This is a genomic window from Tenacibaculum bernardetii, from assembly GCF_029125915.1.
GTDB lineage: Bacteria > Bacteroidota > Bacteroidia > Flavobacteriales > Flavobacteriaceae > Polaribacter > Polaribacter bernardetii.
Genome location: NZ_JAQJCU010000019.1, coordinates 1 through 40,375 on the forward strand (window position 1 = coordinate 1; position 40,375 = coordinate 40,375).

38 protein-coding genes and 1 tRNA gene are annotated in these 40,375 nt (G+C 31.4%); 15 read left to right on the forward strand and 24 right to left on the reverse strand.

Annotation, left to right across the window (positions count from 1 at the left end):
• Positions 1–148: 148 nt before the first annotated feature.
• A tRNA-Gln gene (locus P2G10_RS11930) sits at positions 149–220 on the forward strand.
• A 58-nt stretch (positions 221–278) separates the two neighbouring features.
• Here P2G10_RS11930 and P2G10_RS11935 read toward each other — a convergent pair.
• On the reverse strand, positions 279–626 hold the full coding sequence (locus P2G10_RS11935) for an arsenate reductase family protein (protein ID WP_275316810.1): 348 nt from the start codon (positions 624–626) through the stop codon (positions 279–281).
• 43 nt (positions 627–669) lie between these two features.
• On the opposite strand from P2G10_RS11935, the gene P2G10_RS11940 reads away from it, so the two are divergent.
• Both P2G10_RS11940 and P2G10_RS11945 read left to right on the forward strand, forming a co-directional pair.
• Complete coding sequence (locus P2G10_RS11940) at positions 670–1,125, forward strand: DinB family protein (protein WP_275316811.1); 456 nt, start codon at positions 670–672, stop codon at positions 1,123–1,125.
• 46 nt (positions 1,126–1,171) lie between these two features.
• Positions 1,172–2,320, forward strand: coding sequence for a cystathionine gamma-synthase (locus tag P2G10_RS11945; protein ID WP_275316812.1), 1,149 nt, complete (start codon positions 1,172–1,174; stop codon positions 2,318–2,320).
• A 92-nt stretch (positions 2,321–2,412) separates the two neighbouring features.
• Here P2G10_RS11945 and P2G10_RS11950 read toward each other — a convergent pair whose 3' ends face one another.
• Both P2G10_RS11950 and fbp read right to left on the reverse strand, forming a co-directional pair.
• Positions 2,413–3,021, reverse strand: a complete 609-nt coding sequence (locus tag P2G10_RS11950; protein WP_275316813.1) for a superoxide dismutase — start codon at positions 3,019–3,021, stop codon at positions 2,413–2,415.
• Positions 3,022–3,144: 123 nt separating this feature from the next.
• Positions 3,145–4,179, reverse strand: a complete 1,035-nt coding sequence (gene fbp / locus P2G10_RS11955) for a class 1 fructose-bisphosphatase (protein WP_218771988.1) — start codon at positions 4,177–4,179, stop codon at positions 3,145–3,147.
• A 158-nt stretch (positions 4,180–4,337) separates the two neighbouring features.
• Here fbp and P2G10_RS11960 point away from each other — a divergent pair, with 158 nt between their 5' ends.
• Genes P2G10_RS11960 through P2G10_RS11970 form a run of 3 tightly spaced genes read left to right on the forward strand, consistent with a single transcriptional unit; the run spans position 4,338 to position 7,919 of the window.
• Positions 4,338–4,823: a GNAT family N-acetyltransferase gene (locus P2G10_RS11960; RefSeq protein WP_218771989.1), complete on the forward strand. Its 486-nt coding sequence runs from the start codon at positions 4,338–4,340 to the stop codon at positions 4,821–4,823.
• Positions 4,810–6,054, forward strand: coding sequence for an aspartate kinase (locus P2G10_RS11965; RefSeq protein ID WP_275316817.1), 1,245 nt, complete (start codon positions 4,810–4,812; stop codon positions 6,052–6,054). Before P2G10_RS11960 ends, P2G10_RS11965 begins: the two co-directional genes overlap by 14 nt.
• Before the next feature lie 56 nt (positions 6,055–6,110).
• Positions 6,111–7,919, forward strand: coding sequence for a GNAT family N-acyltransferase (locus tag P2G10_RS11970; protein WP_218771991.1), 1,809 nt, complete (start codon positions 6,111–6,113; stop codon positions 7,917–7,919).
• Between the two features lie 276 nt (positions 7,920–8,195).
• On the opposite strand, the gene rseP is transcribed toward P2G10_RS11970, so the two are convergent.
• On the reverse strand, positions 8,196–9,542 hold the full coding sequence (gene rseP / locus P2G10_RS11975) for an RIP metalloprotease RseP (RefSeq protein WP_218771992.1): 1,347 nt from the start codon (positions 9,540–9,542) through the stop codon (positions 8,196–8,198).
• A 158-nt stretch (positions 9,543–9,700) separates the two neighbouring features.
• On the opposite strand from rseP, the gene P2G10_RS11980 reads away from it, so the two are divergent.
• Positions 9,701–10,378 (forward strand): SCO family protein, encoded by a 678-nt coding sequence (locus P2G10_RS11980; RefSeq protein ID WP_275316818.1) that lies wholly within the window; start codon positions 9,701–9,703, stop codon positions 10,376–10,378.
• An 81-nt stretch (positions 10,379–10,459) separates the two neighbouring features.
• On the opposite strand, the gene P2G10_RS11985 is transcribed toward P2G10_RS11980, so the two are convergent.
• Together P2G10_RS11985 and P2G10_RS11990 are read right to left on the reverse strand one after the other, a co-directional pair.
• On the reverse strand, positions 10,460–10,804 hold the full coding sequence (locus P2G10_RS11985) for an SdpI family protein (protein WP_275316819.1): 345 nt from the start codon (positions 10,802–10,804) through the stop codon (positions 10,460–10,462).
• A 3-nt stretch (positions 10,805–10,807) separates the two neighbouring features.
• Positions 10,808–12,133: a serine hydrolase domain-containing protein gene (locus P2G10_RS11990; RefSeq protein WP_275316820.1), complete on the reverse strand. Its 1,326-nt coding sequence runs from the start codon at positions 12,131–12,133 to the stop codon at positions 10,808–10,810.
• 93 nt (positions 12,134–12,226) lie between these two features.
• On the opposite strand from P2G10_RS11990, the gene P2G10_RS11995 reads away from it, so the two are divergent.
• Positions 12,227–13,438 (forward strand): aminotransferase class V-fold PLP-dependent enzyme, encoded by a 1,212-nt coding sequence (locus P2G10_RS11995; RefSeq protein WP_275316822.1) that lies wholly within the window; start codon positions 12,227–12,229, stop codon positions 13,436–13,438.
• Between the two features lie 365 nt (positions 13,439–13,803).
• Here the strand turns inward: P2G10_RS11995 and P2G10_RS12745 are convergent, their stop codons facing one another.
• The gene (locus P2G10_RS12745; RefSeq protein ID WP_338056321.1) at positions 13,804–14,235 is read right to left on the reverse strand and encodes a Bax inhibitor-1/YccA family protein; all 432 of its coding nucleotides are present in this window, start codon (positions 14,233–14,235) and stop codon (positions 13,804–13,806) included.
• Positions 14,121–14,504: a hypothetical protein gene (locus tag P2G10_RS12750; RefSeq protein ID WP_338056322.1), complete on the reverse strand. Its 384-nt coding sequence runs from the start codon at positions 14,502–14,504 to the stop codon at positions 14,121–14,123. The genes P2G10_RS12745 and P2G10_RS12750 overlap by 115 nt, the downstream gene beginning before the upstream one ends.
• 405 nt (positions 14,505–14,909) lie before the next feature.
• Here P2G10_RS12750 and P2G10_RS12005 point away from each other — a divergent pair, with 405 nt between their 5' ends.
• Positions 14,910–15,953, forward strand: coding sequence for a zinc metalloprotease (locus tag P2G10_RS12005; protein ID WP_275316823.1), 1,044 nt, complete (start codon positions 14,910–14,912; stop codon positions 15,951–15,953).
• A gap of 715 nt (positions 15,954–16,668) precedes the next feature.
• Here the strand turns inward: P2G10_RS12005 and P2G10_RS12010 are convergent.
• The 3 genes from P2G10_RS12010 to pheS all read right to left on the reverse strand — a co-directional run bounded on the left by P2G10_RS12010 (position 16,669) and on the right by pheS (position 19,617).
• The gene (locus P2G10_RS12010; protein WP_275316825.1) at positions 16,669–18,036 is read right to left on the reverse strand and encodes an alanine/glycine:cation symporter family protein; all 1,368 of its coding nucleotides are present in this window, start codon (positions 18,034–18,036) and stop codon (positions 16,669–16,671) included.
• An 84-nt stretch (positions 18,037–18,120) separates the two neighbouring features.
• Positions 18,121–18,516 (reverse strand): hypothetical protein, encoded by a 396-nt coding sequence (locus P2G10_RS12015; RefSeq protein ID WP_218772000.1) that lies wholly within the window; start codon positions 18,514–18,516, stop codon positions 18,121–18,123.
• An 81-nt stretch (positions 18,517–18,597) separates the two neighbouring features.
• Positions 18,598–19,617, reverse strand: a complete 1,020-nt coding sequence (gene pheS, locus P2G10_RS12020) for a phenylalanine--tRNA ligase subunit alpha (protein WP_218772001.1) — start codon at positions 19,615–19,617, stop codon at positions 18,598–18,600.
• Positions 19,618–19,840: 223 nt separating this feature from the next.
• Between pheS and gdhA the strand changes: the two genes are divergently transcribed.
• Together gdhA and P2G10_RS12030 are read left to right on the forward strand one after the other, a co-directional pair.
• Complete coding sequence (gdhA, locus tag P2G10_RS12025) at positions 19,841–21,184, forward strand: NADP-specific glutamate dehydrogenase (protein WP_218772002.1); 1,344 nt, start codon at positions 19,841–19,843, stop codon at positions 21,182–21,184.
• A gap of 80 nt (positions 21,185–21,264) precedes the next feature.
• Complete coding sequence (locus P2G10_RS12030) at positions 21,265–22,224, forward strand: endonuclease/exonuclease/phosphatase family protein (RefSeq protein ID WP_275316827.1); 960 nt, start codon at positions 21,265–21,267, stop codon at positions 22,222–22,224.
• Positions 22,225–22,277: 53 nt separating this feature from the next.
• Here the strand turns inward: P2G10_RS12030 and glmS are convergent, their stop codons facing one another.
• From glmS to P2G10_RS12045, 3 genes are read right to left on the reverse strand one after another with little or no spacing between them, the layout of a single operon-like run.
• Positions 22,278–24,134, reverse strand: coding sequence for a glutamine--fructose-6-phosphate transaminase (isomerizing) (glmS, locus tag P2G10_RS12035; RefSeq protein WP_275316828.1), 1,857 nt, complete (start codon positions 24,132–24,134; stop codon positions 22,278–22,280).
• A gap of 6 nt (positions 24,135–24,140) precedes the next feature.
• Positions 24,141–25,739 carry a DUF4270 family protein gene (locus tag P2G10_RS12040; protein WP_275316829.1) on the reverse strand — a complete coding sequence of 533 codons (1,599 nt, stop codon included), beginning with the start codon at positions 25,737–25,739 and terminating at the stop codon, positions 24,141–24,143.
• Positions 25,740–25,747: 8 nt separating this feature from the next.
• On the reverse strand, positions 25,748–26,566 hold the full coding sequence (locus tag P2G10_RS12045) for a glycogen/starch synthase (protein ID WP_218772006.1): 819 nt from the start codon (positions 26,564–26,566) through the stop codon (positions 25,748–25,750).
• A gap of 96 nt (positions 26,567–26,662) precedes the next feature.
• Between P2G10_RS12045 and panC the strand changes: the two genes are divergently transcribed.
• The 4 genes from panC (at position 26,663) to radA (ending at position 30,584) form a co-directional block, all read left to right on the forward strand.
• Positions 26,663–27,508, forward strand: coding sequence for a pantoate--beta-alanine ligase (gene panC / locus P2G10_RS12050; protein ID WP_218772007.1), 846 nt, complete (start codon positions 26,663–26,665; stop codon positions 27,506–27,508).
• A gap of 48 nt (positions 27,509–27,556) precedes the next feature.
• Positions 27,557–27,907, forward strand: a complete 351-nt coding sequence (gene panD, locus P2G10_RS12055; protein ID WP_218772008.1) for an aspartate 1-decarboxylase — start codon at positions 27,557–27,559, stop codon at positions 27,905–27,907.
• Between the two features lie 2 nt (positions 27,908–27,909).
• Positions 27,910–28,857 (forward strand): lysylphosphatidylglycerol synthase transmembrane domain-containing protein, encoded by a 948-nt coding sequence (locus tag P2G10_RS12060; protein ID WP_275316831.1) that lies wholly within the window; start codon positions 27,910–27,912, stop codon positions 28,855–28,857.
• Between the two features lie 365 nt (positions 28,858–29,222).
• Complete coding sequence (gene radA, locus P2G10_RS12065; RefSeq protein WP_275316833.1) at positions 29,223–30,584, forward strand: DNA repair protein RadA; 1,362 nt, start codon at positions 29,223–29,225, stop codon at positions 30,582–30,584.
• A gap of 34 nt (positions 30,585–30,618) precedes the next feature.
• On the opposite strand, the gene P2G10_RS12070 is transcribed toward radA, so the two are convergent.
• From P2G10_RS12070 to P2G10_RS12115, 10 genes are all read right to left on the reverse strand, one after another.
• Entirely contained in the window at positions 30,619–31,338 is a 720-nt protein-coding gene (locus P2G10_RS12070) for a hypothetical protein (RefSeq protein ID WP_275316834.1), read from the reverse strand.
• A gap of 63 nt (positions 31,339–31,401) precedes the next feature.
• Positions 31,402–33,597, reverse strand: coding sequence for a transglycosylase domain-containing protein (locus tag P2G10_RS12075; protein WP_275316835.1), 2,196 nt, complete (start codon positions 33,595–33,597; stop codon positions 31,402–31,404).
• Between the two features lie 65 nt (positions 33,598–33,662).
• On the reverse strand, positions 33,663–34,493 hold the full coding sequence (locus P2G10_RS12080) for a hypothetical protein (RefSeq protein ID WP_275316836.1): 831 nt from the start codon (positions 34,491–34,493) through the stop codon (positions 33,663–33,665).
• A 138-nt stretch (positions 34,494–34,631) separates the two neighbouring features.
• Positions 34,632–35,600 (reverse strand): arsenosugar biosynthesis arsenite methyltransferase ArsM, encoded by a 969-nt coding sequence (gene arsM, locus P2G10_RS12085; protein ID WP_218772014.1) that lies wholly within the window; start codon positions 35,598–35,600, stop codon positions 34,632–34,634.
• A 72-nt stretch (positions 35,601–35,672) separates the two neighbouring features.
• A complete protein-coding gene (locus P2G10_RS12090; RefSeq protein ID WP_218772015.1) occupies positions 35,673–36,488 on the reverse strand; it encodes a purine-nucleoside phosphorylase in 816 nt (271 codons plus the stop codon).
• A 90-nt stretch (positions 36,489–36,578) separates the two neighbouring features.
• Positions 36,579–37,178: a TIGR04282 family arsenosugar biosynthesis glycosyltransferase gene (locus tag P2G10_RS12095; RefSeq protein ID WP_218772016.1), complete on the reverse strand. Its 600-nt coding sequence runs from the start codon at positions 37,176–37,178 to the stop codon at positions 36,579–36,581.
• A complete protein-coding gene (locus tag P2G10_RS12100) occupies positions 37,171–37,665 on the reverse strand; it encodes a rhodanese-like domain-containing protein (protein WP_275316838.1) in 495 nt (164 codons plus the stop codon). The genes P2G10_RS12095 and P2G10_RS12100 overlap by 8 nt, the downstream gene beginning before the upstream one ends.
• A gap of 115 nt (positions 37,666–37,780) precedes the next feature.
• The gene (gene arsS / locus P2G10_RS12105; protein ID WP_218772018.1) at positions 37,781–38,833 is read right to left on the reverse strand and encodes an arsenosugar biosynthesis radical SAM (seleno)protein ArsS; all 1,053 of its coding nucleotides are present in this window, start codon (positions 38,831–38,833) and stop codon (positions 37,781–37,783) included.
• A gap of 135 nt (positions 38,834–38,968) precedes the next feature.
• Positions 38,969–39,304: an arsenosugar biosynthesis-associated peroxidase-like protein gene (locus P2G10_RS12110; RefSeq protein WP_218772019.1), complete on the reverse strand. Its 336-nt coding sequence runs from the start codon at positions 39,302–39,304 to the stop codon at positions 38,969–38,971.
• A 73-nt stretch (positions 39,305–39,377) separates the two neighbouring features.
• On the reverse strand, positions 39,378–40,085 hold the full coding sequence (locus tag P2G10_RS12115) for a DUF547 domain-containing protein (protein WP_275316839.1): 708 nt from the start codon (positions 40,083–40,085) through the stop codon (positions 39,378–39,380).
• Between the last annotated feature and the right edge of the window lie 290 nt (positions 40,086–40,375).

A 40,375-nucleotide genomic window follows, 5' to 3' on the forward strand; every position in this document is an offset into this window, starting at 1 on the left:
GTAACACACCGGTTTTTGGTACCGACATTCAAGGTTCGAGTCCTTGTAGGCCAACTTAATCCTTACGAAGTTCGTGAGGATTTCTTATAAAAACTGATTATTCTGTTTTAATTTTAAAACATTGTTTTTATATTTGTAAATAACTTATTGGCCTATGGTGTAATTGGTAACACACCGGTTTTTGGTACCGACATTCAAGGTTCGAGTCCTTGTAGGCCAACAAAAAAGCTTCTTAATCGTAAGATTTTGAAGCTTTTTTTAGTTTACTAAGTGTTTTTTTAATTGACTACTTCTTTTAGCGCTTCGATGACTTTTTTACTATTTCCAATAAAAATTTTATCATCAACTATAAAAACAGGACGCTTTAAAAAAGTATATTCTTCTAAAATAAACTGTTTGTACTCGTCTTCGGTAATTGTTTTGTTCTTTAAATCTCGTTCTTTGTATAACCTAGCTCTTTTATTAAACAAACTTTCATAGCTATCTGTTAGCTTTCTCATTTCTTCTAGCTGATTAATAGTTACAGCATTTGTTTTTATTTCATGCTTTTCAAATCCGTCAATATTTACTTCTTTTAATATACGTCGGCAAGTATCACAAGTTTGTAAAAAATATACTTTCTTCATGGTTTAATAATTATCTTTGATGTACGCTAAAATAAGTAGAATAATGAATACGCAATTTGAAATTTTAAAAAAATCGAGAGAATTAGTTTTAAAAAAAATCGATCATTTATCAATAGAGCAATTACATAAAATTCCTGAAGGATTTAAAAATAATATTGCATGGAATGTTGCTCATTTGGTAGTAACACAGCAATTATTGAATTATAAATTATCGGGCTTAAACTGTTTGGCTTCTGATGAGTTAATAGAAACTTACAAAAAAGGAACTTTACCAACAGAAACATTTTCAGAAGAAGATTTTGAAGAAGTTAAAGAATTATTAGTAGGATTGCCAGATGCGTTGCAGGAAGATTATGAAGCTGGAATTTTTACTGAATTTAATGAGTATGAAACAAGCCTTGGTTTTACGTTAGACTCTATTGAATCAGCAATTTCTTTTAATAACTTACATGAAGGAATTCATTTAGGAACTATAATGGCTTTATTAAAGTTAGTGTAAATACTTATTGATTTAATTAAGAATTTGTTTTTAAATTTAGATAAAGATGAAATTCAACACAAAAACAATACACGGCGGTCAGGAGCATGAAGAGGCTACAGGTGCTGTAATGCCACCTATTTTTCAAACCTCTACATATGCGCAATCTAGCCCAGGTATTAATAAAGGTTATGGATACTCTAGAGGAGAAAATCCGTCACGAACTGCGCTCGAAAAAGCTTTTGCTTCGTTAGAAAACGGAACACACGGTTTTGCTTTTTCATCAGGTTTAGCAGCAATCGATTGTGTTTTAAGAACCTTAAACCCCGGTGATGAGGTTATTGCAGGTGATGATTTATATGGCGGAACGTATCGATTATTTACTAGAATGTTTGAGAAATATGGCTTAAAATTTAAGTTTGTTGATACAGATATTGTTGAAAATATAACAAATGCAATATCAGAAAACACCAAGTTAGTTTGGTTAGAAACACCAACTAATCCGTTAATGAAAATAGCAGACATAGCATTGATAACCAAAGCTGTAAAATCAAAAAAACCTACTATTTTAGTAGGTGTTGATAATACATTTGCAACACCATATTTACAACGTCCTTTAGATTTAGGTGCAGATATAACAATGCATTCAGCAACAAAATACTTAGGCGGGCATTCCGATTTAATAATGGGAGCCCTAATGGTTAAAGACGCTAAGTTGGCAGAAGAGTTACATTTTATACAATTTGCTGCTGGTGCTATCGCAGGCCCGATGGATTCATTTTTAGCTTTAAGAGGTATTAAAACATTGCATTTACGCATGCAGCGTCATTGTGAAAACGGTAAAGCTATAGCAGCATATTTAGTGAAACACCCAAAAGTAAGTGATGTTTATTATCCAGGTTTAGCGAATCATCCAAACCATGATATCGCAAAAAAACAAATGGATGGTTTTGGCGGAATGGTTTCTTTCCGTTTAAAGGATGAAAGTAAACAGGCAGCTTTTACGTTTCTAGAGAATACTAAATTATTTACATTGGCAGAATCTTTAGGCGGTGTAGAAAGTTTGGTAAATCACCCTGTAACAATGTCGCACGGATCTATACCAGAAGAAGCGCGTTTAAAAATAGGAATTACAGATTCTCTTATCCGTTTGAGTGTTGGGATAGAGGATATAACAGATTTAATTGCTGATTTAGAGCAAGCTCTTTTAAAATAGTTTGAGCGTTAAATATATAAGCAATAAAAAATCCGAAGTTTTTAAACTTCGGATTTTTTTATAAGCGTGAACTGTAAAAAGTAACAAGGTTACTATTTAGCGTCAGCATATCTTTTTTCAACCTCGTTCCAGTTAATTACTTTAAAGAAAGCATCAATATAATCAGGACGACGGTTTTGGTAGTTTAAGTAATAAGCATGTTCCCAAACATCTAATCCTAAAATTGGAGTTCCGCCACAAGTTACACCTGGCATTAATGGGTTGTCTTGGTTTGGAGTAGAACAAACTTCTACTTTTCCACCTGGATGCACACATAACCAAGCCCATCCTGAGCCAAACTGAGTTGCAGCAGCCTTAGAAAAAGCTTCGATAAAAGCATCTTTAGATCCAAATTCAGCTTCAATAGCATCTTTTAAATCTCCTGATAAATAACCTCTATCTTCTGGATTCATTACTGTCCAGAATAAAGAGTGATTGTAAAATCCACCTCCATTATTACGAACTGCACCATTACTCATATCTAAATTAGCAAGAATATCTTCAATAGATTTTCCTTCTAAATCAGTACCAGCAACAGCAGCATTTAATTTTGTAGTATATCCGTTATGGTGTTTGCTATGGTGAATTTCCATAGTTTTAGCATCTATATTTGGTTCTAATGCATCATATGCATATCCTAATTTCGGTAAGTCAAAAGCCATAATTGTATGTTTTTTAATAAGTTAATAATTCATTAATATAATTGTAAATTTAACCCAAAAAAATAAGGCAAACAACTGTTTGCCTTATCGATAATTTATTTAGGTATAAATAATAGTTATTCTTTAGTAAGTTGGTTTTTCATCGGCAGAAAACTCATTCATAAATCCTTCGGCTTTTTCTACCATTTGTTTACTACCACAATAAAAAGGAACACGTTGGTGTAATTCGGTTGGGTTGATATCCATTATTCTTGTAAAACCATCAGTTGCTTTACCACCAGCTTGCTCACATATAAATGCCATAGGGTTACATTCGTATAATAAACGTAATTTACCGTTAGGTGTTATTTTTGTTGATGGATATACGTAAATTCCACCTTTAATCATGTTTCTATGAAAATCGGTAACTAATGAACCCACGTAACGAGCGGTATAAGGCCTGTTATCAGCTTCGTTTAATTCTTTACAGTGAATTAAAAAACGCTTCATTCCTTCTTGAAAATACGTAAAATACCCTTCGCTTACTGAGTATATTTTACCAATTTCAGGAAATTGCATATTTGGATGAGATAAGTAAAAAGTACCGATAGCTGGATTTAATGTAAACCCGTTTACTCCATTACCAGTTGTAAAAACTAGCATTGTAGAGGTACCGTAAGCAACATAACCTGCGGCTACTTGTTCGCTTCCTTTTTGTAAAAAATCTTCTTTGGTTACCGGTGTACCGTCTGGAGAAACTCTTCTGTAAATAGAAAAAATGGTTCCAACAGATACATTTACATCAATATTAGATGAACCATCTAAAGGATCCATCAATAAAACGTATTTATTTTCGTTTGTTTTACTTTGACCTTCAACAATTACAAAATCATCTTCTTCTTCACTCGCAATACCACAAACAATTTCACGGTTAATTAGCGTTTGTTTAAAAAGATCATTCGCTAAAACATCTAGTTTTTGCTGTGCTTCACCTTGAATATTAACATCACCGGCAGCGCCTGTAATATCAACTAACCCTGCTTTTCTAATTTCGTGGTTTACCACTTTGGCAGCCAGTCGTATAGAGTTTATTAAACGAGATAGCTCTCCCGAAGAATATTTAAAATCTCTTTGATTTCCAATAATAAACTCTCCAAGAGTCATGTGCTTGTTATTCATGTCGAATTTTTGTGTTGTGTACAAAGATGCCAACTTTTTTACGTTTCTACAACGATTTAGTATTTTAAAATTTTTAACAAAAACATACGATGTGTTTTAATTTCCTATTTGTTTTAAAGGAATATTATAAAAATTATCTTTACACAAAAATTTTTATAATGAGTTTTAAAGTTAGATCAGGAGAAAAAAAAGATGCGGCATCAATACTTAATTTAATTGTTGAATTAGCTGTTTTTGAAAAAGAACCTAATGCGGTAGAAATTACTGTTGATGATATAATTCGTGATGGATTTTCAAATAAACCTAAATTTAAAACGTTCGTAGCAGAAGAGTTAGATGGTACAATTGTAGGAATGGCACTTTTTTATGAGCGTTATTCTACATGGAAAGGAAAAACACTTCATTTAGAAGATTTAATGGTTACTGAAGCTAAAAGAGGAATAGGAGCAGGAAAAAAATTATATACTTCAATTATGAAATATGCACAAGAAAACAGCTTTAAAAGAGTTGCTTGGGAGGTGTTAGACTGGAATGTAAATGCGATAGAGTTTTATAAAAACACAGGCGCAACAGTATATGACCAGTGGAGAGTTTGCCATATGAATGAACAAAGCTTAACACAATTTTGCAATGAGAATATTTAAGTTTGGTGGTGCATCGGTAAAAGACGCTGATGGAGTAAAAAATGTAAGTCGTGTTTTACAACAAGAAGGTATAAATGGTGTATTGATTGTTATTTCTGCTATGGGGAAAATGACAAACGCTTTTGAGAAAATTATAGATGCGTATTTTTATAAAAAAGAAAATCTAAAAAGCACTATAGATTTTGTTGAAGATTTTCATAAAAAAATTATTGAAGACTTATTTCCAAAAAATCATCAAATTTATAATAAAGTAGATTCTTTATTAGGTGATTTAAGCGGTTTTATGGCTCGAAATAAATCACAAGAATACAATTATGTATACGATCAAATGATTGGGTATGGTGAGTTATTATCTACAAATATCGTAAGTGCATATTTATTAGAAATTGGAATAAACAATAAGTTTTTAGATGTAAGAGATTATATAAAAACAGATGTTAATTATAGAGATGCAAAAGTTAATTGGGAATTAACAGAGAAGATAATTAAAGAAAATGTAGCTACTTCACAATTAAATATAACTCAGGGTTTTATTGGTAGTGTTGGTGTAGAAACAACAACCTTAGGAAGAGAAGGTTCTGATTATACCGCAGGAATTTTTGCTTATTGTTTAGATGCCGAAAGTGTTACGATTTGGAAAGATGTTGATGGAGTTTTAAATGCAGACCCTCGTGTATTTACTAAAACAGAATTATTACATGAAATTTCGTATACCGAAGCTATAGAAATGGCTTTTTATGGAGCATCGGTAATTCATCCAAAAACAATTCAGCCATTAGAACAAAAAGACATTCCGTTATTTGTTCGTTCTTTTGATGATCTTTCTAATAAAGGAACTTGTGTTGGTAGAGGAAATAAAATCACACCCGAAGTTCCTTGTTTTATTGTGAAAAAAAATCAGATTTTGGTTTCGATATCAGCAAAAGATTTCTCTTTTATGGTAGAGAGTAATATTAGTGATATTTTTAAAAAACTAGATAATTATAAGTTGAAAGTAAATCTAATTCAGAATTCAGCAATCAGTTTTTCGGTTTGTGTTGATGATAAGTACAACAACTTTGATGCTTTTTATAGCGATTTAAAGACAAAATTTAATATAAAATCTTATAAAGAGGTAACTCTTTATACTATTCGTCATTTTAATGAAGAAGCAATAAAAGAAATAAGAAAAAAAGGAAAATCGATTATTAGTCAGATTAATACTGAGACAGCGCAGTTGGTAATACAATAAAAAATGAAAATATCGCAAAATTCAGTTATATTTGCATTTATGCCAAATTTGAATTAATGGGATTAGTTACATCAAAAGAAATTGCTAAAGTTATTGGAGTTGATAAGTTCGGTGCTGCCGGAACTTTTTTGGGTTGGACGTTGATGAAAATTTTACGTATTTCTGCGGTTAACAGATTGTATGATAATAATAAGGATAAATCGGATTTAGATTTTTTAAACGGTCTTTTAGATGATTGTAAAATTGAGTTTGAAGTACCCGAAGAAGATTTTAAAAGAATTCCAAAAACAGGTCCTTTTATAACAATATCTAACCATCCCTTAGGAGGGATTGACGGTATTTTATTGTTGAAATTACTAGTTGAAAAAAGAGCAGACTATAAAATCATTGCCAACTTTTTATTACACAGAGCAGAGCCTTTAAAGCCTTATATAATGCCTGTAAATCCTTTCGAGAGTCGAAAAGATGCAAAATCTAGTGTGGCAGGTATTAAAGGAGCATTATTGCATTTACGTGAAGGAAAACCATTAGGTATTTTTCCAGCAGGAGAAGTTTCTACCTACCGAGATGGAAAATTAATGGTAGATAAACCTTGGGAAGAAGGAGCTGTGCGCTTAATTAAAAAAGCAAAAGTGCCTGTAATACCTATTTATTTTCATGCTAAGAACAGTCCGTTATTTTACGTGTTATCTAAAATTAGCGGTACGTTAAGAACGGCTAAACTTCCATCAGAAGTAATTTCAAGTAAAAAGAGAGTAATAAAAGTAAGAATAGGAAAACCTATTTCGGTAAAAGACCAAGAACAATATAAAGATATACCTTCTTTTTATGAGTTTATAAGAAGAAAAACATATATGTTGGCAAATCCGTTTGAGAAAGCTTCACAGAAAATTTTATCAAGCAAGAATTTAAAAATACCTAAAAAAATAAGTAAAATAACCTCTCAAAGAGTTCCTGATTTATTTATTAAAGAAGTAAACGACCTAAGAGAAAAAGGAAGTAGACTGTTACAAAGTAAGAATTACGAAGTGTTTTTTGCAAGTGCAAAAGAAATACCAAATCTTTTACATGAAATAGGTCGATTACGAGAAATTACTTTCAGAGAAGTAGGTGAAGGAACCAATAAAGCAATTGATTTAGATAAATTCGACAGGTATTATCACCACCTTTTCTTGTGGGATAATGTGCAAAATGAATTGGTAGGTTCTTATAGAATGGGTCTAGGTAAAGATATTTATAAAAAACATGGAATTAACGGTTTTTATATTCATACTTTATTTAGAATAGAGCCAGAGTTGTATCCGATGATGCAAAATACAATTGAATTAGGTAGGGCTTTTATAGCTAAAAGCTATCAACAAAAACCAATGCCTTTGTTTTTATTATGGAAAGGAATTGTGCATACAACATTACGATACCCAGAGTATAAATATTTAATGGGCGGAGTAAGTATTAGTAATCAGTTTTCTGACTTTTCTAAATCGTTAATGATTGAGTTTATGAAATCTCATTACTACGACCCGTATGTTGCACAGTACATTCATCCTAAAAAGGAATATAAAGTAAAGTTAAAGGATGCTGATAAAGATTTTGTATTTGATTCTACAGAAGCTGATATGCAGAAGTTTGATAAGATTATTGATGAAATTGAACCAGGAACATTACGTATGCCTGTTTTAATTAAGAAATATGTGAAGCAAAATGCACGTTTGGTTGCTTTTAACGTAGATCCTAAGTTTAATAACGCAATAGATGGTTTAATGTATATTAAGGTAGCAGAAATACCAGAAAGCACTGTAAAACCAGTAATGGAAGAATTTCAGGCCGAGCTAGAAAGACGCGCCACTGAAAACATGAATAAATAGTAGATTAACTACTTAGATAAACAAAAAAGCATTCTACTTGGTAGGATGCTTTTTTGTTGCTTAAAACGTAATAAAAAGAATTTTATATATGTTTTTTTTACCTTGAAGAGTTGTTTTTTTAAGCAATAAAATAAGAGTGTTTAATTTTTTAATAATCGTATCAGTCTTTTTTAAAAAGAAAACAGTTTTATAGTAAGTAATTTTACTACTGATATATAAACAGAAAAGCATCGTAAAAATTACGATGCTTTTCTGTTTTATAAAATTTAGGTTTCCTTATTTGAATAACCTAAAAATATCATTTCCGTTAGCAAATAGTAATAGAATAATAAGTAAAACAAAACCTGTTAACTGTGCATACTCTAAAAACTTGTCGCCAGGTTTTTTACCGGTAATCATTTCCCATAAGGTAAATACTACGTGTCCACCATCTAAAGCAGGTATCGGTAATAAATTCATAAAACCTAACATGATAGATAAGAAAGCGGTGATGTTCCAAAAAGATTGCCAGCTAAATTCAGCAGGAAATACGCTACCGATAGAAATAAATCCACCTAAACCTTTATAAGCACCTGTACTCGGGTTAAAAACCTTTTTCATTTGCTTAATATAGTTTGTTAAGGTAGTCCATGCTTTTGTTGTTCCGGCAGGAATCGCTTCACCAAAAGAATATGATTTCTCAGCTAATTCGTAATATCCTAATTTTTCTAAATCAGGTAACGATGCAGCTCCCCAAACAACCCCTAAGTTTCCGTGTTCAGAAACTTTAACAGGCACGTTTAAAACCTCTTTATTTCTTTTTAAAGTAACAGTAATGTCTTGCCCTTTTAAGCTTTTTAAAATAGGTTTTGCTTGATCGTAATATTTTATTGTTTGTCCGTTAATTGCAGTGATAATATCTTTTTTAAGAATATTTGCATCAGCATTTAATGAGTCTTTTTGTAAACCAGCAATTATGAAAGGATATCTTGGCGCGATAAAGCTACCAGCATTTTTACCGCGATCTATTAATTTAGAAATAAAATCAACAGGAATTACTTTTTCTACTTTTACACCATTTCTTTCAACAGTATAATTATTTCCATTAATAAACTCTAAAGGAAGTTCTCTAAATTTCTGAATTTGTTCACCATCAACAGAAAGTATTTTATCACCTGTTTGTAAACCTAAATCTTTACCTAACTGATCTTGTACCCAAATACCATCTTTTAAACTTTCGTTTGGTAAAAATTTTTCACCATAAGCATACATTAAGCAAATGTATATAACGATACCTAAAATAAAGTTTACAATTACACCACCTAACATAATTATTAAACGTTGCCATGCTGGTTTAGAACGAAATTCCCAAGGTTGTGGTGGTAATGCCATTTGCTCAGTATCCATACTTTCATCAATCATTCCAGATATTTTTACATATCCTCCTAACGGAATCCAACCAATACCATAAACAGTATCACCTATTTTCTTTTTGAATAATGAAAACTTATAATCGAAAAATAAATAGAACTTTTCTACTTTAGTTTTAAATATTTTAGCAGGAATAAAATGCCCTAATTCGTGTAAAACGATTAAAAGCGATAAGCTTAAAATAAATTGTGATGCTTTTATTAAAATTTCCATAAAGGTGTATATCTAAATTTAAAATCGGACAAATGTACGTTTTTCATAAGAGCTGTAAAAGTTTGTAGTATAGATGAGGTTTGGTTTTAACAAATCTTTTATGATATAAGATATATAAGCCTTGTTTTTAGTCGTATTTTTGCAAAAAATACACTAAAATGGATTTAAAATTCTTTAAAAAATCAAAAAGTACCATCATTTTTTTAATTGCTTTTTGTGCGGTGGGTATTCCTGTTTTTTATCATTTGGTAAAAGTAGAAGAAAAGTTACCTGTTTATAATCCAGCAGATATCAATCCAAGATTGGTAGATGTTTCTGTTAGAAAAAAGTCAAAAAATCATAAAATAGGTGATTTTAAATTGATCAATCAAAACGGAGAAACAATTACTAATGCCGATTATAAAGATAAAATTTATATAGCTGATTTCTTTTTTACGCGTTGTCAAACAATTTGTATTGTAATGGCTTATAATATGAGCGAATTACAAACACATTATAAAAATGATGATGATATTATGTTTTTATCACATTCGGTAACTCCGGTTATGGATAGTGTGCCTCAATTAAGAAAATATGCGGATGCGAAAGGTGTAATTGACGGAAAATGGAATGTTACTACAGGCGATAAAAAGCACATTTATAATTTAGCTCGTAAACATTATTTTGCTGTTTTAGATGAAGGTGATGGCGGAGAAAACGATTGGGTGCATACCGAAAACTTTGTTCTGATTGATAAAAAAGGACAAATTAGAGGCTCGTATGATGGAACCAAAAAAGAGAATATGCAAAAAATTATTGATGATATTACTTTATTAAAAGAAGAGTATATAAAGTAACTAGTTTAGTTATCAAAATATAAAAACGTCCTTCTTACATATAGTTATAAGGACGTTTTTTGTTTAATTGATCTGTGTTTTTTATTTTATTTTTTCTCCTTCTTCATTGAAATTCTTATTAACTTCTTGTTCTGTTTTAATTACAGATACCGCTAAAGATAATAACATAATAGCCATTGGTTGCCACGTTAATTCTTTAGCTATATATGCCAATATTAATGAAGCAATAAGTGAAATTGCAGAATAAATTAAGAATTGTTTATTAAAGTATGAATTAGCAAACTGCCAAACAACCTCATTTTTCATGGCTCTATTGGTTCGGTAACCATAAATAGCATTTATCTTTTTAGGTGGAAACATATAAAAAAGAATACTGAATACTAAGAGGATTCCGTTTACAGAAAGTACGTAATAATATGGATTCATTGTTTATTTTTTAATTGAAGAAATAATTCCTTTTAGTAAAATATTCATATCGGCATTTTTGGTAAGACCTGTACGAACGACTACTAAATTTTCGTTTGGCAAGATAAATACATTTTGTCCTTTATAACCATTAAAAGAATACATGTTTTTTGGCACATCCGGATACCTGTTACCTGCATTTAACCAAATTTGTGCACCATACCATCCGTCAGAACCAGGAGTTGGAGTTGTAGCGTAATCTACCCAATCTTTATCAAAAAGATGCTCGCCATTCCATTCTCCATTATGCAAGTATAAAAGTCCAAGTTTAGACCAATCTCTTGCCGTAGCCCAACCATAAGAAGAGCCTACATAATTACCACTCATATCGGTTTCTATCACCATAGAATTCATACCAATTTTATCGATTAACGCGCTGTACCAAAAATCTAAATATTCTTGATGCGTGTTAAATTGGTTACGAATTAACCCTGAAATTAAATTGGTGGTTCCCGAAGAATAGTTCCATGTTTCGTTAGGTTTTCCTGCAAGAGGTTTGTTTACTTGACTTTTAGTCATATCTTCTTCAAGAAAAAGCATTTTACTAACATCAGAAATTGTATTGTAATCTTCCAGCCATTCTAAACCAGAATTCATTTGTAGTAAATTATGAAGCGTAATGTTTTTTCGTTCATCATTTTTCCACTCTTCAAATAAATTATCAGAATTCACATATAATTTTCGTTCGCATTGCAAAATTCCAACAATAGTACTCGCAATACTTTTGGTCATCGACCAACCTAATTGTTTAGAATTTTTATCAAATCCGTCGCTATATTTTTCAGCAATAATTTGATCTTTATAGATAACTAAAACCGAACGAGTTTGATTTACATCGTTAAAAATAGTATCAATAGTTTCGTTAAGCTTTTTATAATCAATATTTGAAAATAGCGTATCTTTTTGATCAGCATTTCCATACGGAAACGGCGTAGAATTATCAGGTTTACTACGTTTAGGAACTAGTGTTTTTTTAGAAGCATCGTAATTATCATTTATTAAAACAGCACCTAAACCTTCTCTGTAAACAGCCTTTCTTTTTAAAAGACCAAAAGCACTACCAGTAGCCGATTTTTCTTCTTTATTTATAGCATCAGAAGTTAAGTTAATAGGAGAAAAATTATTGTCGTTTTCATCAGTAAATGCTAAACTTCTATCCGCTAAAAAAACTGAGGAAGCAGTGTTTTTTGCAGAGTAACCCGCCAAAATATTTAACTTCGGATAATTAAAATAAACAGCCACAACTAATATTACAACAACTAGTAAGAGTATTCTTTTTAAATTCTTCATATAAAACAATTTTAGCAAATGTAAGAATTTAATTGTTTGATGTTTGTATTTGAAAAAGCAAGCAGTACCTTTGTTTAAAATAATGATTTTTATATGTTTAATGTAGACGAAATTAGAGCTGATTTTCCTATTCTTAATAGAGAGGTACACGGAAAAAAATTAGTGTATTTTGATAATGGCGCAACTTCACAAACGCCACAAGTGGTTATTGATGCTATTGTTGATTATTACTCTAATTACAATGCGAATATTCATAGAGGCGTACATACTTTAAGTCAGGAAGCAACTGATAAGTATGAAGAAGCACGTCTTAAAGTTCAGAAGCACTTTAACGCAAAACAGTCGTACGAGATTATTTTAACAGCAGGTACAACGCATAGTATTAATATTGTAGCTTCAGGATTTGCAGCTTTGTTAAAAGAGGGAGATGAAGTTATCGTTTCTGCTTTAGAACACCACTCGAATATTGTTCCTTGGCAAATGCTTTGTGAAAAAACAGGAGCGATTTTAAAAGTGATTCCGATGGATGAAGACGGTTCATTACGAATGGATGTGTATCACGAGTTATTAAATGCAAAAACGAAATTGGTTTTTTGTAATCATGTATCAAATGCATTAGGAACCATAAATCCGATAAAGGAAATTATTCATGCAGCTCATAAATTTGGAGCTTATGTTTTAATTGATGGTGCACAAGCGGTACCGCATATAAAACCAGATGTTCAGGAGTTAGATGTAGATTTTTATGTAGCTTCTGCTCATAAAATGTGTGGCCCAACAGGTGTTGGTTTATTATACGGTAAAGAAGAGTTATTAAACTTACTGCCGCCATATCAAGGAGGGGGTGAGATGATTGAAACCGTAACTTTCGAAAAAACTACTTATGCTGGTTTGCCTCATAAATTTGAAGCAGGAACACCTAATATTTGTGGAGGAATTGCTTTTGGAGCAGCCATAGATTATATGAATGAAATTGGCTTTGAAAACATTGCAAAACAAGAAAGTGAACTGTTAGCATACGGGACGGAAGAATTAGAGAAAATAGAAAATTTAAAAATATACGGAACCACTAATAAAGCATCTGTAATATCATTTAATATCGAAGGAATTCATCCTTATGATATTGGTAGTATTTTAGATAAATTGGGTGTTGCTGTTCGTACAGGGCATCATTGTGCACAGCCTATTATGAATTTTTATTGTATTCCGGGTACGGTAAGAGCGTCATTTGCTTTTTACAATACCAAAGAAGAAATAGATGTTTTGGTAGCTTCTTTAAAAAGAGCACAAATGATGTTGAATTAAAACTTTCTTTTAGCGAATAACATTTTGTATCAAACAAAAAAACCTCACAGAATTTAAAAATCTGTGAGGTTTTTTAATTTAGAGTCTGTTTAAATTTTATCTAAAAAAAATATAACAGAAAATATAATAAATAGAATTCGTCAATCTGAACTTATTTCAGGTTCACATCCTGATTTGCCACAGTTCTACTTTTTATGCGATGCTGAACCAAATTCAGCATGACGATAATTTAATCTTATTTAAATATACAATCGTGTAAAAATGCCTAGCCCCGATTGAAGCATTTGTTTGAGCTCTTTTTTATTTTTCTTAAAAAAAGCGAGTGCAGAAAGCGGGAAATAGCTTCAAATTAATTTTACAGGTTCTTAATCTCTCGACATAAAAATCTGTAAAACATACCAAAACAACAACATTAAAGAAGCAAATAAGCCTAATGCAGCCGGTATATAATCGTCGGTAGAAAATTTGTTAACCAAGTTAGAAGTTTGGTATAAGATAGAACCTGCGGCTAAAACACACATTCCTATAGAAAACCACAAACCTAAGTTAAAACCAAATAAAGTACCCGCAATAATAAGTGCGATTGCAATAAAAAAACCAACACTTAAGCCTGCTTTTATAAAAGAGAAATCTTTTTTGGTGATAAATACAATTGATGATATTCCTACAAACAAGCCTAGGGTTACGATTCCGGCTTGTTTAATAATTTCAAAATTATTGGTATAAGAAATGGCCATATATATAAGCGGGATAAAATAAAAGCTTCTGCAAATACGTATCCCGAATATGCTAAATATTGTAAGTTCTTGTCCGATGTTTTTAAAGCCGTACTTTCTGCATAATTGGTAATTAACATAAAGCCTCCTAATAATAATAGCCATTTATAACCTTGGGTCATCGATAAAGCAAACTCCACTATTGTGGCATTTTGCAATAATAAATATTCAAATACGATAAATAAAAGCACACCTAAACCAACGTGCGCATAGGTTTTTTTGTAAAAAGCAACTCTATCTGTTTCTGATACTTGAGCCACAAGAACTTTATTGTTAAATGAGTTTTCCATAAATGTTTTTTTTAGAAGATAAAGATAGTTGTTTATGTAGAATTTATTTCTGTAGTTTGATTTTGATATAAATGTAATTTTTTAATGTTAAAAATGAATTGTTTTTATCTATTTGTGTTTAAAATTGACGTTTATTCTTTTTTTGGCATAAAAATTAAACAATTCATTTTGTTTGAAAGTAAGCGCTACAGGTGATTTTTAAAGGAAATTGTTGTTTTATTAACTTTTTGTTAACTTTTTAAAAAAAAAGTGTAGATTGCTCATTGTTAATAAACCCTTCAAATTATTAATTAATTGTCAGCAAATTAACTTTTTTGTTTGTGATTATTTATTTAATTAGGTTTTTAGCAAAGTATTATCCAAAGGAGATGATTATTAATTAAACTAATTTAAATTTTTTACAACATGAAAAGAATTTTTTTAACATTAGCGGTAGCTGCTTCCATTTTAGTAGGATGTCAAGACAATGCTAACGATGCTGTTTTACCTGAACAAGAAACAGTTGTTGATATGGGAGACTTTTATTTAACAACAGATGATAATCAAGCAAGAGGTGGGGCTAATGACAAGTGTCATTCTATGAAAGTTTTAAATCGTCAATTAAAAGAAAACCCAGGATTGTACAAAAAAATGTACGATATAGAGTATGCTACACGTAAACTTATTGCTGCTAAAGGAAAACCAACTAATGGTGGTGGCGGTAATGGTGGTGGAGGTACTACTCCAGAACCAGATAATTTAGGAGTTGTTAATATACCTGTATATGTACACGTTGTTTACAGTAATTCTCAACAAAACATAAGTAATGCACAAATAGCTTCGCAAATTACAGTTTTAAATGCTGACTTTAGAAAGCAAAATTCTGACGCAGGTAACACACCATCTGAATTTGCAGGTAGAGCAGCTGATTCAGAAATTACTTTCTCTTTAGCAGGAACTTTCAGACACTCTAACTCTACTTCGTCTTGGGGAACTAATAATGCAGTGAAATCTGCTTATCCTCCAGTAACACCAGCTACTCACTTAAATATTTGGGTTGCTAATATTGGTGGTGGTATTTTAGGATATGCTCAATTCCCAGGAGGTAGTTCTGCTACTGATGGTGTTGTTTGTTCTCCTCAATATTTCGGAACTACAGGTTATGTATCAGCTCCGTTTAATGGTGGTCGTACTATGACTCACGAAGTTGGTCACTACTTAAACTTACGTCATATTTGGGGTGATGGTAGATGTCGTCAAGATGATTTTGTAGCTGATACTCCATCTTCTGATGCACCTAACTACGGATGTCCTTCTTATCCTACAGTTAATTGTAAGTCGAATGATATGACAATGAACTATATGGATTATACTGATGATGCTTGTATGACAATGTTTTCTGAAGGACAAAAATCTAGAATGAGAGCTATTTTTGCAGCAGGAGGTTCAAGAGCTTCTATGTTAAACTAGAAAACATATTCTTTAAATTTTAGCATTTTAAAATAATGTTACATAATATAGTGTTAAAGGGAGTGATTTTATATTACTCCCTTTAATATTTTATAGGTTTTAATTTTTAATTTATTTTAAGAATACTTGTAGTTATTAGGTGTTCGTGTTTTTTATGATAGAGGCAATTGTATTTTAATCAATTCAGTCTTCTTAAAAACCAATAGCTCTTTTATTTATTGTGTTTTAAAAAAGAGTGCATTTTGTTAGGATTTGCCTGGTAGTACATGTTATATTTTATTTTTTTAAAAACGATTAAAACATGATATTTAAAACTCAACCTGAATAATCAATCCAGTTTTTTCATTTACCTTTAAGTAATTATAAAACACTTAAAGAACGCTTCTTCTAAGTTATTAGGGACATCTTTCCTTATAATATTTCTTTAGAATAGGAATTAGTTGAGGGTTTAACAACTTGGGGTTTGCTTACCTCAAATATTAGTAATATCACTAACTCAAACTTCTTCTTAACCTACTATCAATATATCTCCTAGACCGATTTAGGAGTCTGTACTTGGGTTGTAATAACTCTTTTTAATTTTAGCTTTTTATAAATAGTTTTTTAGTAAATAATTGAGTTAACAAGATTCCTTTTCTTGATAATTTATTATTAACCTTATTTTAGATGTGATAATTACAATAGCTGTTTTGTTATAAAGTCGATAAAAGAATACTTAGTTAAAAGCGCCTGATTTTAATTTCTGAAAATATACACTAGCCGCTTTTTTAACTTTTGGTGCTAAAATAAGCGTAGAAAGTACGGTTGGAATTGCCATTAAAGCATAAGCACTGTCCATTAAATTAATTACAAAATCTAGTTTAATAATTGAAGCTACTATAATTACTAAAACATAAAAATGATTGTAGTATTTACCAGTTTTAACACTTGTTAAATAACTTAAACAACTAAATCCGTAAAATGAATAGGTGAATAGGGTAGAAAAGGCGAAAATTAACACACAGATAGTTAAAATAATGCTTCCTGAGTGAAAAGGTAATACCGAATCGAAGGCAGCTAAAGTCATTGAGATACCGTTTCCGTCAAAACCTTGCCAAACACCTGATGATAAAATTGCCAATGCCGTTAATGTACACACCAACAAGGTATCTATTGCTGGGCCTAACATGGCAACTAAACCTTCTCTAATTGGTTCGTCTGTCTTTGCAGTTCCGTGCATCATTGGTGCGGTTCCTAAACCTGCTTCGTTAGAAAAAGCAGCACGTTTTACACCTGTAATTATTAAAGCACCTAAGGCACCACCTAAAACAGCATTACCAGAAAAGGCATCTGTAAAAATTAAAGAAATTATTGAAGGAATCTCATCTATTTTTATAAATAAAATAGTTATAACGGTTAATAAATAGATAACCACCATTAAAGGAACTAATTTACCTGCAACTTTTCCTATCCGTTGAATTCCGCCAAAAATTACGGTAGAAACAATGGCAGCAATGGTTATTCCTATTAGTAATTTAGCCGAAAACTCATTTGCTTCGTTCACATTAAAAACATCAATCATTGTTTGTGTTAATTGATTTGCTTGAAAAGCGGGTAAAGTTCCTACCAAACCAGCAGTAGCGAAAAACATAGCTAAAGGTTTCCATTTTTTACCTAAACCTTCTGTAATTACATACATTGGGCCTCCTTTTGCATTTCCTTCTTCATCTTCTCCTCTATACATAATAGCTAAAGTACAGGTGAAAAACTTAGTAGCCATACCTACAAAGGCACTTACCCACATCCAAAAAATGGCGCCAGGCCCCCCCATGGCAATAGCAATTGCTACACCACTGATGTTTCCCATTCCTACCGTTGCAGCAATTGCAGATGATAGTGCTTCGTAGTGCGATAAATCTCCAGGAGAATCTTTTTTATCATATTTACCTCTTAAAATTGCAATAGCATGGCCCATGTATTTAAAAGGAACTAGGCCAGAGTATACAAACAAGTACAGTCCACCACCTATTAATAATATTAATAGTGGCATTCCCCAAATCCATGATGAAAAATTGGCGACTAACTCTTGAATATCTGTAAGCATAAATACGTTTTTTTATAGGTAAATAATAAAGAGAGATTGAAATGTAACCTCTCTTATAAATTTTATTATTGAAAGAAGTTCTTTTTATTTAATACTAACTCCTTTTTTATTTAAGAGATCAATATCTCTAAAAAACCCTTCTTGAATTGTGCCTGCTTGAAAAATAAATGTTTTATCGTGTAGTACATTATTTTCAAAAAATGTAACCTGAAATTGGTTGTCTAATGCAAATAATTCAGGTTGCATTATTTCGAATTTAGAAAACGAATTAGCAGGTAATACATCTATTTTTCTACGGAACAATGATGTTTTTTTTGTTTCTGAAAAGCCTTGCGAAACAATAACAATCATTTCTAAAGGAACTTCTTTTTTATTGATGATATATACGCACCATTCATTAGCGCCGTCTTGCTCATTTTTTTCTAAAGTAATGGCTATTTCAACATTTTCTACTTTAGGGATTTTAATGTCTTTCTTCATTTTATATAGTTGTTAAATGCAAAAAGTTGAAAAGTAGAACTGAATCTATGCTTTTCAACTTTTGCTTTATTTTTGTATTAATTAAATTACAGATTTAAACTGTTCTAAGAAACGTTTATCATTTTCATAAAACATACGAATATCTGGTATTTGATATAATAGCATTGCTATACGTTCAATCCCCATTCCAAAAGCATATCCAGAATATACTGTAGGATCTATATTCGCATTCTTTAATACATTAGGATCTACCATACCGCACCCCATAATTTCTAACCAACCTGTTCCTTTTGTAATTCTGTAATCTGTTTCAGTTTCTAGTCCCCAGTAAATATCTACTTCAGCACTTGGCTCTGTAAATGGAAAGTAAGAAGGTCTTAAACGAATTTTAGACTTACCGAACATCTCTTTGGTAAAATATAATAAGGTTTGCTTTAAATCGGCAAATGAAACATCAGTATCAATATATAAACCTTCTACTTGATGAAAAATACAGTGCGATCTTGATGAAATATCTTCATTACGAAAAACACGACCTGGAGAAATTGTTCTAATAGGCGGCGTATTGTTTTCCATATAACGAACTTGTACCGATGAGGTATGCGTTCTTAATAAAGTATCTGGATTTTTATCAATAAAAAAAGTATCCTGCATATCACGTGCAGGGTGATATTCTGGTAAATTTAATGCGGTAAAATTATGCCAATCATCTTCAATTTCTGGACCTTCAGAAACTGTAAATCCAATTCGATTAAAAACTTCAATAATCTTGTTTTTAACTAAAGATATTGGGTGACGAGAACCTAAGTTTATTGCTTCAGACGGACGCGTTAAATCGCCATAAATACCATTTTCTTCAACAGCACTTTCTAAAGTATCGTTTAATTCGTTTACTTTTTCTTCAGCAGATTTTTTTAAATTGTTTAATGCCTGACCAAAGTCTTTACGCATGGCAGCATCTACATTTTTGAATTCAGCAAATAAATCTTTTAACAAACCTTTGCTACCCAAATATTTTATTCTGAAAGCTTCAACTTCATCTTTAGAAGTTGCTTGAAAAGCCTTTACATCACCAATCAATTCTTTTACCTTATCTAACATCTTAATTTTTTCGGAATATTTAGGTTGCAAATTTATGCTTTTTTAATGAAAAAAAGTGTTGGTTTTTAGAAGAGTTCTCGACTATTGAGCTCAATAGAATAAAAACTATTGGTATTTTTAAGAAAATAGGTAAATAATTGTTTTTTTTAAATTTAACAAATTGTAAATTAATTATATTTGCCTAACAAAATTGTTTAAATCATAATACAACATAATTAAAATTATGGAATCTAAAATAAATGCATTTATAGAATACGTTAAAGAACGTAATTCTAATGAGCCAGAATTTTTACAAGCTGTACATGAAGTTGCAGAAACTGTAATTCCATTTATAGAAAACAATCCTAAGTACCAGGATAAGAAATTGTTAGAAAGAATGGTAGAGCCAGAGAGAACTTTATTGTTTAGAGTTGCTTGGGTTGATGATAAAGGAGAAACACAAGTTAACAGAGGTTACAGAGTTGAGTTTAACTCGGCAATTGGACCTTATAAAGGAGGTTTACGTTTTCACCCATCTGTAAACTTATCAATTTTAAAATTCTTAGGATTCGAGCAAGTATTCAAAAATTCATTAACTACTTTACCAATGGGTGGAGGAAAAGGAGGTTCTGACTTTAATCCAAAGGGAAAATCTGATCGTGAAGTAATGGCATTTTGTCAAGCTTTTATGTCTGAGTTATTCCGTCATATTGGAGCTAATACTGATGTTCCTGCGGGAGATATTGGAGTTGGAGGTAGAGAAATCGGATTTATGTTCGGTCAATATAAAAAATTACGTAACGAATTCGTTGGTGTTTTAACAGGTAAAGGCCGTTCTTGGGGTGGATCTTTAATAAGACCAGAAGCTACAGGTTATGGTGATGTGTATTTTGCACAAAATATGTTGAAAACTAAAAACGATTCTTTTAACGGTAAAACAGTTGTTGTTTCAGGTTCTGGAAATGTAGCTCAATATGCAACTGAAAAGGCTACTGAATTAGGAGCTAAAGTGGTTACTATGTCAGATTCTTCAGGTTATATTTATGATGCTGATGGAATAGATGCTGATAAATTAGCTTATGTGATGGAAATTAAAAATGTTCGCAGAGGTAGAATTAGCGAATATGTTGATAAATATCCAAATGCTAAATTCTTTGCAGGTGAAAGACCTTGGGGAATTAAATGTGATGTAGCTTTACCATGTGCAACTCAAAATGAGTTAAATGGTGAGGAAGCTAAAACATTATTAGCAAATGGATGTATTTGTGTTGCAGAAGGAGCAAACATGCCTTCTACACCAGAAGCTGTTGAAGCATTTCAAGAAGCGAAAATTTTATTCGCTCCAGGAAAAGCATCAAATGCAGGTGGAGTTGCAACTTCTGGTTTAGAAATGAGTCAGAACTCATTACGTTATAACTGGACAAGAGAAGAAGTTGATGCTAAATTAAATCAAATAATGAATGATATTCACGCTTCTTGTGTTGAATATGGTACTGATGAAAACGGTTTTGTTGATTACGTAAAAGGAGCAAATATTGCAGGTTTCGTGAAAGTTGCCGATGCAATGTTAGATCAAGGAGTAGTATAATTATTACTTTTTATTATATTTTAAAGCACGCTATTTATAGCGTGCTTTTTTATTCAGTATTTTCGATGAAAATTTTTATAATGAGTAGATCTAAAAGAAAAAATACATTTACCATTGCCTTTTATAATGTAGAAAATTTATTTGATACCGTTAATAATCCTTTAACAGCGGATGACGATTTTACGCCTAAGAGTAAACGAAATTGGAATCATCAAAAGTATCTTCATAAAATTAAAAAACTAACCTCAGTTGTAAGTAAAATAGGGAGTAATCAATCGGCTTATCCGCCTATTATAGTTGGTTTAGCAGAGGTTGAAAATGCAAAAGTGGTTAAGGATTTAATTCGGCATAAAAATTTATCAAAATATAATTATAGTTATGTTCATTACGATTCGCCTGATGAAAGAGGTATCGATGTAGCTTTTATTTATAATAAAGATTTTTTTGAAGTTATTTCTACAAATACACATTCTCTCTATTTAAAAGATTCAGAAGGTGAGGTTGATTATACGCGGGATTTATTAGTTGTAAAAGGAAAGTTAAATGGCGAATTAGTACATGTTTTGGTCAATCATTGGCCATCGAGAAGAGATGGAGATGAAGAAACAAGTTTAAAACGTATTAAAGCAGCTAAACAAGCCCAGGAAGTAATAAAGAATATTAAATTAAAAGAAAAAAACGCTAAGTTTATTATTATGGGCGACTTTAATGATAATCCAATAAGTGAAAGTGTTAATAATTTTTTGGTTACTGATGATTTATACAATCCTATGAAACCTCTATTTAAAAAAGGAAAAGGAACTTCTACTTTTTATAAAGAATGGCATTTGTTCGATCAAATTATATTTTCAAGAGATTTTTTTGATTCGAGTAAAAGCAGATTTACTTTTGTAAAGGCCGATATTTTAAATAAAGAATGGTTGCGGTTTTATAAAGGGAAGTTTAAAAATAGCCCGTTTAGAACATATGTTGGACCATGGTATCAAGGAGGTTATTCAGATCATTTTCCTGTGTACCTTACTTTCGAAAAAGAAGTATAAAAAAATCCCGAGATACTATCTCGGGATTTTTTTATGTATATAATGATAACTATTTATTCAACAGTTACAGATTTAGCTAAATTTCTAGGCTGATCTACATTTTTTTCTAACATCACAGCGATATGATATGATAGTAATTGAAAAGGAATTGTAGTTAATAAAGGAGTAAAAGCTTCTTCAGTATCAGGAACTTCTATAACATGATCTGCAATTTCTTTTACAGTCGTGTCACCTTCAGTTACGATGGCTATTATTTTACCACTTCTAGACTTTATTTCCTGAATATTACTAACCACTTTTTCATAATGTCCTCTACTTGTTGCTATTACAAAAATTGGCATATTTTCATCAATTAAAGCAATAGGACCATGTTTCATTTCTGCAGCAGGATAACCTTCTGCATGTATGTATGAAATTTCTTTTAGTTTTAATGCGCCTTCTAAAGCCACAGGAAAGTTAAATCCTCTACCTAAATATAAACAGTTTTTAGCATCTTTATAAACCTTTGCTATTTCTTTAATTTGTACATCGGTTTTTAGTAGTTTTTCTACTTGCGCTGGAATTTGTTGTAAGGCTTGTAAGTAACTATTTACAGCAGAAGTTGATAAAGTACCTTTTGCCTTAGCTAATTTTAAAGCAATTAAAGAAAGTACTGTTATTTGTGTTGTAAATGCTTTTGTTGATGCAACTCCAATTTCAGGACCAGCATGCGTATAAGCACCAGCATGTGTTTCTCTAGCGATAGAAGAACCAACAACATTACAGATTCCGAAAACAAATGCACCTTTAGATTTTGCTAATTTAATTGCCGCTAAAGTATCAGCTGTTTCTCCTGATTGAGAAATAGCAATAACCACATCATTTTCGTTAATAATCGGATTGCGATATCTAAATTCAGATGCATACTCCACTTCAACAGGAATACGAGCCATATCTTCAAAAAGATACTCTCCTACTAATCCGGCATGCCAAGAAGTACCACAAGCAACAATTATAATTCGGCTTGCATTGGTAAACTTAGAAATGTTATCATCAATACCAGCCATACGAATTATCCCTTCATTAGGTAACATTCTTCCTCTGTAGGTATCAATGATTGCTTTAGGCTGTTCGTAAATTTCTTTTAGCATAAAGTGTTCATAACCTCCTTTTTCAATTTGCTCTAAGCTTAATTGAAGTTTTTGGATGTTAGCATCGATCTCTTTATCTGTCTCGATTTTACGAATCTTTATACCTTTATTTTTTTTGATGATAGCTAATTCACCATCTTCTAAATAAATGGCATCTTTAGTATATTCAATAAAAGGAGAAGCATCAGAAGCAACAAAAAACTCTTCGTTGTTCTTCCCTACGCCAATTGCAATAGGACTTCCTAGCCTGGCTACAATTAGCTCGTTAGGTTTGTTTTTATCAAAAACAGCAATAGCATACGCTCCAATAACATTTGTAAGTGCTAATTGTACTGCTTTTCCTAATTTACAACCTTCATTTTTTTTAACTTCTTCAATAAGATTTATTAAAACCTCAGTATCAGTATCACTTTTAAAGGTGTAACCTCTTGAAATTAATTCTTTTTTTATAGTGTCATAATTTTCTATAATTCCATTATGAACAATAACTAAGTCTTCTGATTTTGAAAAATGTGGATGAGAATTCGTATCATTAGGAACTCCATGAGTTGCCCAACGAGTGTGCCCGATTCCTATAGTTCCTTTTTTTCTTTTTTCATCATTATTGGTGATGATTTCTAGATCAGAAACTTTTCCTTTAGTTTTTGATAAGTGAATTTTTTCGCCATCGTACATCATTATTCCAGCACTATCATAACCTCTATACTCAAGGCGCTTTAACCCATTTATAACAATTGGGTAAGCATCTCTATGACCTATGTATCCTGTGATTCCACACATAATATTTTACTTTTCTTTTGTGTATGATATTTTTAAAACAGCTCTTTTTGTCCCATTAGCAGTCTCGCTTCCGTCTAATAAGGTAACTCCTCTAGGATTCCAGTTATATGTGCTAACATTTGTATCTAAAACACCATTTATTACAGGGTTATCTGTAGGGTTATTATATGTTTTTAAGACTAATGGAGAGTTGTCATTTGTTGTGCCGTCTAATAAATCAGATAAGTAATCTGTTAATCTAAAAGAATATTTTTCAGGAGTTCCATCATCAGTTAAACTTAAATTACCGTCAAAAGTAGGAGCTTCTTTATATGCGTCAGAAAGTTGTGTAGGAGATATACTACCACTTCCGTTATCTTTTTCCTGATAGATGAATAAGCGTTGTGGAATAATGTTCTTATCCGTGTTGATAGTATTATTAATATAAAAAGATAATAAAACATCATTAATTAACCAGTTATTAGCTCTTAATTCTTGAAGTTTTAAATCATCAAGAATTTTTATTCTAGCCATTGTTCCTGCCGTTCCTTGTATTGTAAAGTTATTTACAGGAGGAGTAATAGTAGCAGGACTCGATTTATAAATACTGTTTCTTACACCAGATAAAGAATATGAAATAGTTTTCGGTAAATTGTCCTTAAATACTAAATCAGCAATACCTTCTTGTTTTTCAGACCTAGTGATTGTGTAGTGAAAATCTAGCGTAGCAGAAGTAATGCTTCCATTTATATTTAGAGGCACCATCGCTCCGTTGTTTCCTTCAGCTTTAACAATTAATCCTTTAAAGTAAGAATTAAAAGCATCAGTAGTTTTAAACTCATCACCATCAAGTTTATCCCAGAAAAGACTTTTCATTTTTTCCATATCTAAGGGAATGGTTAGGAAAGGAGCTTTGTTCGCTAGTCTTATAGTATTTTCATATGTATTACCGCTGCTAATGCCTCTTGTTAATACTAGTGCAGTATCAGAAGGATTCGGTTTAAAAGTAAATCCAATATCCTCATTTAATAACTCGAGTTGGTCGTAGTCATGATTAGACTGAAAGCTATTAGATTTCGTAGGATTATCTGGGTCTAATCTATTTAGAAAAGTACCATTTCTATATACCTTTAAAGAGGTTGCAATGTCTTTATTACCTAAAACAGAATCTAGCCTAAAAATTGGTCTTTCAGTAGTACCTGTACCTGTATTTGTAGCTTTGTAAGGTAGTTTAAGAACAACTTTATCTAGTACAAAAACAGAATCTATTTCTCCGTTTGCAGTAGCAGGCTGTAAATCTTTTATTCTTGGACTAGTTGCTAGTGATAACTGACTAACAAAAGAAGCTTCTATTGTCTTGTAATTGTCATTATTATATACACCAAGCCAATAGTCGCCTAAAGCACCGATACTTATATTATCGGCTCTAACTGATTTGTATATAGGTAAAGGATTCGATTCAGAAATATCAATTGTTTCAATTTCTACATCTAATAATATTTCTCCTGTTTCAAATTTAGTATTGTTAACAACACTACTTCCTACGTCACTAAAATCTTTTTCACACGATACTAAAGTTGCTAAACATAGCAAGCTAATACCTAAAACACCAATTTTTCTAATCATTTGTATTATTATTCGCTTATTTCTAAAACGTTTTCTTTATAAAATTGTAAGTAAGCTTCTGATAAAACTTCTTCAGATTGATATTCTAAAACTTTTGTATCTTTTTCATCGATAAAAGCATTAATTTCATCTGGCAACACTTCACTACCTTTTATAATAGCGTCAGAGTTTTCAATAGCACTTTTTAAGATGCTAATTTCGTTTGGAGTAGCTAAAGTTGTTATTTTAGATTCATTAACTTTATCAAAACGAACCTTTTTGGCTAGATCGCCTTCTAATTCACCTTCAAAATTATTGTTGTAAATAGAAGTTACAATTTTACTTTCTGTAAAAAGTGGTTCTTCTTTGTAAAATTCCTTTAAATATAATGGAAGTAAAGAGGCCATCCACCCATGAACATGAATAATATCTGGCGCCCAATTTAGTTTTTTAACGGTTTCTACGACTCCTTTAGCAAAGAAAATCATACGTTCGTCGTTATCACTAAACATTTTGTCATCTTCATCAGAATATACAGCTTTACGCTTAAAGTATTCGTCGTTATCAATGAAATACACTTGCATTCTTTCTTTCGGAATAGAAGCAACTTTAATAATCAATGGCATATCCATATCATTAATTATTAAATTCATACCAGATAAACGAATTACTTCATGTAATTGATGTCTTCGCTCATTTATTACCCCATAACGAGGCATAAAAATACGGGTTTGAACTCCTTTAGAATGTGCGTTTTTAGCAACATTAAATGCAGTAGATGATAATTCTGTTTCAGGTAAATAAGGTATTACCTCTGATGAAACATATAATATTCTCTTATCCTTCATTAAATTCGTCTATTTTATTGAAGATGCAAAAATACGAAAATTTATGCTAAAATGATGTTAAATTGCTAATTTTGCACGCATTTCAACTGTAATAGAATGAAAGTTTATAAAACTAAATCAGAATTAAAAGAATTTTTATCAAAAGTAAAAATCAAGAATAAATCTATCGGATTCGTTCCTACTATGGGTGCTTTGCACGAAGGGCATTTATCACTTGTTGAAAAGGCAAAACAAAAGAACGACATAACGGTTGTGAGTATTTTTGTGAACCCTACTCAATTCGATAATAAGGAGGATTTAGTTAAGTACCCAAAAACATTTGATAACGATTTTATGCTTTTGGAAAGTGTTGATTGCGATGTTTTGTTTTTTCCGTCTGTAGAAGAAATGTATAGTGAAAATATTGAATCAGAGTCTTTTAGTTTCGATGGTTTAGAGCATCAAATGGAAGGGAAATTTCGTGATGGTCATTTTAACGGAGTCGGAACTATTGTAAAAACATTATTCGAAATTGTGGAACCTGACGTTGCTTATTTCGGGAAAAAAGATTTTCAGCAGTTACAAATCATCAAAAAGATGGTTGAAAAAAATGCGCTTCCGGTAAAGATAAAAGGCTGTAATATTTATAGAGAAGAAGATGGTTTAGCAATGAGCTCACGTAATACAAGATTAACAAAAGAACATCGAAAATTAGCTCCTTTTATATATAAAACACTTAAAAAAGCAAAGAAGAAATTTGGCATAAATAGTGCAGTAGAAGTTACTGAATGGGTACAAAAACAGTTTCATAAACATTCTTTATTAGAATTAGAGTATTTTACAATAGCTAATGAAAAAACGTTAGAGACCATTGTAAAAAAAGAGCCTGAACATAAATATAGAGCTTTTATTGCTGTTTTTGCAGGAGAAATTAGATTGATAGATAATATCCGTTTAAAATAAAATCATTCAAAAACAACTCATTAATCATTAAAAAACTATTTTTGCACTATGTTAGTACAAGTAGTAAAATCTAAAATCCACCGCGTAAAAGTTACGGGTGCCGATTTAAATTATATAGGAAGCATTACCATTGATGAAGATTTAATGGATGCAGCGGGAATTATTGAAGGCGAACGTGTTCAGATTGTGAATAACAATAATGGCGAACGTTTAGAAACATATGCAATTCCAGGACCAAGAAATAGTGGAGAAATTACCTTAAACGGTGCAGCTGCCAGAAAAGTAGCAAAAGGCGATGTGTTAATACTAATCGTATACGCTTTTATGGAACTTGAAGAGGCTAAAAATTTTAAACCTTCTTTGGTTTTTCCTAACGAAGAAGATAATACCCTTACGTAATTTTGAATATTAAAAAAGCATTAAAAATTATACTACCTCTCGTTTTGGGAGGTTTTTTGGTTTGGTACTCTTTATCAAAAGTGTCTATAGCAACTTTGTTAGATTACTTTAAAGAGGCAAATTATTGGTGGATAGCTTTAGGGTTATTTTTCGGAATTTTAAGTCACTTGTCTAGAGCATATCGTTGGAAGTTTTTACTAGAACCAATGGGATATAAGCCAGATTTTGGTAATAGCACCATGGCCGTTTTGGTAGCGTATTTGGTTAATTATGCAGTGCCAAGAGCAGGAGAGGTTTCTCGTGCAGCGGTAATGACAAATTATGAAGGTATTCCCTTCGAAAAAGGCTTCGGAACTATTGTAGCCGAAAGAATGGCGGATTTAATTATGATGTTAACTATCATCGCAATTACATTATTTCTACAGTTCGATTTTATATATGAATTATTAACAAAGAATTTTAATCCACTTAAAATAGGGGCGATATTAGCGGTTCTTATCGTAGCTGGATTTATCTTTTCGAGATATGTAAAAAAAGCAACATCGGGAATTGGTCTAAAAATAAAAAACTTCATTTCAGGATTAGTTGAAGGAGTTATGAGCATATTTAAAATGAAGAATAAATGGGCATTTATTTTTCATACCGTATTTATTTGGTTAATGTATATACTTATGTTTTGGGCAACAATACCCGCAATAGATGGCTTAAGTGTTCCTTTAGGAGGTGTTTTAATTGGTTTTATTGCAGGCGGATTTAGTATTGCAGCAACCAACGGAGGTATCGGTTTATATCCGGTAGCTGTTGCAGGTGCATTGGCTTTATTTGGTATTGCAGAAGAACCAGCAACCGCTTTTGGTTGGATTATGTGGACAGCACAAACGGCAATGATTATTGTTTTTGGAGGCTTAGCATTCTTGTTATTACCTATCTACAATAAAAATAAAAAGTAATAGGGCGTTACCTTCCAGGTCGCGCTTTCGCTACTCGCTTTTTTTAAAAAAACAAAAAAGAGCTCAAACATGCCGCTCAATCGCTAACGCAGTTTCTTTATAAATTTTAGTTATAAACTATTTTTGTTCGGCCGTGTTTAAGAAGCTGTTTTCGTGATTATAAAAATCATAGTACTGTCATACTAAATTTATTTCAGCATCGCATAACTTTGGTAAATTAGAAACTAAAATAAATTTAGTTTTAAGGATCAATATTTTTTAGAATAAAATTTATACAGTCGCTAAAAATAATCAATAGTATTAGATATTAGTTTGTAACTTTGAATATTACTATAGAGTATTTTAAAACTTCCAATCTATTTTAAATGGCCAAAATCAAAACTACTTTTTTCTGTCAAAACTGCGGAGCGCAACATGCACAATGGGTTGGGCAATGCAATACTTGTAAAGAATGGAATACCATTGTTGAAGAGGTAATTCAGAAAGAAGAAAAACGAGTTTGGAAAAGTCCTGAAAACAATAAAAAAAGAGTTTCTACACCTTTAAGAGTGCAAGATATTCAGTTAAACCCTGAAGAACGTGTTGAAACAAAAAATAACGAATTAGACACTGTTTTAGGTGGCGGAATTGTAAAAGGTGCCGTTGTTTTATTAGGAGGTGAACCCGGAATTGGTAAATCGACGTTGTTATTGCAAATCGCTTTAAAAATTCCCCAAAAAGTATTGTACGTTTCGGGTGAAGAAAGTCAGTCGCAAATTAAAATGCGCGCCGAGCGTTTAGAGGCTACAAATTCTAATTGCTTAATTCTTACCGAAACCAATACACAGCAAATTTTTAAAAATATAGAAGAAGTTAAGCCAGATGTTTTGGTGATTGATTCTATTCAAACCTTACATACAAATTCTATTGAAGCTTCACCGGGAAGTATTTCTCAAATCCGTGAAACTTCAGCAGAACTTATAAAATTCGCCAAAGAAACTTCTACTCCGGTATTATTAATTGGTCATATTAATAAAGAAGGACATATTGCTGGGCCTAAAATTTTAGAACACATGGTTGATGTTGTTTTACAGTTTGAAGGCGATAGAAATCATACCTATAGAATATTACGTTCTCAGAAAAACCGATTTGGTTCTACTGCCGAACTCGGAATTTACGAAATGCTATCTAGCGGATTACGAGAAGTATCTAATCCGTCTGAAATATTAATTTCAAAAAAAGATGCTGATTTAAGCGGAACCGCAATTGCATCAACTTTAGAAGGTATTCGTCCTTTAATGATCGAAATTCAGGCCTTGGTTTCTACCGCAGTTTACGGTACGCCACAACGCTCTACAACAGGTTATAATTTAAAAAGATTGCACATGATTTTAGCTGTGCTAGAAAAAAGAGCAGGTTTTAAATTAGGAGCAAAAGATGTTTTTTTAAATGTTACAGGCGGAATTCATGTAGATGACCCTGCGATAGATTTAGCCGTTGTAGCAGCAATTTTATCATCGAATCAAGATTTAGCGATTAATCCGAATGTTTGTTTTGCGGCCGAAGTTGGTTTGGCAGGAGAAATACGACCAGTTTCTAAAATTGATCAGCGTATTTTAGAAGCTGAAAAGCTAGGGTATAAAACTTTAGTGGCCTCGAAATACAATAAAATATCTTCTAAAAACCACGGTATAAAACTAGTTTTGGTTGGTAAAATAGAAGAGGCTTTTGCTACGTTGTTTGCTTAGGGAAAAAGTATAAGAATATATTAGATTATTGTTTTTACTTAATTTCGATTAGTTCATTTTCCAAGTATTTTAAAATAAATATTTTATCGAATGTTGTTCTTAATCTTTTTGATGTAATTTGAATAGATGGTAAATAATCAGCAGATAATTCGCCTGATTTTATAACTAACCAATATTTATCACATTTTTCAAATGTAATTTTAGCTTTTTCTTTTTTATTTAGTATGTTTTGAATTTTTAAATTATCAATTTCTTTTCCAACCGTAGAATACAATTCGATGTATTCGTAATCTTTTATTTTTTCATCAAAGATTAATTTATATGATTCAACTATTTTAGGTAGATCCCCATTGTTATTTCTTTCTAGTATGTAGTTTTTCTTTTTTTTGTTGATGTTTTTAATAATGTCATTAAAGAAAATTTCAGCAATTTTATTTGGGCTACTCACAAGAGGGAATTCATTTTTATTTAAATGAATTATAAGATAGCATCTAGGTATTTGTTTCTCTCGGAATAAATTTAAGATTTCTTCCGAAACTCTTCTAGTTATTTCTTCTATTGATTTTAATAGAGATCCTTTGTTAGATTTATAATCATCTTTAAATATTTGAGTAATTTCTACTCCAATTTTCTGCTTACTGTGAATAATAAAATCAGGTTTATCAATATGTTCAGTTCTACCCGAAGGAAATTCAGGATATGATTTTCTAAATTTATCAAAAATACTTTTTTCTATAGTTTCTTTTTTTGTCATAATTTAGGTTAAGTTATCAGAAAACAAGTTAAAATAAAATTAAGTATTTCAAAGCCGTAAAGGCTAATCTTCCTTCTTTTTCTTTTTACCAAAAAGTCTATTAAAAAAACCTTTAATTCCTTTTTGTCTGTAAGGAGGGCATTTTATTGATTCGTAAACATCTTGCGGAATATCAAAATCAGTCAAGTATTTTTTACTTAGCTCGGCGTCTTTTTCTATTTCTTTAATAATATTGGCAACAATAGGTAAAGCTAATGACGAGCCAGAACCTTTTCCGCTTTTAAAATGTATGGTGTTTTTTGAAGTTCCTACCCAAGTACCAAAAACAATATTGGGCGTATAGGCAAGAAACCATGCATCTGTATAATTTTGTGCGGTACCTGTTTTTGCAGCAAGCTGACTTTTAATTTTATAAGTGTTTCTAATTTTAGCTCCCGTTCCTTGATCAACAGCTTTTTGTAAAATGGCTGTTAGTGTTTCAGTAGTTTCTTTTTTAAAGACTTCTTCGGCTTTTTGCTCTTTACTTTCATAAATAATAGCACCTTCTTTATCGGTAATTTTAGTAATCATGTACAAGTCGTTCATGGCACCATTATTAGCAAAGCTACCGTACGCTTTTGCTATTTCAGACAACGATAAGTCTAAGGTTCCTAAAGCAATAGACGGAGCGTTATTGGTAATTTTAGGAAACTGTAGTTTTTCACAGTAATTGATTAATAATTCTCTTTCGAGCTTAAAATAAAGATCGATAGTTGGTAAATTCATAGAATGAATTAAGGCATTCCATAGCGCAACTTTATTATCTGGAGTAGTTTTATAATCGGCATTTTGAGGTTTCCAATTATTAAATTCGGGATATGTTTTTTCTTCGTTGTCAAAATAGTCGCAAGGCGAAAAATCATTTTCTAACGCGGTAGCATATAAAATGGGTTTAAAGGCAGAAGCTATTTGACGATGCGATAAAACCATATCAAAAGGAAGCATTTTAAAATTATTACCACCAACCCAACTAATTACTGCTCCGTTTTTAGGATTTGTAACCAATACAGACGCGTTAAGCATTTTTGCATAATGCCATAAACTATCAATTTTAGTACCTGTTATCGTTTTAGTGCTATCCCAATCGAACAACTTAAAGGTTTTGTTTTGTTTGTCTTTTTCAGAAGAAAAACGGTTCTTTTTTAACCAGCTGTTTTTTAAACCATTCGATCGTAACTCTTTATCTAGCTCCTTTTGTTTAACTATAAGTTGCTCTTTAGCAGCTTTCTCTGCGATTTTTTGAATACTGTAATTTAACGTAGTGTATATTTTTAAACCGTCGGCTTCTATATTGTGTTTTATATTTCTTGTTTTATTAATGCTATCTATTATTTTAACAGCTTTTTTCTTTACTTGATAAGAAAAGTAACCAGCAGTTGTTTTTAAATCGAGGTTTTTATAGCTTAGTGTAAGTGGTAATTTTTGTAAACTGTCTGTAGTTTTGGTAGTTAAATACTGTTCGTTTTTCATGAGCTGAAGAACGATATTTCTTCTGCTTAAAGCATTTTCAGGATTCAACCTTGGGTTGTAATAGGTGTTTGCTTTTAACATACCAACCAACACCGCAGATTCTTCAGCATTTAACTCATTTGTCTTTTTGTTAAAAAATCGATTAGCGGCAGATTCTATCCCAAAAATATTTTCACCAAAAGGAACCGAATTAAAATACAATTGAAGTATCTCGTTTTTAGAATATAAGCCTTCCATTCTACTAGCAATAATAAGTTCTTTAATCTTATTTATGGGCATGCTTAAAAAACCGTGATATTTTCGTCCGTATAAGTTTTTAATTAATTGTTGCGTAATTGTACTTCCGCCACCACCAGAAGCATCTTGCATTAAAATACTTTTAAATAATACTCTTGCATAGCTCTGACCATCGTAACCATTATGAGTATAAAAACGTTTATCTTCAGTAGCAACTAAAGCTTCTTTTAAATGATTTGGTATTTGTGATATGTTGATGTTAGTTCGGTTTTCTGTAAAGATTTTACCGATAATTACATCATCCGAAGAATATATTAAAGAGGCTTCTTCATTTATTACAGATGATAATTTTTCGTTGTTAGGTAAAGCGCCAAACACTTCAAAATACACCAAAGAGAATAGTAGCATTATTAATAGCAATATAAAAATAGCCAAAGCCGTTACGTATTTTAATAAACGGATTAACGTTTTCTTTTCTGTAAGCTTATGGTATATTTCTTTAAGTGTTTTCATCAGGCTATTAATCAAATTCTGTTTTTCAAGATTTTTATTACTTAGAGTTTTAAAGAACTCTTAATTTATTTTTTAAACTCAGCAATTTTTATACCGTTGTTAAACTTTATGTTTGTCCAGTTTACAAATATCCAAGGTTTATTGGTTACTTCTGCATTCCAATTAGAGTTTTTGTATTTTCTTTTTGTAGGTATAAGTAAGCCTTCAATATTTTCGTACTGCAATTTCATTAAAAAAGGATCAGTTTTACCAAAATCAACAACAGTAAAAAGAAACTGATCTATTAATTTAGTGTTTTTATTAATGTATAATTGATATACATCCTTTGGTTTATTGTCTTTAGAATTAAACGTAATTTTAACAATATCATATTCGTTATTACCAATGTTTTCTTCTTTTAAGTATTCATAATTTACACCTGGATCTAATAATTTCTGAATCATGGTAAACCAATAAAAGTTGGTAGGTCTGTTAAAAGCAACTCTTTTTAAAGCAACAGAATCTAAAATAATTTTTCCGTTATTTTTTAGCCAAAATTCTTTACCATCATAACCTTGCTCGATATTACCTGATAAATGCGTAAGCGTTCTTTCGTGTTTAGTATACAAACCATAAGACAACTCGTTATTAAAGATATATTTTTCGGTTGATGTATCTGTTTTGCCATCTGGAGTTTTATAAGTATACGTATAAATTACATCTTTTTTTGATGAAAGCTCACTGTAATTACCTGTTTTTTCTACTGTTTGATATACTAATTGATGTGCTTTGTTTTTAAATTGAATATTGTTTGTTGCTATAGCTGGTTTTATTTCTGTTATATCTTTTTTGATGTTTTGTTTACAAGAAGATAAAGTAAGTATTGCAGTGATGCAAATTGCTATGAGTATTCTCATTTTTGTTGTTTTTTAATATTATTGTCTAGTAGCTAATTTTATGCAAAGCTATTAGAAAAGGGGTGAAGGTTAAAACTATTTTTATTAAACAAAAAGAACCTCATAATTACATGAGGTTCTTTATAGGTTTTACTGTTTTTAGCAACATCCACCACCATCATAATGATAGGTAGATTCTGAGAAGAAAATATCATCTCTGCCTAAAGCTTTTAAAGCTGCAGCAGTTTTATCGCAAATAGCTAGTGGCTGATTTTTTAATAAAGTATGTCCTAATCCGTCATCAAAATAATCTTCATCACCGTAATATATAGCTGCTTTTCCTGTAAAAATACAAGGACCATCCGCTGGCATTGGATCTTTAATTGCGGCAACCTCAATAGATTCTATATAAATTAATTCATCTGTTGGATAATTCTTTGGGTCTAAAATACGGTATGGCTTACGAGCTCTAATTTCTATGGTTCCGAAACCAGCATCTGTTAATGCTTTTACATAATCGGCAATTGTTAAACTACCGCTTAAACATAAGGCACGTAAACGTTCGTCGTTACGCAATTCTTCATTCATCTCTTGCTCGCAAGTAGGATCACTCATCACTAATTTTCCGTGAGGCTTTATTACTCGGTACATTTCTGCAATTGCCTTCTTTAAATCATCCGATTTAAAAATGTTGAATAAACAGTTTTGGGCAGCAACATCAATTGAATTATCATCAACAGGTAAGTTCATAGCATCACCTTTACGTAAATCAACAAAATCGCTTTTAAACCAATCGTTTTGTTCTTCGGCAACGATAAAGTTTTTGCGAGATGCTTCTAACATTTCATCAACTACATCTAAACCAATAACACCACCTTTATTTCTGTTGAAATAGGCAAATTGTAATAATTCCATTCCGCCACCAACACCAACATATAACATTTTTGGATTGTTGGTTAAATCGCGTGCATGTACTGTAGAACCACAACCGTAGTTCATTTCTTGCATGATTTTAGGAATTTTTAAACCAGGTAATTCCCAAATGGGATTTGTGGTACAGCACAAGCCAACATCTGGCGTTAAAGCTGCTTCTTTATATACATTGTGTGTGGTTTCTAAGTAACTCATTTGTTTTGTGTTTATGTTAATGCGAAGAAGTATAATAAGGGAATAGATTCCTTCACTTCGTTCGGAATGACTTTATAATTTATTAATTAGTTCTTTAAATAAAGTAATCATTTTTGGTTCTGCTTTACCAGCAACAGCAATAATTTCGGCAATATCTACAGGTTGTAAATTCTTAGGGTCACATTCGTCTGTTAAAACCGAAATAGCAGCACATGGTAAATTTAATTGTTTTGCAACAATAACTTCTGGTACCGTACTCATACCAACAGCATCTGCTTCTAAAATTTGCAGCATTCGGTATTCGGCTCTGGTTTCTAATTGTGGACCTACAACACTTGCATACATTCCTTCATGTAACTGAATGTCGTTTGCTATTGCAATTTCTTTCAGTAGACCATTAATTTTTTTCGAATAAGGCTCAAGCATATCCGCAAAAATATTTCCGAAATCATTCGCTCCTTTAAATGCTAATGGCGAACCTCCTTGAAGGTTTAAATGATCTTCTAATAACATTAAATCTCCTTTTTTATAAGTAAGATTAATGGCACCTGCAGCATTAGAAATTAATAGAGTATTGATTCCTAAACTGTGCATTGTTCTAATTCCGTAGGTAACTTCCCAAAGATTGTAACCTTCGTAGACGTGAAAACGCCCAGACATCACGAGTACTTTTTTTCCTGATAAAGTTCCGTAAATTAATTTACCTGAATGAAATTCGACTGTTGCTTGTGGAAAATTAGGAATATCAGCATACGCGATTTCTTTTTCGATATTTATCTCGTTAACTAATTTTCCTAAACCTGTTCCTAAAACAATTCCGATTTCAGGATTTATAATTCCGTTAGATTTTAAAAAATCTGTTGTTTCTTGTAGTTGTTGTTTTTTCATTTGTACTGAACTTATTTAAGTTCTTTTGTTAGGTCGAGCGCAGTCGAGACCTTAGTTAAAACCTCTCGACTGCGCTCGAGAAGACATTATTTATAAAAAGTGTTGAAATGCTTTGTGGTTTTTAATGTCATCAAAAACATCAACATCATTAAGTTCTTCTAATAAATGCACGCTTACTTTATGTAAGTCCTTAAGTGTGTCTTTTCTTACTGTTGCTGTGCCCCATTTTTTATTTTTAAAAATAGCGGATTGCAGATTTTTCATTCCTAAAAGATAATAACCACCATCTTCAGCAGGGCCAATTACTACATCATTAGTATCTAGTTTAGAAAAGGCATCGTTGATGTGATTTGGAGTTAAATCGTATAAATCGCTACCAATAATCATTATTTTTTCATAACCTGCTTCAAATCCGTCTTTAAAAGCATTTAACATTCTAATGCCTAAATCTTCGCCTTCTTGCTGGTGTTTTTTAAATACATCGTTATTCCAAATATCATTTTCACGAACTTTAACCGAGTAGTAAACCGCTTTATCGCAAGGTAAATTGGTTGTAACTTCTTTGGTTTTATCGAGCAGGAATTTGTAAATATCTAAAGCAGTTTCATCACCAACTGTTTTGGCTAAGCGTGTTTTTGCTTTTCCTAATTCAGGGTTTCTTGTGAAGATTAATAATAAGTTTTTAGTCATAAACTTTTTCTCCTTTTAAGAGCCACTTGCTCCATCGTTTGTTAAAAGTATGTATTTTTTCTGTATTATTACCTAAAGTATCTTGTACTTTAAAGTTTGCGTTTTTCCATTCAAAAATTCCTCCGTAAAGATTATAAACATTTGTATACCCTTCTTTTATTAATTTATGAGCAATCGTTTCAGAACGAATTCCTAAAGAGCAATAAACTACAATTTTAGTGTTTTTATCGTCGGGTAATTTTTGTGTAATTTCTGAGAGCTTAAAATTATTATAACCCACTAAAATGGCATTTTTTAAATGACTAACCTTAAACTCTTCGGCTTCTCTAGCGTCTAACAAAATGGTTTTTGTGTTGGGTAAAGCTAAAGTTTCTACAGATATATATGGAACGTTTTTAGTGTTGTGTTTTTTTAATAATTGATTTAAATCCTTCTGAGAAAAAGAGCTTAGAGAAATCAACAAGAAAAAGAAAATAAGTTTGTTCATTTTACTATACATAATTAGAAGCTGTTTCCTGCTTTCTGCACTCGCTCTCTGCGAGGAGCTCAAACAAATGCTTCAATCAGGGCTAGGCTTATTTACAAAAATTGTTACATTAAAGTTAAGCAACAACACCTTGGCAACTACTACCAGCGCCGGCAGTACAACCATAACAATGTTGATTGATAATTATATCTCTATCTTGTAATAACTCTTCGTTGTATTCTGAAATGTGTTTTACTTTCGAGTTAACTTTTAAGTTTAACATTTGATTAAAATCACAGTCATACAAATTTCCGTCCCAGCTTATCGATAATGTATTTGTACACATTACGTTTTCAACAGCCATCGGATTATAAGCCTCTACCAAAGAATGCATATATTCTTCATAATTTTCTGAAGCAATTAAATAGTCTAAAAATCTACTTATAGGTAAGTTTGTGATGGCAAATAAATTGTGAAAATCAATATTAAAATCATCTTTCAAAGCTTTTTTAAAGTCGTTCTCTAAAGCGGCTTGATCCCCAGGTAAAAAAGCTCCTGATGGATTGTACACTAAATCTAATTTTAAATCAGACCCTTCAGTTCCGTATCCAACTTCATTCAGCATTTGAAGCGCTTTAATAGATTTATCAAAAACACCATCACCGCGTTGCTTGTCAGTTTTTCCACGTGTCCAGTGCGGCATTGAAGAAACTACGTGTACATTGTGTTTTTTAAAGAACTCAGGTAGATCGTAGTATTTTTTATTTGCCCTTATAATAGTTAAGTTAGAACGCACAATAAAATCTTTAATTCCTGCTTTTGATGCTTCTTCAACAAACCATCTAAAATTAGGGTTCATTTCTGGTGCGCCACCTGTTAAATCTAACGTATGTGCTTCTGTTTTTTTAATAACATCTAAGCATTGCTGCATGGTTTCGGTTGTCATGATTTCTTTACGATCAGGGCCAGCATCTACATGGCAGTGCGCACAAACCTGGTTACACATATAACCTAAGTTAATTTGAAGAATTTCTAGCTTTTTAGGGCGAAGCGGAAACTGATTTGTTTCCTTTATTTTTTTAGCAAACGTTGGCAATTCTCCATTAGCGAAAATTCCGTTTGATAAAATTTCTAATTGACGTTGTGTATTTGCCAAGTCGTTATTTCTTGCTTGAAGGGACTTTTTCATCTTTATATTTTAGTTTCTGTCAAGTCGAGAGCAGTCGAGAGCTAAATATTACCTCTTGATAAACTACGTTCACTACTTTCAATAAAGCTAACTTTATTTTAGTAATTCTCGAAGAGACACTTTTGAAGATAGTTTTTACATTTCTAACTTATTCACTTTATTCATCATCTGAACTCCGTGAACCAGTGTTGCACCGCTTTTAATTGCAGCACCAACATGTAATGCTTCCATCATTTCTTCTTTGGTAATTCCGCGCTCTAAACCATCTTTTGTATAAGCATCTATACAGTATGGGCATTGTTCTGTATGTGCAACAGCTAAGGCAATTAAACTTTTTTCACGAGCTGTTAAAGCACCTTCTTCAAATACTTTTCCGTAGTAATCAAAAAACTTAGTACCAAGCTCTTCATTCCATTCTGATATTTTTCCGAACTTACGCAAGTCCGCCGGATCGTAATATGTTTTTGACATGTGTTTTTTTTAGATTGAAAAGTAAAAATACAAATTGTTTAAAGGTTTCCTTGTTAAAAAGATATGATCTTATTTATTTTCCGTTTAAACTCCAGTCATATTTTAAAAAACTAACATTTGCTTTTGCATCTACTTTGGTATTAGAGTATTTGTTGATAAAATCGATTAAAGAGCTTTTTTTGGTGAAGTCTCCTTTAAACCATTCGAAAATTTTTGAAAGCTGTACGTCGTTTTCTGATATCTTATTTCTTGAAGAATCATTAATGAATTTTTTCATTAAGTTATTGGTTTTGCTTTCGTAATTTGCTTCCGTAAAAGCAAAATTACCTAATTGCGGACAAGAACCTGAAGCACAATTTACACCAACATGAATTTTTGGATCATTAAAATTTTTACGTAAAATTTGATGCTCAATATGATTTAAAGTGTAAGTTTTACCTCCAACTTTAGCAAACGGAATATTCCACGCATCCTTTCCTTCTTTTTTAATATTTAAAATACTTTTTAAAGGGTAGTTATCTAAGATTATTTTTATCGTGTAAGCATTATAAGCGTTTACCCAAAAGGCTTTGGTTTTTGCTGCAGACCAATTTCTTTGAGGTGTTGTTTTATTTAAATAGCTTAAATAAGAATCAAGTTTAGCTTCATCTTTTTGTAGTTTCTTATAATCTACAAATCCAGTGCTATTAACATGTTCTTTTAGTAAAGTATTAAAAACACTTGTTTGACCAAATGAGTTTATAAAAAAAGTTAAGCTTAGTAATAAAAATATTTTACGCATAATTTTTTGTTTTAATCTAATAAGATAGACGTTGAGGTGCCTAATTAATTACAAATTATATGCCGTTTTAAATAAAAACAATTTGCATGCATGTAATCGGTTAGCTTTTTAAGGGTTTTAATTTAGGGATAATACTCGAGTTAAGCTTTAAAACGAAACAAAAATTATAGGAGTCTTATATAAAGAGATAGGAGGGATGTTTATAAAATAAAAAAACCTTAACAAATAAATGTTAAGGTTTAGTACTGAAGGCGGGACTTGAACCCGCACGACCCAAGGGTCATTGGATT

Coding starts and splice junctions, on each gene's coding strand:
- P2G10_RS11935 (WP_275316810.1), bottom strand. CDS start 626: ATGAAGAAAGTATATTTTTTACAAACTTGTGATACTTGCCGACGTATA.
- P2G10_RS11940 (WP_275316811.1), top strand. CDS start 670: ATGAATACGCAATTTGAAATTTTAAAAAAATCGAGAGAATTAGTTTTA.
- P2G10_RS11945 (WP_275316812.1), top strand. CDS start 1,172: ATGAAATTCAACACAAAAACAATACACGGCGGTCAGGAGCATGAAGAG.
- P2G10_RS11950 (WP_275316813.1), bottom strand. CDS start 3,021: ATGGCTTTTGACTTACCGAAATTAGGATATGCATATGATGCATTAGAA.
- fbp (WP_218771988.1), bottom strand. CDS start 4,179: ATGAATAACAAGCACATGACTCTTGGAGAGTTTATTATTGGAAATCAA.
- P2G10_RS11960 (WP_218771989.1), top strand. CDS start 4,338: ATGAGTTTTAAAGTTAGATCAGGAGAAAAAAAAGATGCGGCATCAATA.
- P2G10_RS11965 (WP_275316817.1), top strand. CDS start 4,810: ATGAGAATATTTAAGTTTGGTGGTGCATCGGTAAAAGACGCTGATGGA.
- P2G10_RS11970 (WP_218771991.1), top strand. CDS start 6,111: ATGGGATTAGTTACATCAAAAGAAATTGCTAAAGTTATTGGAGTTGAT.
- rseP (WP_218771992.1), bottom strand. CDS start 9,542: ATGGAAATTTTAATAAAAGCATCACAATTTATTTTAAGCTTATCGCTT.
- P2G10_RS11980 (WP_275316818.1), top strand. CDS start 9,701: ATGGATTTAAAATTCTTTAAAAAATCAAAAAGTACCATCATTTTTTTA.
- P2G10_RS11985 (WP_275316819.1), bottom strand. CDS start 10,804: ATGAATCCATATTATTACGTACTTTCTGTAAACGGAATCCTCTTAGTA.
- P2G10_RS11990 (WP_275316820.1), bottom strand. CDS start 12,133: ATGAAGAATTTAAAAAGAATACTCTTACTAGTTGTTGTAATATTAGTT.
- P2G10_RS11995 (WP_275316822.1), top strand. CDS start 12,227: ATGTTTAATGTAGACGAAATTAGAGCTGATTTTCCTATTCTTAATAGA.
- P2G10_RS12750 (WP_338056322.1), bottom strand. CDS start 14,504: ATGGAAAACTCATTTAACAATAAAGTTCTTGTGGCTCAAGTATCAGAA.
- P2G10_RS12005 (WP_275316823.1), top strand. CDS start 14,910: ATGAAAAGAATTTTTTTAACATTAGCGGTAGCTGCTTCCATTTTAGTA.
- P2G10_RS12010 (WP_275316825.1), bottom strand. CDS start 18,036: ATGCTTACAGATATTCAAGAGTTAGTCGCCAATTTTTCATCATGGATT.
- P2G10_RS12015 (WP_218772000.1), bottom strand. CDS start 18,516: ATGAAGAAAGACATTAAAATCCCTAAAGTAGAAAATGTTGAAATAGCC.
- pheS (WP_218772001.1), bottom strand. CDS start 19,617: ATGTTAGATAAGGTAAAAGAATTGATTGGTGATGTAAAGGCTTTTCAA.
- gdhA (WP_218772002.1), top strand. CDS start 19,841: ATGGAATCTAAAATAAATGCATTTATAGAATACGTTAAAGAACGTAAT.
- P2G10_RS12030 (WP_275316827.1), top strand. CDS start 21,265: ATGAGTAGATCTAAAAGAAAAAATACATTTACCATTGCCTTTTATAAT.
- glmS (WP_275316828.1), bottom strand. CDS start 24,134: ATGTGTGGAATCACAGGATACATAGGTCATAGAGATGCTTACCCAATT.
- P2G10_RS12040 (WP_275316829.1), bottom strand. CDS start 25,739: ATGATTAGAAAAATTGGTGTTTTAGGTATTAGCTTGCTATGTTTAGCA.
- P2G10_RS12045 (WP_218772006.1), bottom strand. CDS start 26,566: ATGAAGGATAAGAGAATATTATATGTTTCATCAGAGGTAATACCTTAT.
- panC (WP_218772007.1), top strand. CDS start 26,663: ATGAAAGTTTATAAAACTAAATCAGAATTAAAAGAATTTTTATCAAAA.
- panD (WP_218772008.1), top strand. CDS start 27,557: ATGTTAGTACAAGTAGTAAAATCTAAAATCCACCGCGTAAAAGTTACG.
- radA (WP_275316833.1), top strand. CDS start 29,223: ATGGCCAAAATCAAAACTACTTTTTTCTGTCAAAACTGCGGAGCGCAA.
- P2G10_RS12070 (WP_275316834.1), bottom strand. CDS start 31,338: ATGACAAAAAAAGAAACTATAGAAAAAAGTATTTTTGATAAATTTAGA.
- P2G10_RS12075 (WP_275316835.1), bottom strand. CDS start 33,597: ATGAAAACACTTAAAGAAATATACCATAAGCTTACAGAAAAGAAAACG.
- P2G10_RS12080 (WP_275316836.1), bottom strand. CDS start 34,493: ATGAGAATACTCATAGCAATTTGCATCACTGCAATACTTACTTTATCT.
- arsM (WP_218772014.1), bottom strand. CDS start 35,600: ATGAGTTACTTAGAAACCACACACAATGTATATAAAGAAGCAGCTTTA.
- P2G10_RS12090 (WP_218772015.1), bottom strand. CDS start 36,488: ATGAAAAAACAACAACTACAAGAAACAACAGATTTTTTAAAATCTAAC.
- P2G10_RS12095 (WP_218772016.1), bottom strand. CDS start 37,178: ATGACTAAAAACTTATTATTAATCTTCACAAGAAACCCTGAATTAGGA.
- P2G10_RS12100 (WP_275316838.1), bottom strand. CDS start 37,665: ATGAACAAACTTATTTTCTTTTTCTTGTTGATTTCTCTAAGCTCTTTT.
- arsS (WP_218772018.1), bottom strand. CDS start 38,833: ATGAAAAAGTCCCTTCAAGCAAGAAATAACGACTTGGCAAATACACAA.
- P2G10_RS12110 (WP_218772019.1), bottom strand. CDS start 39,304: ATGTCAAAAACATATTACGATCCGGCGGACTTGCGTAAGTTCGGAAAA.
- P2G10_RS12115 (WP_275316839.1), bottom strand. CDS start 40,085: ATGCGTAAAATATTTTTATTACTAAGCTTAACTTTTTTTATAAACTCA.